The organism is Geotalea daltonii FRC-32 (genome assembly GCF_000022265.1).
Taxonomy (GTDB): domain Bacteria; phylum Desulfobacterota; class Desulfuromonadia; order Geobacterales; family Geobacteraceae; genus Geotalea; species Geotalea daltonii.
Window position 1 is genome coordinate 3,669,805 of record NC_011979.1, and the last position, 57,671, is coordinate 3,727,475.

At 51.7% G+C, this 57,671-nt stretch carries 48 protein-coding genes and 3 tRNA genes (2 of these 51 only partly in view); 8 read left to right on the forward strand and 43 right to left on the reverse strand.

Features of this window, described 5'->3' with window-relative positions:
- The 4 genes from GEOB_RS20570 to GEOB_RS16535 all read left to right on the forward strand — a co-directional run.
- Positions 1–5,434 carry the 3' end of a putative Ig domain-containing protein gene (locus GEOB_RS20570; RefSeq protein WP_195892555.1) on the forward strand. Its footprint begins 6,107 nt before the window's first position, so only the last 5,434 of its 11,541 coding nucleotides appear in the window; its start codon lies off the left edge, out of view; it ends in the stop codon at positions 5,432–5,434.
- Between the two features lie 103 nt (positions 5,435–5,537).
- Positions 5,538–6,326 carry a radical SAM protein gene (locus tag GEOB_RS16525; protein ID WP_012648398.1) on the forward strand — a complete coding sequence of 263 codons (789 nt, stop codon included), beginning with the start codon at positions 5,538–5,540 and terminating at the stop codon, positions 6,324–6,326.
- Entirely contained in the window at positions 6,323–7,552 is a 1,230-nt protein-coding gene (locus GEOB_RS16530; protein ID WP_012648399.1) for a glycosyltransferase, read from the forward strand. The genes GEOB_RS16525 and GEOB_RS16530 overlap by 4 nt, the downstream gene beginning before the upstream one ends.
- Positions 7,549–8,967 carry an HlyD family type I secretion periplasmic adaptor subunit gene (locus GEOB_RS16535; RefSeq protein WP_012648400.1) on the forward strand — a complete coding sequence of 473 codons (1,419 nt, stop codon included), beginning with the start codon at positions 7,549–7,551 and terminating at the stop codon, positions 8,965–8,967. Before GEOB_RS16530 ends, GEOB_RS16535 begins: the two co-directional genes overlap by 4 nt.
- Before the next feature lie 308 nt (positions 8,968–9,275).
- On the opposite strand, the gene GEOB_RS16540 is transcribed toward GEOB_RS16535, so the two are convergent.
- From GEOB_RS16540 to GEOB_RS16595, 12 genes are all read right to left on the reverse strand, one after another.
- Positions 9,276–9,352, reverse strand: a tRNA-Arg gene (locus GEOB_RS16540).
- Positions 9,353–9,543: 191 nt separating this feature from the next.
- Complete coding sequence (locus tag GEOB_RS16545; RefSeq protein ID WP_012648401.1) at positions 9,544–10,428, reverse strand: DMT family transporter; 885 nt, start codon at positions 10,426–10,428, stop codon at positions 9,544–9,546.
- Positions 10,429–10,453: 25 nt separating this feature from the next.
- Positions 10,454–11,494, reverse strand: coding sequence for a TRAP transporter substrate-binding protein (locus GEOB_RS16550; protein ID WP_012648402.1), 1,041 nt, complete (start codon positions 11,492–11,494; stop codon positions 10,454–10,456).
- Positions 11,495–11,901: 407 nt separating this feature from the next.
- Positions 11,902–12,417 (reverse strand): adenine phosphoribosyltransferase, encoded by a 516-nt coding sequence (locus tag GEOB_RS16555; RefSeq protein WP_012648403.1) that lies wholly within the window; start codon positions 12,415–12,417, stop codon positions 11,902–11,904.
- 37 nt (positions 12,418–12,454) lie between these two features.
- Positions 12,455–13,465 (reverse strand): sigma-70 family RNA polymerase sigma factor, encoded by a 1,011-nt coding sequence (locus tag GEOB_RS16560; RefSeq protein ID WP_041267645.1) that lies wholly within the window; start codon positions 13,463–13,465, stop codon positions 12,455–12,457.
- 69 nt (positions 13,466–13,534) lie between these two features.
- Positions 13,535–14,185 carry a protein-L-isoaspartate(D-aspartate) O-methyltransferase gene (locus tag GEOB_RS16565; protein ID WP_012648405.1) on the reverse strand — a complete coding sequence of 217 codons (651 nt, stop codon included), beginning with the start codon at positions 14,183–14,185 and terminating at the stop codon, positions 13,535–13,537.
- Positions 14,186–14,262: 77 nt separating this feature from the next.
- Positions 14,263–15,009 (reverse strand): 5'/3'-nucleotidase SurE, encoded by a 747-nt coding sequence (gene surE, locus GEOB_RS16570; RefSeq protein ID WP_012648406.1) that lies wholly within the window; start codon positions 15,007–15,009, stop codon positions 14,263–14,265.
- Positions 15,010–15,099: 90 nt separating this feature from the next.
- Positions 15,100–15,885, reverse strand: a complete 786-nt coding sequence (locus GEOB_RS16575) for a carboxypeptidase-like regulatory domain-containing protein (RefSeq protein ID WP_012648407.1) — start codon at positions 15,883–15,885, stop codon at positions 15,100–15,102.
- Positions 15,882–16,673, reverse strand: coding sequence for an energy-coupling factor ABC transporter ATP-binding protein (locus GEOB_RS16580; protein WP_012648408.1), 792 nt, complete (start codon positions 16,671–16,673; stop codon positions 15,882–15,884). The genes GEOB_RS16575 and GEOB_RS16580 overlap by 4 nt, the downstream gene beginning before the upstream one ends.
- Positions 16,670–17,482 (reverse strand): cobalt ECF transporter T component CbiQ, encoded by an 813-nt coding sequence (gene cbiQ, locus GEOB_RS16585; RefSeq protein ID WP_012648409.1) that lies wholly within the window; start codon positions 17,480–17,482, stop codon positions 16,670–16,672. Before cbiQ ends, GEOB_RS16580 begins: the two co-directional genes overlap by 4 nt.
- Positions 17,483–17,691: 209 nt before the next feature.
- Positions 17,692–19,200, reverse strand: a complete 1,509-nt coding sequence (locus tag GEOB_RS16590) for a B12-binding domain-containing radical SAM protein (RefSeq protein ID WP_012648410.1) — start codon at positions 19,198–19,200, stop codon at positions 17,692–17,694.
- Positions 19,201–19,402: 202 nt separating this feature from the next.
- The gene (locus GEOB_RS16595) at positions 19,403–19,756 is read right to left on the reverse strand and encodes a hypothetical protein (RefSeq protein ID WP_012648411.1); all 354 of its coding nucleotides are present in this window, start codon (positions 19,754–19,756) and stop codon (positions 19,403–19,405) included.
- 582 nt (positions 19,757–20,338) lie between these two features.
- On the opposite strand from GEOB_RS16595, the gene GEOB_RS16605 reads away from it, so the two are divergent.
- Positions 20,339–21,808 (forward strand): LuxE/PaaK family acyltransferase, encoded by a 1,470-nt coding sequence (locus GEOB_RS16605; protein WP_012648412.1) that lies wholly within the window; start codon positions 20,339–20,341, stop codon positions 21,806–21,808.
- Positions 21,809–21,873: 65 nt separating this feature from the next.
- Here the strand turns inward: GEOB_RS16605 and GEOB_RS16610 are convergent, their stop codons facing one another.
- The 6 genes from GEOB_RS16610 to GEOB_RS19490 form a co-directional block, all read right to left on the reverse strand.
- Positions 21,874–23,211 carry a B12-binding domain-containing radical SAM protein gene (locus tag GEOB_RS16610; RefSeq protein ID WP_012648413.1) on the reverse strand — a complete coding sequence of 446 codons (1,338 nt, stop codon included), beginning with the start codon at positions 23,209–23,211 and terminating at the stop codon, positions 21,874–21,876.
- A gap of 43 nt (positions 23,212–23,254) precedes the next feature.
- Positions 23,255–23,788 carry a hypothetical protein gene (locus GEOB_RS16615; RefSeq protein WP_154650515.1) on the reverse strand — a complete coding sequence of 178 codons (534 nt, stop codon included), beginning with the start codon at positions 23,786–23,788 and terminating at the stop codon, positions 23,255–23,257.
- A gap of 19 nt (positions 23,789–23,807) precedes the next feature.
- Entirely contained in the window at positions 23,808–24,635 is an 828-nt protein-coding gene (gene ccsA / locus GEOB_RS16620) for a cytochrome c biogenesis protein CcsA (RefSeq protein WP_012648415.1), read from the reverse strand.
- Positions 24,636–24,678: 43 nt separating this feature from the next.
- Positions 24,679–25,833, reverse strand: coding sequence for a hypothetical protein (locus tag GEOB_RS16625; protein ID WP_012648416.1), 1,155 nt, complete (start codon positions 25,831–25,833; stop codon positions 24,679–24,681).
- 142 nt (positions 25,834–25,975) lie between these two features.
- Positions 25,976–27,268, reverse strand: a complete 1,293-nt coding sequence (locus tag GEOB_RS16630) for a TolB family protein (RefSeq protein WP_012648417.1) — start codon at positions 27,266–27,268, stop codon at positions 25,976–25,978.
- Between the two features lie 116 nt (positions 27,269–27,384).
- Positions 27,385–31,968, reverse strand: a complete 4,584-nt coding sequence (locus GEOB_RS19490) for a cadherin-like beta sandwich domain-containing protein (protein WP_012648418.1) — start codon at positions 31,966–31,968, stop codon at positions 27,385–27,387.
- A 622-nt stretch (positions 31,969–32,590) separates the two neighbouring features.
- On the opposite strand from GEOB_RS19490, the gene GEOB_RS16640 reads away from it, so the two are divergent.
- The 3 genes from GEOB_RS16640 to yedE are packed head-to-tail and all read left to right on the forward strand — an operon-like array spanning position 32,591 to position 35,059.
- A complete protein-coding gene (locus GEOB_RS16640) occupies positions 32,591–33,442 on the forward strand; it encodes a phosphate/phosphite/phosphonate ABC transporter substrate-binding protein (protein WP_268741657.1) in 852 nt (283 codons plus the stop codon).
- Between the two features lie 7 nt (positions 33,443–33,449).
- Positions 33,450–33,992 (forward strand): tetratricopeptide repeat protein, encoded by a 543-nt coding sequence (locus GEOB_RS16645; RefSeq protein ID WP_012648420.1) that lies wholly within the window; start codon positions 33,450–33,452, stop codon positions 33,990–33,992.
- A gap of 2 nt (positions 33,993–33,994) precedes the next feature.
- Positions 33,995–35,059, forward strand: coding sequence for a YedE family putative selenium transporter (gene yedE / locus GEOB_RS16650; protein WP_012648421.1), 1,065 nt, complete (start codon positions 33,995–33,997; stop codon positions 35,057–35,059).
- Positions 35,060–35,070: 11 nt separating this feature from the next.
- On the opposite strand, the gene GEOB_RS16655 is transcribed toward yedE, so the two are convergent.
- The 25 genes from GEOB_RS16655 to GEOB_RS16775 all read right to left on the reverse strand — a co-directional run.
- Positions 35,071–35,958: a GeoRSP system SPASM domain protein gene (locus GEOB_RS16655; protein ID WP_012648422.1), complete on the reverse strand. Its 888-nt coding sequence runs from the start codon at positions 35,956–35,958 to the stop codon at positions 35,071–35,073.
- Positions 35,955–36,953 carry a GeoRSP system radical SAM/SPASM protein gene (locus tag GEOB_RS16660; RefSeq protein ID WP_012648423.1) on the reverse strand — a complete coding sequence of 333 codons (999 nt, stop codon included), beginning with the start codon at positions 36,951–36,953 and terminating at the stop codon, positions 35,955–35,957. The genes GEOB_RS16655 and GEOB_RS16660 overlap by 4 nt, the downstream gene beginning before the upstream one ends.
- Positions 36,946–37,257 carry a GeoRSP system PqqD family peptide chaperone gene (locus GEOB_RS16665; RefSeq protein ID WP_012648424.1) on the reverse strand — a complete coding sequence of 104 codons (312 nt, stop codon included), beginning with the start codon at positions 37,255–37,257 and terminating at the stop codon, positions 36,946–36,948. Before GEOB_RS16665 ends, GEOB_RS16660 begins: the two co-directional genes overlap by 8 nt.
- A 70-nt stretch (positions 37,258–37,327) precedes the next feature.
- Positions 37,328–38,257: a cytochrome c biogenesis protein ResB gene (locus GEOB_RS16670; protein WP_012648425.1), complete on the reverse strand. Its 930-nt coding sequence runs from the start codon at positions 38,255–38,257 to the stop codon at positions 37,328–37,330.
- Between the two features lie 19 nt (positions 38,258–38,276).
- Positions 38,277–38,855, reverse strand: coding sequence for a type 2 periplasmic-binding domain-containing protein (locus tag GEOB_RS16675; protein ID WP_012648426.1), 579 nt, complete (start codon positions 38,853–38,855; stop codon positions 38,277–38,279).
- A 21-nt stretch (positions 38,856–38,876) separates the two neighbouring features.
- The gene (locus tag GEOB_RS16680; protein WP_230198974.1) at positions 38,877–39,509 is read right to left on the reverse strand and encodes a carboxypeptidase-like regulatory domain-containing protein; all 633 of its coding nucleotides are present in this window, start codon (positions 39,507–39,509) and stop codon (positions 38,877–38,879) included.
- Between the two features lie 62 nt (positions 39,510–39,571).
- Positions 39,572–42,040, reverse strand: coding sequence for a right-handed parallel beta-helix repeat-containing protein (locus tag GEOB_RS16685; protein ID WP_230198975.1), 2,469 nt, complete (start codon positions 42,038–42,040; stop codon positions 39,572–39,574).
- A gap of 185 nt (positions 42,041–42,225) precedes the next feature.
- Positions 42,226–42,302, reverse strand: a tRNA-Pro gene (locus tag GEOB_RS16690).
- 5 nt (positions 42,303–42,307) lie between these two features.
- Positions 42,308–42,586 carry a MerR family transcriptional regulator gene (locus GEOB_RS16695; RefSeq protein WP_012648429.1) on the reverse strand — a complete coding sequence of 93 codons (279 nt, stop codon included), beginning with the start codon at positions 42,584–42,586 and terminating at the stop codon, positions 42,308–42,310.
- Between the two features lie 83 nt (positions 42,587–42,669).
- Positions 42,670–42,948, reverse strand: coding sequence for an integration host factor subunit alpha (locus GEOB_RS16700; RefSeq protein WP_012648430.1), 279 nt, complete (start codon positions 42,946–42,948; stop codon positions 42,670–42,672).
- A gap of 92 nt (positions 42,949–43,040) precedes the next feature.
- Positions 43,041–45,446, reverse strand: coding sequence for a phenylalanine--tRNA ligase subunit beta (pheT, locus tag GEOB_RS16705; protein ID WP_012648431.1), 2,406 nt, complete (start codon positions 45,444–45,446; stop codon positions 43,041–43,043).
- A gap of 29 nt (positions 45,447–45,475) precedes the next feature.
- Positions 45,476–46,492, reverse strand: coding sequence for a phenylalanine--tRNA ligase subunit alpha (gene pheS / locus GEOB_RS16710; RefSeq protein ID WP_012648432.1), 1,017 nt, complete (start codon positions 46,490–46,492; stop codon positions 45,476–45,478).
- A gap of 74 nt (positions 46,493–46,566) precedes the next feature.
- Positions 46,567–46,920: a 50S ribosomal protein L20 gene (rplT, locus tag GEOB_RS16715; RefSeq protein ID WP_012648433.1), complete on the reverse strand. Its 354-nt coding sequence runs from the start codon at positions 46,918–46,920 to the stop codon at positions 46,567–46,569.
- A gap of 149 nt (positions 46,921–47,069) precedes the next feature.
- Positions 47,070–47,267, reverse strand: a complete 198-nt coding sequence (rpmI, locus tag GEOB_RS16720; protein WP_012648434.1) for a 50S ribosomal protein L35 — start codon at positions 47,265–47,267, stop codon at positions 47,070–47,072.
- Positions 47,268–47,288: 21 nt separating this feature from the next.
- Positions 47,289–47,810: a translation initiation factor IF-3 gene (gene infC, locus GEOB_RS16725; protein ID WP_041267183.1), complete on the reverse strand. Its 522-nt coding sequence runs from the start codon at positions 47,808–47,810 to the stop codon at positions 47,289–47,291.
- A gap of 12 nt (positions 47,811–47,822) precedes the next feature.
- Positions 47,823–49,733 (reverse strand): threonine--tRNA ligase, encoded by a 1,911-nt coding sequence (gene thrS / locus GEOB_RS16730; RefSeq protein WP_195892556.1) that lies wholly within the window; start codon positions 49,731–49,733, stop codon positions 47,823–47,825.
- 73 nt (positions 49,734–49,806) lie between these two features.
- A tRNA-Val gene (locus tag GEOB_RS16735) sits at positions 49,807–49,881 on the reverse strand.
- A 52-nt stretch (positions 49,882–49,933) separates the two neighbouring features.
- Complete coding sequence (locus GEOB_RS16740) at positions 49,934–50,770, reverse strand: hypothetical protein (protein ID WP_012648437.1); 837 nt, start codon at positions 50,768–50,770, stop codon at positions 49,934–49,936.
- On the reverse strand, positions 50,767–51,576 hold the full coding sequence (locus GEOB_RS16745; protein ID WP_012648438.1) for a hypothetical protein: 810 nt from the start codon (positions 51,574–51,576) through the stop codon (positions 50,767–50,769). Before GEOB_RS16745 ends, GEOB_RS16740 begins: the two co-directional genes overlap by 4 nt.
- Complete coding sequence (locus GEOB_RS16750) at positions 51,573–52,319, reverse strand: ABC transporter ATP-binding protein (protein WP_012648439.1); 747 nt, start codon at positions 52,317–52,319, stop codon at positions 51,573–51,575. Before GEOB_RS16750 ends, GEOB_RS16745 begins: the two co-directional genes overlap by 4 nt.
- A 96-nt stretch (positions 52,320–52,415) precedes the next feature.
- Entirely contained in the window at positions 52,416–53,072 is a 657-nt protein-coding gene (locus GEOB_RS20625) for a prepilin-type N-terminal cleavage/methylation domain-containing protein (RefSeq protein ID WP_012648440.1), read from the reverse strand.
- Positions 53,073–53,327: 255 nt separating this feature from the next.
- Entirely contained in the window at positions 53,328–54,701 is a 1,374-nt protein-coding gene (locus GEOB_RS16760) for a sigma-54-dependent transcriptional regulator (protein ID WP_012648441.1), read from the reverse strand.
- Between the two features lie 18 nt (positions 54,702–54,719).
- Positions 54,720–56,375, reverse strand: a complete 1,656-nt coding sequence (locus GEOB_RS16765) for a two-component system sensor histidine kinase NtrB (protein WP_012648442.1) — start codon at positions 56,373–56,375, stop codon at positions 54,720–54,722.
- A gap of 1 nt (position 56,376) precedes the next feature.
- Positions 56,377–57,594: a type II secretion system F family protein gene (locus tag GEOB_RS16770; protein WP_012648443.1), complete on the reverse strand. Its 1,218-nt coding sequence runs from the start codon at positions 57,592–57,594 to the stop codon at positions 56,377–56,379.
- A gap of 68 nt (positions 57,595–57,662) precedes the next feature.
- Positions 57,663–57,671, reverse strand: the 3' portion of a protein-coding gene (locus GEOB_RS16775; RefSeq protein WP_012648444.1) for a type IV pilus twitching motility protein PilT. The gene runs 1,083 nt beyond the window's last position; 9 of the gene's 1,092 nt are visible here — the last part of the coding sequence; the start codon falls outside the window, past its right edge; the stop codon is at positions 57,663–57,665.

Below are 57,671 nucleotides of genomic sequence, written 5' to 3' on the forward strand. Positions count from 1 at the left end.
CGGCTTTGGCGGCAACGACATCCTTATTGGCGGCAGCGAAGACGACTATATCGTGGGGGGGCAGGGCAACGACACGCTGGACGGCGGTGCGGGATACGATGATCTGTATGACAACGACGGCACCAATAGGCTTTCCGGAGGTGCCGATGAGGATTATCTTGAGGTGGCCGGGGGCGTCAATGAATTGGATGGAGGCGCAGACAGCGATCGTCTGCTCACAACTGCCGGGAGCAATACCATCTTTTTCCGGCGAGGCGATGGCTTCGACTATGTGGAGACCTACCTGACATCGGCTTACACTGTGGGTGACGCTGTTATATTTGGGGAAGGAATTCGCCCGGAGGATCTGAGCATCCAGATCAACGACAGCTCTATCAGTGGTGACGGGTACGGCGGAGAGATTCCCACATTTGTTCCAACTGCAGCCTTTGTCGATGGTGCATATGGTGGCGGATTCGGCAGTTCGGTCCAGTTAGCTATCGGCATCGGCAACGACGAAGGCATGCTCATCACCGGAACCCCTGCCGATACAGGTTATGGCGGTGGCTATGGCGGAACGATCTTGAACCTGCATAACCTTTCCATACAACGGTTCGTCTTTGCCGACGGTCGGGAATTGTCCCTTGCGGACATAATTGGTATGGCTGACGAAGGTGTGATTGGTTATCAGACCTCCCCCTGGTGGGACAAGTTCCTCCTGGGGAGCGTCGCCAATGATGAGATCTACGGTAACTTCAACAATGACAAAATCGATGCCCGCGACTACGATGACTACCTTAATGGACAATACGGCGATGATGCGCTCAGTGCCGGTTCGGGTCAGGACGACGTTTTCGGTGGTGATGGCGATGATGTGCTCGCCGGGGGACGCGGTGATGACTACTTGAGCGGTGGCTTCGGCAACGATGTCTACGCCTTCAACCGCGGCGATGGTCATGACTACATCGACAATTATCCCGGCACCGCCTACGGCGAAACCGACACCATTTCATTCGGCGTCGACATCCTCCCGGCCGATATCCGTGCAACGATTGACACCAGCACCGGCAATCTGGTGCTGAGCATAGCAGGAACAGACGATAACATTACCATCCCCTGGACCGACCCCAACAACGGCTTTGCCACCTTATCGGCAAGCGCAATAGCCAGGGTACAGTTCATCGATGCCGGCGGCAGCAACCGCATTTTCGATCTGGCAGGTCTCATCGAGGCCCACAAAGATGAACTGGTGGCGGCCGCCACGACCCCGGTCAGCCTCTTTGGAGCCGACGCAGACACCTTTGAGTTGACCGGCACCGTCGATGCTGCCGGCTGGCAGTATGCGGTGGCCTATGCCCAGACTGGCGATCTTTTTGCCGAGCCCAACTACCTTTATGGTTCCTGGGGTAACGACACCATCACCGGGCGTGCCGGTGACGACACCTTGGAAGGGGGTTACGGCGACGACCGCCTTGCCGGCGGTTCAGGCGACGACACCTACGCCTATTACCAGTGGGACGGTAACGATACCATCGACGACGTCTCCACCCCGGGGGATCCTAACTCCCTTTTATTCGGCTACGGCATCACCCCTGATGACATCACCTTGAGTCACGACAAGGGACAGGGTCAATTAATACTGAACATCTTGACTACCGGTGAGACCATACGTATCAATCACTTTGTCGCTGACGACCCCTATGGCCCCCATGCGGTGGAGTACTTCAAGTTCGATGACGGGACTGTGCTGACCTGGAGCCAGATGATCGACAAGGGCTTTGACATCATCGGCAGCTCCTGGGACGACGACCTGCCGGGCACTGCCACTACCGACAGAATTTCCGGCAACGAAGGAAACGATTTTATTGCCGCTGGAAGGGGCGATGACATTCTTGCCGGCGGTAATGGTGACGACTTCTATCACTACAACCCCGGCGACGGAATCGACCGTATCAATGATCTTTCTCTTCCCGGTGAAGAGAACACCCTTGCCTTCGGTGAAGGAATCGCTCTGCCCGATATAACCCAGCGGCTGACCTATCGTGATAATACATTGATCATCCGTGTCGGCGATGGTGGCGACGAAATTCATCTCAGCAACTTCGACCCCAATCAAGCCGACAGCGGCCCAAGAGCCATTCAGACTTTTACCTTTGCCGATGGGACCAGCATTACCTATGAGGATCTGGTCAAAAACACCTTCATTCTTCAGGGAGATACCACCAATGATGCAATCCGCGGCACCAATCTGAGTGATCGCCTCTACGGGTACGAGGGAAGCGATTGGTTGGATGCAGGCGAAGGCAACGACACTCTTACCAGTGGGACAGGCGATGATGAACTTGAGGGGGGCACAGGAAACGATGCCTATGTTTTCAATTTGGGCGACGGTGTTGATACCATTTCGGATTCTGCAACTCTTGAGGAAGGCAACATTATTCACTTCGGCGCCGGCATTACCGCTGCCGATCTACGGACCAGGATTGACGGAAACACCCTGGTCATCGAGTACGGAAACGGTGGCGACGCCATAATCCTCGATAATTACGATTACAGTGGATTAAACGGTTCACATGTGGTTGAACACATCGAATTCGCCGATGGCTCCATCATAAGGCTGGCCAGCCTCGTCGATCCCGGTACTGAAGGCAATGACCTAATCTTTGGCACTCCTTTCGATGACGTCATCAATGCCAAAGGTGGCGATGATGAGGTTTACGGCCTTGCCGGCAATGATCATCTCTCAGGTGGAACAGGCAGCGACCGCCTGGACGGAGGCGACGATGAAGACATTATCGATGGTGGAGGGGGAAATGACACGCTTACCGGGGGCAAAGATTTCGATACCTATCTCTTCAACATCGGCGATGGTTCCGATGTGATCGTCGATGCCGCAGACAAAGGAATCGGCAACATCGCGGCCTTCGGAACAGGAATTACCCGGAACGACGTCTCATTGACCGTGGATGGTAATGATCTGCTCATCACCTACGGCGGGTCCGGCGACCAGATCAGAGTGATAAACTACAATCCTACGGGCCGGCGCAGTGATTTGCCGGTAAGTGCCCTGCAGTTTGCCGATGGTTCTACCATGTACCTGCAGGAGCTTATAAATCAGGCTCCTGCAATAGGCACCTCACTGATCGATCAAAGTGCGACGGAAGACACGGCCTTCACCTTACGACTCCCCGATGATGCCTTCATAGATCCAGAAGGACTGCCTATGAGTTACCGGTTGAGTGGTCCGGGCAATGCCCCCCTTCCCTCTTGGATCATTTTCAATCCGGTTACCCGTACTCTGAATGGGACACCCGGCAATGGAGACGTCGGAATCCATGAGGTCGTAGTAACCGCGTATGACGACCTTGGCACCACGAGCCGGCGCTCTTTCTTCGTAACTGTTCAGAACACCAACGATGCCCCGGTAGTTGTAGAAGCTATCCCAGCACAGAACGTACTGGAAGACAGTCCTTTCAGTTACCGGATACCTGCAGCAGCCTTCGACGACATAGACGCCGGTGATTCTCTGACACTGTCCGCAGCCCTGTCCGACGGAGCTCCGCTGCCGGCATGGCTGCAGTTCGACGCTGCCACCGGCACATTCAGCGGCACTCCGGGGAACGATGATGTGGGGAGCCTGAGCATAAACGTCACCGCCACAGACCTGGCCGGAGCTGCTGTCGACAATGCCTTCGACCTGACTGTGGAGAACGCCAACGATGCCCCGGTTGCAGTGACGCCGCTGACGCCTCAAAATGCCGTCGAAGACCTGCCGTTCTCCTACAGCATTCCCGCCGATACCTTCAACGACATGGACAAAGGTGATTCTCTGACACTTTCCGCCACCCTGGCAGATGGTTCGGCACTGCCCGCCTGGCTGCAGTTCGATGCTGCCACCGGGACCTTCACCGGCACCCCCGACAACAGCAATGTGGGAGCATATCAACTTTCGGTAACGGCCACCGACCTGGCTGGAGCCGCCGCCTCCACCGACCTTGGCCTCACCGTGGCAAATGTCAATGACGCGCCCGTTGTCAACGGCGTCGTCACCGACCAGGTTGCCCAGAGTGGTCACCTGGTCAGCTTCGCCATCCCCACCGGGCTTTTTGCGGATGTGGACAAGGGTGACATCCTCACCATCTCCGGGACAAACGGCGACGGCTCCCCCCTCCCCGCCTGGCTGACCTATGACCAGGCAAGCGGCACCATGTCCGGCACCCCTGACAATTCCGCCATAGGCAGTCACACAATATGTTTGACCGCCACAGACCAAGCCGGAGCACAGGTCGATACCTCCTTCACCATGGAGGTACTGAGAAACAGGCTGCCAATAGCTGTTCCGGACACCGCCGAACTGGATGAAGACGGTCCCTCTCCCTCCGTGACCGGCAACGTCCTCGCCAACGACAGCGATCCGGATCTGGGAGACGTTCTCACCGTTGCAGACCCCGGGGTCAGGGAGGGGGAATACGGCTATCTGGGTCTCTCCGGCGACGGCAGGTACGGATACATACTGGACAACCTGTCCGAAGACGTTCAGTCACTGGGGCGCTCAGCCCAGGTAACAGAACATTTCGACTACACCGTCACCGACGGTGAAGACGCGGTTCCCTCTTCCCTGGAAATAACCATCAGGGGAAAGAACGATGCCCCTATTCTAGAGGAGCATCTGGACGACCGGCGGATCAAAAAAGGGAAAGAATTCAGCTTCTCCATCGATTCCGACAGCTTCGAGGACGCTGACGAGGGCGATGCCCTCACCTACACCGCCACCTTGGCCGACGGCACTGCCCTGCCCGATTGGCTGAAATTCGACGGCACGACCGGCATCTTCTCCGGTACAGCGCCGAAAACTGCCGGTTACCTGGACATCAAGGTAACCGCCACCGACATGGTGGAAGCCACCGGCAGTACGGAAGGAAGCCTCTCCGTTTCCGATACCTTCGAATTGAGCTTCGGCAAGAGCAGGAAGGAGTCTGACGACCGTCGCAAAGACGATCACCGTGAAGACAAGCTGGACTGGATGAAAAAGGCCGGACCCGGCCATCGCGAGGATGAGCAAGGTAGCTTCAGGCCCGGCCATGACGATGACCATGACCATGGCCATGACCGCAGGCGCAGTGAGGATCATTCTGTCTCGAATGGCAACGATTACCTTGACAGGCAGCGGCTTGATGATTTCCTGCAGGACTTTGATCAGCCCTCTCCCGGCACTGACCGCGAGATTGCCACACGCTGGCAGGCAGTAAGCGATGCGCTGAAAGAGGAGCTCGCGGACTTCGACAACGACTTCGGTAACCATCGCAAACAATCCGGCGACTTCTCCTTCATGAACTATGACCACGGATCCGGCTTTGGCAGGGGCATTGTCGATAGCAGTCTGTTGACCGCCGGCAGCGGGACCGAGCTTAAGGACTTCAAGGGTCTTAAGGAAGGGCTGCGGAGATTGGGATAATAAAACCTGTCAAGCGAGGAGGGATGTTGGTGCAAAGCCATATCCCTTCTCGTTCGCCATGGTTTCTGCTCTTGAGAAGCCACAAAAAGATCGGATCATGTAATTGAAAACTGCCACAAGTAGTCATACCAGCTTCATTCAGATAGAGATCACCACGATCTGCAACTTCGACTGTTTCTACTGCGCAGGGAGAAATATGCCCCAGCGACACATGGGCCTGGATCTCTTCAACACAATACTGGCATCACTACCACTAGAACCTTGCACAATCTCGCTTCAGGGAGAGGGAGAACCGACTCTTCATCCCCATTTCATTTCAATGGCAAAGCAGGTGATCGAAGCGGGCCATATTCCCTATACCATTACCAACTGCAGCTGTCTTGATGCCAGTGTCATCGCCGAAGTTTTCCCCCAGATCGGCGTATCGCTGGACACGCTGGACCCGGGTGAAGCGCAGCGCCTTGGACGGCATGACCTGCGGCAGGTGGTGGAAAACCTGGACCGGCTTCTCCAAAGGATGGGGCCTGACCGAGTCATCCTGCATACGGTAAATTACGGACAGCAAATGGAACGATTTACCAAGCTCGTTGAGAGCAGAGGGTTTTCCCGTCATATCGTTCAACCCCTGCAAATGAAGGACGATTATCGGAAGCGGTACTGCAACGTACCTGTGGGGCCGCAGGGATGGAAATCTGCCCATTACTTAGGCTGCCGCTATCTGCAGCAGCCGCTCATGCGTTACTTCGATGTGAACGGCCGGGAGATGCCCTGCTGTTATATCAAGGATGCATCCAAATTTGTGTCGACGGATCATGCGCGCAGCGTAATGGGCCAGGGCAGAGTGCCCGACTGCTGCGCAGGCTGCCGTGAAATTACCATGGGGCGATCATGAGCCGCTTCATGCTGGCATGGGAGCTTGGCGGCAACTATGGCCATCTGGGCAAACTGGTCCCTCTGACGCATGCAATCAAAGACAAGGGACATGACGTGGCCCTTGCTGTAAGAGATCTTGCCGCACTGGGGAAATGCCTGGACCGCACGGCTGCGACCCTCCTGCAGGCACCCATTGACTCACACCCGAGAAGAAAGTGCCAGCCGGTCAGTTTCGCCGATATCCTGGACGATGTGGGTTTCGGCAGTCCCGAGCGCCTTGATGGGCTGGTGCGTGGCTGGCACGGCCTCTTTGATCTCTACCGGCCCGAGGTAGTGGTGGCGGAATACGCGCCGTCAGCCGTATTTGCCGCCAGGCTGGCAGGCATACCCTGTCTGAGGATGGACACGGGCTTCGCCATTCCGCCGGACGTGAGCCCTTATCCCTGTTTCCGCCCCTGGCTCAAGCTGCGGCGGGAACAGCTGTTGGAAAAAGAGACGGGCATGCTGCAGGCCATAAACCAAGTTCGCGAAGACTATGGTTATTCTGCCCATGAGCATCTCTTTCAGGCAGTGCAGGCCGACCTGACCCTGCTGACAACGGTGCCGGAGCTTGATCACTACCCGGCGCGCAAGGGAGGGCGCCATATCGGCCCTCTGTTGAACTTGGATACAGGGCAGGATATCCCCTGGCCTGGCGGAAACGGACCGCGAATATTTGCCTATCTGCATCCCTTTCCAGGACTTGGACTGGTACTGGATGGACTCAGGAACTGCGGCGGTCAAACCATTGCCGTGGTTCCCGGTATCAGCCAGGAAATTTGCGACCGGTATAGGGGCAGCAAATTTTCGATCTCCGACCAACCGGCGACATTGCGGCATATTTTGCCCAAAGCGGAATTGGTCGTTTCCCATACCGGCCATGGCCTGACCTCGGCTGCACTGCTGGCAGGGGTGCCAACCTTGGCGATACCGACCCAGATCGAACAGATGATGCTGATGAGAACTATCGAACGACTTGGTACCGGTACTGGTGTTACCCCCAATGCACTACGGACACATTTTCAGGAAATCCTGCAGAAGACCCTTGCCGATCAGGAGATTACCCACCGAACCCAAGAGCTTGCAGCCAAGTACAGTCGGTATGATGAACGGAGAACCTTGGCTCGTCTGATAACAACCATTGAGCGACTGCCTGAAACCATCATAAACAGGCAGCCCGATAAACAGGAGAAAACATACAGATGAATGAGCAGCATTCAGCAAAACCTTCCGGCTTGGTGAGACTGTCCTCTAGGCTGTTCAATGCCGCTGAAACAGATTCGCTGGACTTTGCCCCCTCCATGGTTCAATTGCAGGAGAAGCCACCGGCACCGCTGGGACGGACCGTGTTGAAGGTTGTGGCGATACTGTTCTGTTGCGTCCTGCTGTGGGCTATTCTGGGGCGGCTGGATATCGTGGCGGTGGCGGAAGGCAAGCTGGTGCCGAAGACTTACCTGAAGATCGTGCAGCCTTCTGAACAGGGAATCGTGGAGGATATCCTTGTCAAGGAGGGGCAGTCGGTTACCAAGGGGCAACTCCTGATGCGGATGGATGCGGTACTCTCCACTGCGGAAGGTAACTCCCTTACTTCTGAATTCCACCGCTTGCGGCTTGGCCTGCGCCGCATAGATGCAGAGCTGGCAGGCAGGCAGCTTACCCGCGAGAGTGGCGACCCGCCTGATCTGTTCGCCCAGGTATCGGCGCAATACCACACCAACCGTCAGGCCCAGCAGAGTGCCATCGATGAGCAACAGAGCGTGCTGGAGCGTGCCCGCCAGGATATGGCTTCGGCCCGGGAAATCAAGGCAAAGCTTGAGCAGACACTGCCCCATTACCGTGAACAGGAAAGGGCCTACGAGGATCTTTTTAAAACAGGGACGGTTGCAAAGCTTCAGTTTTCTGAAAAGCAACGGGACCGGATCGAGAAGGAACATGACCTGAGAACCCAGGAGTTCACCATGAAAAGTAATCAGGCGCTGATGGCCCAGGCCCAGAAGAAGATGGCTCAGATCACGGCAGAAAACCGGCGCCAGTTGCAAATCGAACGGGTTGAAAGCATGGGACAGTTTGAGAAAATCAGGCAGGAGTTGGCCAAGCAGCAGCACCGTCACCAGTTACTGGAGCTGAGGGCACCGGACGACGGCGTTGTCAAGGATCTGGCCACACATACAACAGGTACGGTTGTGACGCCAGGGACCATTCTGATGACTTTGGTGCCCAAGGAAGAACCGCTGCAGGCCGAGGTATGGGTAAGCAACGAGGATATTGGTTTCGTGCGTCCCAATCAGCCGGTGAAGGTCAAGCTGTCCGCTTTCACCTTCCAGAAATACGGAATGCTTAACGGGAAAGTGGAACAGGTCAGCGCCGATTCCAGCGAAAACCAAGGCCAGACCGGAACGATCGATTCGACTACTTCAGCTCCGCCCAAGGACCTGAGCCGCCTGCGCTACAAAACCCTGGTGACGCTCTCCACCCAGCAACTCATGGCAGATGGACAAAAGCACAAATTAACCCCCGGCATGCAGGTGTCGGCCGAGATAAAATTGGGCACGAGATCGGTGGTGGAATACCTTTTCTCACCGGTAACAAAGGCGTTCCATGAGGCGGGGCGAGAACGGTAGGTTGAGTGGACCCTATAGTCAAGACAATAAACCGTCGAGTTTAAGGTGGTGCTGTTGAGGCAGCATGCCAGAGGTCGAACAGGTCTCGACCTTTCTTCCGCTGATAAAGCGCACGAAGCTCAAACAAACAAGAAAAGCAACGAAATTTGTTGCTTTTCAAAATTGAGTAATTGGCGCTTCAACGCCTTCTCTCCTCTAGGTCTAACCTCTGACCTTTGGGTTATGAGCTACTGAAAAAACATAACTACACAGAAATTACACAGACGGAAAAAAGGGCCACAGCACATGCTGTAGCCCTTTGAGTTTTATGGCGTCCCCGAGACGATTCGAACGTCCGACCCCTTCCTTAGGAGGGAAGTGCTCTATCCTGCTGAGCTACGGGGACAGTGAGAAAAGGCCTTGAAGTTTAGAATCAAAAACCGGCAGGACCAAGGAAGTGTTTCTAACAAATCTTAACCCTGTAGTCAAGACAATTCAAGTACTGTAACCACCAAGCCCTCCCGTTCACCCAGCAAGGCACCGTTGTCACCCTTCGAAAAATGTCCCTATCGACCAAGTTTCAGCCTTCAAAGTGGTCTATCTCTTAATTGCCAACGCGACCCCGGTTACGGTCACGAACATCCCCATCAGGGCGGTAACGCCCAGCTGTTCGTCGAAGAACAGGAAGGCCATCAACGAGGTAACCGGCGGGACGAGATAAAACAGGCTAGCCACCCGTGAGGCTTCGCCGCGCCGGATAAGGATATTGAGCAGGGTGATGGCCCCCAGCGACAGCACTACCACCAGCCAGGCCATGGCAAATATGAATGTGCCAGTCCAACGTACCTGCATTGTTTCAAAGGTTGGCGCCAGGAGCGCCATTGTCAGCGCTGAGGCAGCGAATTGGATTACGCCGCCGCTCCGCAAATCCATAAGAGCGCAGTAGCGTTTCTGATAAAGTGTGCCTGCGGTGATGCCAAACAGGGCCATTATGGCCATGGATAGGCCCAGTGGGCTGCCCCCGACAAAAGAAATCTTGTCCATCAGCACCTGTACTACGCCCACCAGACCGAGGCCAAAACCAACCCATTGCCTGGGGTACACCTTCTCCCCCAGTATTCGCGCAGCGACAACGGCGGTGAACAGCGGCTGCAACCCGGCGATGAGAGATACGATACCGGCAGGCACCCCCTGATAGATCGCGCAGAACACACCACCAATATAGAGGGCGTTGACCAGAACGCCGGATACGGCAATGTGTAGTGCCTGAACTGGGCTGGCAGGCCAGGGTGCCCGCATCAGCAGGGCCATGGCCAGAAGCAGCAGCGTGACGAACCCGAACCGCCAGAGAAGAAAGGTGAAAGGCTCGGCGAACGGAAGGCCGAACTTTGCACCAATGAAACCGGTGCTCCAGAGGAGGACAAATAAAAAGGGCGCCGCGATCTCCCCATAACCAGTTCTGTCTATGGTGGTATCCGTCATGACTGCTTACTCTCCAGCCTGGTTGTTAATCACGGTACTTTTTCAGCAGATCCTTGGCGTCTTTCAGAAGCGCCTTGCCGTTGGCCCCCTTTGCGCTAACCTCCTTGATCCATTCATCATCGACAGACTCGGTGGCCTTGGTCCATCTCTTGTATTCGGCATCGGTCAGGATGTTTATCTTATTCTTACGGTTCATGGCTACCTTGCGGGATACACTCGCCCCCTCGTCCCATATTTTGCCTACCCACCTGGAGACCTCACGACCGCTGTTGTTGTCGATGACCTTTTTCAGGTCGGCGGGCAAGCTGTTGTATTTGGACTGGTTCATGGCAAAGACAAAGATTGAGTTGGCATGTTTGGCCTGGCTCGGTGCGGTCTCAGTGTGGGTTTTGCAAACTTCCTGCAACTTCAGAGAAGTGGTTACCTCCCATGGGATGCTGACGCCATCCACCACCCCCTTGGCAATGGATTCAGGCACTGCCGGCGCCGGCATTTGCACCGGCATCGCACCCAGGGCAGCCAGAGTCTTGGTACCGATGCGGCTGGCTGCACGTACCTTCAATCCCTTCAGGTCCTCCAATGTCTTGACGGTCTTGCTGCCAAAATGGAGCTGTGAACCGTCATGCACATGGGTGAAGATCAGCTTCACCCCCTTGAACTCATCCATCGCATTTTTCTGAACATAGTCCCACATGGCCTGGCTCGCTCGCTCGGAACTTTTGGCCATGAACGGCAGCTCGAAGACCTCAGATTTGGTGAACCGACCGGCCTGGTAGGTCGGCAAGCTCCAGACGATGTCGGCTATGCCGTCACGGGCCTGGTCGAAAAGTTGGGCAGGTGAACCTCCCAACTGCATGGAGGGGTAGAGTTGACACTTGAGCCTGCCGCCGGACTCCTTGCCGATCTTGTCACACCAGGGAATTAGGTTTTTCTGGTGGAATGTGGAACCTGGCGGCAGAAAATGGGCCACTTTGAGGGTGACTGCTTCCGGGGCGGCAAAGCTGGTCCCGGCGCAAAGAGCTATGACGGTTGCGGTTAAGACCAGGCATCTTTTCGACTGCTTCATGTTCGCCTCCTGTCCATCTTTTATTATTTATAAAAAACTGTTTTGCAAAAATGACTCCATTCTACAAGCAAACAAGCAACATCATCGCCCATAATTTAACCATCTGAAATATCTGTTAAATTTTTACGAACACGTGTTAAATTAAAATAAAATTGTTTTATTTCTGCAATGGAATTGTAAAATTGTGAGTGAGGGTGTAACAAATTGATGGAGTAAGCTGCCTGTTCCTTCTCAGCAGCAAGAGGCATTTATCGGTAGAGATTGAATTGCAGAGGCTCCGGCTAACACATCTGCATTGCGATGTGAATAAAAAAAGGGAGTAGCAAGACCGCTACCCCCAAAGTACTTTATCCCCACACAAGCCAACCTGCAGTGCCACAGAGAGACATGGCTTGGCAGGCGACTGTCTAAAACTTCAACAGCGAAAAGACTCTTTCGACAGGCAGTTTGGTCCTGCCGTTAAGGAATTCGAGCTCTGCCATGAAGCAGCATTCAACAAGCTCTCCCCCCATGGAATCGACCATATCGACCACAGCCGACATGGTTCCCCCCGTGGCCAGCAGGTCATCGGCGATCAGGACCCTTTCCCCTTTCTTGATGGCATCAGTGTGCATTTCCAGGGTATCGGTGCCATACTCCAGGTCATAGGTTTTTTTGAATGTTTCCGAGGGAAGCTTACCAGGCTTACGCACCAGCACGATGCCGGCGCCCAGCTTATATGCCAGGGCTGCGCCGATTATGAAACCTCTGGCCTCAACCCCAACCACCTTGTCGATTCTTTTGCCGATGTAGCGGTGGGACAAGAGGTCAATCATCCGCTGGTAGGACGCCGCATCAGACAACAGGGTGGTAATGTCCTTGAAAATGATACCTTTTTTGGGGAAATCCGGGATGTCTCTGATGATACTCTTCAACTCTTCCATGCCTTCTCCTTGACATTCTTCTTCAAAACCAAAGAATTTATTTGCTGGGGACACTGCAACGTGCCGCCAATTCCGTTGCCTCCATTATCTTTCTCAACTTTTCCAGTGACTTTGCCTCGATCTGGCGGATTCTTTCGCGGGTTACGCCGAAACTGCGGCCGATGGTGTCCAGGGTCTGCGGGTCTTTGTCATCCAGGCCGAAACGCAGGGTGAGGATCTTCTTTTCATTGTCGGAAAGGGTGTCAAACCATTTGGAGACCATTTCATACCTGTTCACATCCTCCAAAAGTTCGGCAGGCGAGACGGTGGAGGTATCCTCTATGGTATCGATGAGAAAGTAATCGTTGTTTTCCCCCATGGGGCGCTCGATGGAATAGGTCTTTTTCAGCAGCACCATCAGCCTGCGGATATATGCCGAGTTAACCTCCATGGCGGTGGCCACTTCCTTGATGGAAGGTTCTCGATTGATCTTCTGCAAAAGTTCCCGGGTTATTCTCAGCATCTTGTTGATGTCGTCGGAAACATGGACCGGCAGCCTGATGGTCCGGGACTGGTTTACCAAAGCACGCTCGATGGACTGCCTGATCCACCATGTGGCGTAGGTGGAGAAGCGGCATTCCTTGGAGAGCTTGAACCGCTCCACTGCCTTGATCAGCCCCATGTTCCCCTCTTCGATCAGGTCCAGGAAAGGGAGACCGCGGTTGATGTAACGTTTGGCGATTTTTACCACCAGCCGCAGATTGGATTCGATCATCTTGTCGCGGGCAGCCTTATCCCCCCTGTCGATCCGTGCTGCCAGCTCTTTTTCTTCGTCTGCAGTCAAAAGCTTGGTCTTTTGAATCTCCCGGAGATAGAGCTTGATGGCATCGTCGAAATGCTCGACTACGGCTACCTTGATCTCTTCTTCCTCAACCTCCTCATGTTCCTCGACCTCTTCCACCTGCTCCAGCTCTACAGCATCAGGCTCAACTTCCGGTTCCATGAAAAGGTCCAGCTCCTTATGCGGTTCCTCTCCGGGAAAAACTCCTATGGTTTCATCGTTGTCCATGGCAACCTCGCTTGTGGATTCAAGTTCACTTCCGTCTGCCTTCTTGACCATAGCACCACTTTCCATAAATTACTCTTCGCCGCTCCATCCGTACTTGCCGATGAGTTTGACGAAACGGCATGGGACAGACTCCTGACAGGTGATGGTCCCGTCCTTTTCCTTTGTCACCCGTACCAGGGTCTGATCCAGCTGATTTCCCACGGGTATTACAAGCCTGCCCCCCAAAGCCAGTTGATCGACGAGGTGAGCCGGAACATCCGGCGCCCCGGCAGTGACAATAATCGCATCGAACGGGGCCTCGGCGGCCCAACCATCGGTGCCGTCACCTATTTTCAGGTTCACATTCAGGTAGTGCAGCCTGTCCAGGGCCTTTCTTGCCCGCAAGGCAAGAGAACGTATCCGCTCCACAGTGTAGACCCGGTTAGACAACTCGGCAAGAATGGCGGTCTGATAACCGGAGCCGGTTCCCAGTTCGAGGACTTTTTCCCGGCCGGTCAACTGCAGCATCTCGGACATGAGAGCCACCATGTATGGCTGAGAAATGGTCTGTTTTTCACCGATTGGAAGAGATGAGTCACTGTAGGCTTGTGCAGCCATAGCCTCTTCGACGAAAATATTACGTGGAACTTTCAACATGGCATCAATAACGCGCCGGTCCGTGATACCGCGGCCGATAATCTGCGTCTCCACCATTCTTCGTCTTGTGATGTCGAAATTCATAATAAAACCTTAATGCCTATAGCCGGAAAAATATAACAGACAGACACCCATCTGTCCAGCCTACAACTGCTCCGGCATCAGAAGATTTCCCATTTTTTCAGAACGGCGATGGAATTGTAATTGGTCAGATCAAGATGTAATGGGGTTACGGAGACATGTCCACGGGAAACAGCGTGGTAATCGCTGCCGTCGATGTCCTTGAAATTAAGATCGACGGTGCCTATCCAGTAGTAGTTGCGACCGCGGGGATCGACCTTGTCGACGATGGTCCCCTCGTAAGATCTCTTTCCCTGGGTTGTCACCAGGGGGGGGCGAATTCTCTCCCGGGGCAGGTCCGGGACATTGACATTGAGAAAGGTATCGGCCGGCAGCCCTTTTTCACGGACAGTGGCGGCAAGTTTCACAGCGAATTGAGCTGCCGCGGCATAATTGGTTCCCTCGGCAGACGTTACCAGGGAGACGGCAATGGCCGGAATGCCCATCAGGGTGGCCTCCATTGCCGCTGAGACAGTGCCTGAATAGGTCACATCATCACCGAGATTAGCTCCGCGATTGATGCCGGAAACAACTATGTCCGGCTTGAAAGAAAGGAGGCTGTGGATGCCCAGATTGACGCAATCGGTCGGGGTACCGTCAACGGCAAATATATTCTCGCCGATCTTGTTGGCCCTAAGCGGGTGATGAAGGGTTAGTGCGTGACCGACAGCGCTCTGTTCCCTGTCCGGAGCAATCACGAATACCTGGCCAAGCACTGTCATTGCCTCAGCCAAGGCGTTGAGGCCGGGGGCGCGCACCCCGTCATCGTTGGTCAGGAGAATTTTCAAGGTAGCCTCTTCGTCATACTTCCTCTTTATAAGGTACTAACCGGTTCTGCGCTTGTAAAGGCCGCAGCAAATTAATTTCATAGCAATGGATCAAGGAGATGCATTGCCTCTTCCAGCGAATCTGTTGCCAACGATATCGATTCCTTTAGTAGCAGCCCCCGTGGTGACCAGGACTGGAGCTGCCTCCCCACTGCCATAGAAACCAAGGATCTGCCCCTCCTGCGGCCGTCCACCACCGTAAAAATCCCTTATTTTCAGGTAATAGGTACCGCCCTGATGAAGGCCAAGGCGATAATTCCCCTTACGATCGGTCTTTGTGGAGACAAAAAGAGGCCTGCCTTTCATTTCCCGATTGGCATAGGCCAGGATCAGCACTCCCTCTACAGGTTTCCCATCACGATCGGCCACCGTGCCTTCTATGGCTGTTACCCCCTTCTGGAGGACGCCTTTAAAGGCCACACCGTCTGTAAAAGTGCCAATGTCCGCTTTTTCACCGGCTTTGACAACATGTATGAATGGTTTCCCGTTTTCGTCTTTTTTCAGAAAGAAAACGTCCCCCGGAGACAGCGGCCCGACCCCTTTTCCTTTGAGGCGCTTCATTCCTCCCAGGAAATAACTGCCGGCAGGGGCCTGGACGGTAAATCTTCCATCACCTTCAATCGGAAATGTACCGTCAGGAACTCGCCAGTAGCTTTCCGGTAAAGGAGGAGGACCGTTGGTCACATTGAAGAGATGGACGTACCCGTCGCCGGCCAGATCTTTCTGCAGCCACATCCATCTGCCGGACAGGGTACCGGTTGCTGGTTCCTGGGCAATTGTGACTGCAGCTATGACTACTACCACAGATAAAGTGATAACTTGAACCAGTTTTTTCATGGGAGCACCTCCTTTTTCAGCGTTGAACTCAGCTGGGGGAAACATCCACAAACGGGACATCCCTGCATGGAAAGAGGCTTTTCCAGTCTGCATCGTGTAAGCAGTGCGTCATTTTGAAAAATTTCCAGGGTAGGACCGTCCGCCTGGACCTTTCCCTCGTTAAGAATGATGGTTCGCTCGCAGAGGCAGATGACCATGTCCAGATCATGACTGGTGAAAATTTTCGTATGATGGAAGTCCCGGAGAAGCTCCATGAGCTGGCGTCTGGAAAATGGATCCAACCCACTGGTAGGCTCGTCCATAACAAGGATATCCGGAGACATGGACAAGACCGTGGCAATGGCTACCCTCTTTTTCTCCCCCCCCGAAAGGTGGTGCGGCGCCTTCTCCTGCAGGTGCAGTGCGCCCACGTGCTCCAGAGCACATTTGACCCTGGCATCGACTTCCGCAGCCGGAAGGCCGATATTCATTGGCCCAAAAGCAACATCATCGTAAACGGTTGGCATAAAGAGCTGGTCGTCGGGATCCTGGAAGATCATGCCGACGGTCCGGCGGATATTCGGCAGGGTCGCCTTGCTCATGGGGAAATCACCAATGCGGATCTCTCCGGCAGTGGGCGTCAGATAACCGTTCAGGTGCAGCAGGAGCGTTGATTTGCCGGCGCCATTGGCGCCGATGATGGCCACCGATTCTCCATGGGTGATGCGAAAGGAAACATCATCAAGGGCTGCCGTACCATCGGGATAGACGTGGCGAAGATTTTTAACTTCAACGATATGATGACTCATGTGAATAGTTCCGTCACCAACGATCCCACAAGCAGTGACAGATTTTCGCACCGCAGGATGAAGAAAGAGGTAGACCAGCAGAGGAGGAAGGCGGTTTCCCTCCTGCCAAAGGTGAATTGGTGACGGGTATTGAAGTTCCCTTCAAAGCCCCTGGCCAGCATTGCCATGTGAACCCTCTCTGCCCTCAGCCAGGTCCTCAGAAGAAGATGACCCAGAAGAGGAATAAAGCTTTTCATGCCCAACCCATTTTTACCATTGGCCCGCAGCTCCCGCGCCCGGGACACCCGGCTCCCCTCTTCTGCCAGGACAAAAATATACCTGTAGAGGAAAAGCAGCTGTACAGCAAAGGCCCGCGGCATGCCAAGCTTCTCCATTGCCCGGCAGATGGACGGAAAACCGGTGACGCACAGAAGGATTAGCGCCGCACTTATGGTAAGCGCAGATCGTATTAAGACCGAAGCGAAGGAAATCCAGCCACCGCTTATGGTCAGAGGCCCGAACTCCATCATCGTGCCCCGGTCAAACAGCGGATTGAAGAGGGCGACAATGACGGCAAAAGGGCAGATTATGGCTACTTTTCTGGCAATGTAGCCCACGGGAAGGTCGGCAAGTGCAATAATTACAGCCGGAAAAATGAAAAAAGGGAATACTGCGGAAAGTTCGTACTTGCCGAAAGAAACCACAGTCACGACAAAGGCAAGGGTAACCAACACCTTGGCGCGCGGGTCGAGGCGGTGGATTGCCGTATCCCCCTTTGCCAGCAAGTCCAGTCGTTTGAAGTCAAGTAATGCACTATCGATGGAGAGCATGTCGTTAGAAATAATAGATGGTAGTGAAGTCCCTTAAATAGAAAATGAGGCTGGATAATCAGCCTCATCTCTTTTCAACTTCATTGAAAATGAATTAACAGGGATGAACAATTGCACTGCCGACGACTTTGGGTGCTACATATGTCTTTTTCATCAGAGCGCCTCCTCTCTTACCGTTATGAAATCATTTGCTGTTCTGCAGTAAATACTTATGGAATCGGTGCAATGGCTTGGTGCATGGCAGGAGACTTATGGCCCTTAACCGTCTTGATCAGTGCCTTCACCTCGGGTGGCATCTCTTTTCCCTCCTTCATGGCTGCTTTGATCTGCCCTGCCAGATAGGAGTGGTTGATGAAGATGTCCAGCACCGCCAGCATGAAATCCTTCTTCCACCCTCTGATCTTATCCAGATTCTGGAACTTGTGCATGTAGAATTTCTGCGCCGCCTTGCCCAGTTCCTTTTCCAGTTCATCCACGGACATGTTTATCGGTTTGAGAACCGGTTCCACCAGATTGTACTTGCGATAGTCTTTGGTTACCACATATTTTTCCAGTTGTGGATAGAGTTCGGCATAGGGCCAGGGAGCGATGGCCAGGAAAAAAGCCATGTCCGGATTGTAATGCTTGGCCAGCTCTATGGTGGCGGCAATGGATTCAGGGGTGTCTTCAGGCATGCCCAGGACGAATGAGGTCTCTGAAACTATATCGGCATTATTGATGATGTCGATTGCCAGTTTTGACTGTTCTACCTTCGTATCCTTCTTGAAGAGATCCAACGTTTCCTGGGAGCCGGCCTCAACCCCCACATAGATATGCTCGACCCCTGCCTTTCGATACTTGTCCATGATATCTGCATCGCGGAGAATATCATCGACGCGGGTTTCCATCAGAAGCTTGACTCCCACCTTGCGCTCGATCATCAGATCGAGGATCCGCACCCAGCGATCCCTGTCAAAGGTGGGAATCTCGTCGGAAAGCATTGCGACTTCAACGCCGTATTTGTTGTTCAGCATCTCCAGTTCGGCAATGAAATTCTCCGGACTTCTGGCTCGCCAGGTCTGGGCCCAGAAAAGCTGCTGGGAGCAGAAAGAACATTTCTGCTGACAACCTCGCGACGAGGAAACGATAGCCAGTCTGGCATTATTCTTGGCACGATAGGTATAAATAGGCCATTCCACCAGGTCCCAAGCCGCCTGAAGGGAGTCCAGATCCTGTATATAGGGAGCCTTCGGGGTAGCAATGACGCTGCCACCGGAATAAAATGCCAAGCCGGGAACGGCAGCAGGATCCTCACCGGCATTGAGGCAATTCAGAAGGGACGGCAGTGTCACCTCCCCTTCGCCACGTACCACATAATCAATTACGTTATGATCTGCGGACAATAATTCTTCATAGCAGAAGGTAGCGTGGACATTGCCAATGACCGTAACAACCTGCGGATTCACTGATTTGGCAAGTCGAACAAGTTCGACGGCATGAACTATGGAAGCGGTGTAGGCAGTTGTTGCAACCACATCAGGGTTGAATGCCTCGATCCGTTCCTGGATCTCAGGCCATTTGTGCCACAACGACATGGCGTCATAGTAGTCGACTTCGTAGCCCTGCGCCCGCAGGGCACCGGCAATATAGACAAGGCCCACGTTCAGCCAGGTGCCTGCAGACTCAACAACCCCTGAATGATAAGGGGGGGTGATGAGTGCCACCCGTTTTATAGTCATCGAGAACTCCTTTGAATTTAAACCACCAAATCATGGACATCAGCAATTATCATGCCGTCAAAAAGCCATCAACACCAAGCCCAAACAACAGTGCTTTCAAATACTTACAATAAAACTTCCATTGAGGCGTTACGGGTGATTGGTGAAATAACCGGTATAGCCAAAGCAAAGTAGCGTAAACGAACATAAAGAGAACGTTTAGTTAATGAAAGGTCATATCGAAAACAAACCAGTAACCTATGCCAAAGGCAATGAACAGGATGATATGCTTTACCAAGAGCATTCGACGGCGTGTTCTTTCCGAGTCGACCCCATAGTAATTGTCAACATAGGTAAAAGTGCGTCCTGAGCCTGTCGCCATGATAATAACACCAGCGGCAACGCTCTGCCAGAAGAAGAGGTGCTCCAACTGGTTTAGTATTCCGGTCACCATCGGCTGTCGACCGTGCATATCATGGAGTACGGCAATGGCAATTATGGCCGCCAGCCAATAACCAGCTGCAAAATCATGGATAAATCCATTGAGAACAACAAGAGATTTCTTAACCTGCACCATGACCAAGCTCTCGGTAGCAATGCCGGCGTCAGAAAATTCAGAGGCCGGTAAACGCTCTTTATTAGTTAGTTTCCATCCGGAAACTCCGGATGATAAACTGGTGGTTTCCGATTCGGAAAGAGGGGATTTTTTGTTCTGGCAAGGAAATCAAGGGCTTGAGCGGAGACGTACATCGGTACGTCGCACAAGTAAGCCCGCAGATTGACGCCGCCAGGGCAGAAAAGAACCCTTTCCGGATGGAAACTAGTTATGATAAGTCCTTGGCATTATGGCATAAATGATTTACCGGTACAATTCTATTTTTAATCTGTTGTTAATGCACCATTCCGCCGTTGATGGCAAACTGGTTATTCCTTGACTAGACAAAGGTCCGTAAGCTACTATTTCCCTACCTGCATGATGAGCCCGCTGATGTTTGAGCTGTTTTTTTGTTCACTGCTGCCATAAAAAGCAGCAGCCCTACCTGATCACCTGGCAGCTATGCTGTATTTCTGGCCTATCCGATACGACCTTGATTGGCTCAAACCTTGCTAGAACAGTTCCCGGGTGTTAAGCAACAACCACTAAACAGGAGTCCATTTTATGGCCACAACTGATAGTACAAGTCATCGTCTCACTGAAGAAGTTCTCGGATTTATTCAAGCAGGAGTTGACGCCGAGCTTTCGGATGCCCAATTCAATGACTATTCAATGCAACTGTTCGCATTGCAGTACCAGAACAACGCCATCTTCAGGGAATTCTGCGACGCCAAGAAAGTCAAACCGGGTGATATCAGTCGCTGGCAGGATGTCCCTTTGGTCTACAATGATGTCTTCAAGACACATCTGGTTGCATCTTTTCCTTTGGAACAGTCGGTGATGGCATGTCTGACCGGCGGCACAACCAGCCTCACCCAGCGCGGTCGCATTTTCAGGGATGAGGACGGGAAACGCCTCGTCTTTGGTGCAAACAGGATGATGACCGAATCATACCTGTTCCCCGATTTTGAGGAGGGAAAACGTTGCCGCATCCTCATCCTTGCTCCTAGCCCTGAACTGGCACCATCCATGGGAATGGCCATCGGCATGGATCAGACAAGACAGGCGTTCGGCACTCCGGACAGCATGTTCCTGCTTGGAAAAACCGGCATTGACGTGAAAAACCTGCTTACAGCACTACACGAAGCTGAGTCAAGCGGGATACCTGTGGCACTGATCGGCGCAACCGCTGCATATGTCTATTTCTTCCAGGCCTGCCGCCGGAAAAAAATGAAATTCAAGCTTCCCCCAGGAAGCCGAGTCTGCGACGGCGGCGGTTATCGTGGGCGCTTCGGCGTAGTTACCCGCGATGATTACTATGAAATGGTCAGAGAGATACTTGACGTTCCGGATACCCACTGTGTAAACGTTCTCGGTGAAGCCGAAACCGCCACCAATTTGTTTGACGATGCATTACGCCGCCATATGAAAGGTCTTTCGCCCCGCAAACGGGTTCGTCCTGTACCTCCATGGTCACGGGTGCTGGCCATGAATATCGACGATCTCAGCCCTCTGCCCGATGGCGAAGTCGGCTTGCTCGCCCATTGGGACCTGGCCAATGTACCGACTGTACTGGCCGTCATAACCGACAACCTCGGTTACACAACTGATAACGGTACCGGCTGTGAAATGGTGGGGCGTGCCAAAATTGAGAACGGCAAGGTATCACCGCTGCCTGATGAGGACCGGACCATGGGTCCCATGGGCGACAATGCCGTTTTCAGGATGTTGGAAGCGTACACCAACTTTTCCATTGACCTGAAGATGCGCTTTGCCAAAAGCCCCAAGGTCAAACCGAGCATCAGGGAAGAGGTCGAAGCACGTCCCGGTTCTCTGCCGTCATGTCCCCAGGTCGTCGATGAGATCCTGGTTTCTCAGGCGAGCAAAGAAGCCGCAGAACTGCGCGACGCAGCCCTTGGGGCATTCAAGGATCAAACCGAGCGGCCGCTTGACTGGTACAAGGCCGAAGAGAAAAAACAGGAACTGAAGGATCACCCTGCGGGACTGCAATCGGAAAAACTGCCAAAAAAATAATTACCAATAAAAATGGCGGTCAGGAAAACTTCCCGACCGCCAGATTATCTTTTAGCTGATTACGCTTATCCCATAATCTGTTTATCCCGGACAGCCCGCTGCTCTTCCTTCCATTTTTCATAGGCGATCTTCATCCCTTTGCGCACCGGCAGCTGATTCATCAGCGACAGGATATGGGCAAACGGAAAGCCAGACAGCGGCACATGACGCATATGGCTAAAGATCCTCCAGTTACTGAGAATTTCCAGAGATGTTTCGTAAAATGCCTCTTCTCGTGCTGCCGGTGTCATTCGCGGATCGGGGTGATCAAAAAGTGCATATGCCCCGGTGTAATACTCCCAGCCAAGATCCTTATAGATGTATGGTTCATACTGACGACGCAACTCGGTACCCGGGTATGGCACAAGCAGCGAAGGATGCATGCTGACTCCCAGACGGTCCGCCAACTCCACGGAACGCTTGAAATCATCCAAGGAATCATTTCTCCCCCCCAGCATGTAAAACAATGAGACATCAATGCCATGGTCACGGAGGGTTCTGACGGCTCGTTCGCGGTCGACGCCAATTTTACCGTTTGCTTTGTAGGCGGTCAGAGAATCATCAGAAATGGCATCCCATCCCACCCAAACAGTCAGCATTCCGCTTTCCCGGGCGGCGTTCAGCATGCGTGAACCGCTGGGTGTCAATACCGGGCGCAGGCTGCCGAAGCCCATCCACTTCTTGCCGCTCCCTCTAAGGGCAGTGAACATATCGATTGCACGCTGCTCGAATCCTTCCCACCAGATATTTTCATCTCCATTGATGTACATCTTCTCCGGAACGGCACAGACGTCACGCACCACATCCTCGATGGGGCGAAAGCGGATGCTTGCTCCATAAAAGGGTTTGACTGAGCAGAAGGTGCAGTTATACGGGCAACCGCGGGAAGTATTGATGACACGGAACTGGTGCCCTCCGGAAAGTTTCCCGAAAAAGGGGGTTGGGAGATCGTTGAGGGGGAGTTGCTCCCCCCGGTAGAACGGTTGCAGCCGGCCGGCCTTGAAGTCGCGCAGGACCTGCGGCCACGTTGATTCCGCCTCGCCGATGACGACCGCATCCCCGTGGGATTTGGCCTCTTCCGGCATGGAGGAGGCATGGATACCGCCGAATACGACTTTTATGCCCTTAGCCCGAAGGGCATCGGCGATCATATATCCCGGCACGGCTGTCGGGGTCAGGATGCTGATGGTTGCCAGGTCGCATTGGATTTTGTCGATGGCCTCGGGGGTGGCACTGGCGCTTATCAGCTCGATCTCGATATTGGGATCTTCCCTGTGCGTTAATGCCGCAAGATACTCAAGGATCGGCGGTGCGACCGGCGTCCAGCCGAAGGGAAGCGGAGGGAAGATAATGCAGACTTTCATTTATAAAGCACCTTTCAAACTGCAACAACAGCGGAAACAAACATCAGAGATCGAGTTTTTGGTTAGCATATATGGCATCGAGTACCACCTTTGCATCAGCCCTGGGTGTTCGGTAAATCCTTCCGCCGCTTCGTATTTCGACGTTTGTCATCATCGCCAAACCATAGGCACCATCCGGATAGATGACGAACTTTACTTCTATCCCTCTGGCGGTGATACCGGCGCTCCTCTTCTTGAAATCGAAAAGACCGGTGGGAATGTAGCCGACAAAGTCCACGAAGATATTACCGTTCGCGGCCCTGGTCTCGCGCCATTCCCTCTTTTTGAAATACCCGTATTTGCCGAAAGCTTCGCCTATGGGCATTTTCGGGTATCCGGGAAGAATGGCCTTCTGAATGACACCGGCCATATCCGTGGGACCTGCACTCGAACCGCTGGCGGTAGAGTGCGGAGATTGGTTCATGGCAGGAGTCACGCTTGGGACGACGACACCTCGTTTTTCAAGTCCGGGCATGGCGTCAGCAGTGCCTAACAGTCCTACGATGCTGATTGCCGTAATCAATGTCATTGCGCGCACAGGTCAACCCCTTTTCTTACTAATTATGCTCGATGCGGAACCCGGAATGGAAGGTCTCCACACCGAAAGGGATACCCCAGTAACTTACGATCATGAAGATCAAAGCTATCAACGCATACCAGGCAAGCCTGGTGCCTCGCCACCCAAAAGTAATGCGCAAGTGGAGATAAATCCCATAGACCAGCCATGAAACGAGCGACCAGACCTCCACCGGATCCCATCCCCAATAATTACCTTTTACCTGGTTCGACCAGAAGCAGCCTGAAATCATCATCAATCCATACATGATAAAGCCGCCAGAAACAAAGCGGTAAGACAACAGATCCAGTGCACCAAGGTCAGGCAACTTGTCATAAATCCCGCCCGATTTTCTTTCTTTCAGAAGGTACATCAGCCCTATGCCGGCAGCCACAAGTACGGAAGCAAATCCTGATGAGGCCCCTACTATGTGGACCCAAATCCACCCACTTTGCAATGCCGGGGAGAGTGACGTGGCTACTTCTTTCATCATTGTTCCAGCCCAGCCGAGCAGTACAAAGGCCACCGGGATGACCAGCACCCCCAACGGCCGCAACCTCTTTGTGAACGCCTGAAAAGCGACAAAAATGAGGACCGCCATAAAGGTCCCAAGGGTAAGCGACTCGGAAATGTCGATAAACGGCGTGATGCCCGTTGCCGACCAGCGAAGGGCAATGGCTATGACATGGGGAATAAAACCAGCCACTGCGCTGTAGAGGCCAATGGTGAACAACTTCTCCTGTTTGGCAATCATGCCGAAGATATAACTAAAGGTACTCACGCCATACAGTGAAACAGCTGCCCAGAAAAACATCAGTGCCGGCTTCATTGTTCATCCCCCTTGTATACTAGAAATTCATTGGTAGTCGGCATCACATCCGACTTCGCATCATCCGCCCAATGGTTGTAATAAGCATCCCAGCCAGCCCTATCCAGAGGCTTGTCAACACTATCGGCTTGCCCGGTTCGTAACGAACGTTCATAGCCACCCAATAGCGGACCTCTTTCGGAGTAAGTCGGTAGCCAAAGGCAGAGAATGATTGCCCCACCGCAACCCTACCCTCTTTGATAATAAAGTCTCTGACTTCTTTATGGTCCTTTCCCAAAGGCATTACCACATAAGACACATCCCCGCCACCATAATTTGTGGAGGAAGGAGAGAAAGCAAGCTGCAATTCCATAAGCGGTCGCATGGGGTCCTGAGGAAACATAAACGGAGCAGGACCTTCTTTAGTGCCGGTGGTATATAGAAATGACTCGTCCTTTTGCCTTAGGCTCTGCAGAGGAAAATGGGCTCCATATATTTCCTTGCCGGTGGAGTCGTTAAGTACCACCAGCAGTGAATATCCCTCCCGGTCCGTATAGTAAGTGAGTCCATGATGGGTCAGATTATGGGTAATGTAGATAATGCCGTGACTCTTACGTCCGCTTTCGCCGACCTCGATCTCGTATGCAGCGCGTTTATCTTCTTTACCAACCCGGTACCCACGGTGCATTTTTATCAAGGATGCCTCACCTTTAAGGCGATCAATGGAAAAAAAACGCCCGTGCTCATACTTATCATAGCTGTTGAAATCGCCGCTGGGTAGAATTTCCCCTTCGGTAAGTCTGATGTTTCCTCGAAAATAGAAGAGGCTGTTAAATACAATTCCGCAGAGAATAGCCACAAAGCTGATATGGAAAAGGATCATGCCGAAGGAGATGATGGTGAGTTTTCTGTGCCAGATCCTGCCGAAAAAGCAGCAGGCCACATTTACGACAAGCAGCACCAGGATGCTGTTGAACCAGAGAGTGCTGAAGATCAATTCCCAGGCCCGTATTCCGCGGATTATCGTGACCCCGACAATACTGCATATCAAGATTGTCACAAGGAGCAGCATGGCTAATCTAGCCGATGCCAGGAAATCGTAGATCAGCCGAATTGTCTTGTGCACCGGGTGAAAGCGCGGCTGAAGAGGATAACTCTCCGGCTGTTCATCGGGACATGTCTCTGAATGAAGTTCGGTTTTATCTTGTAATTGCGACATTTCCACCTGCCGGCATGGATAATTTGTTCAAGGGAGAAATGATTTTAAAAGTCTGCAACCGCTGGTTCCCCAGCTCATCGCCACGATAAACCTAGCATAAATAATACAGCCGGTGCAACCAGATCCTGCCTAGAGATGGTTATCAGAATAGGTTATCAACCTTCCACCAGAGAGTGCGACCGACTTTGGCACCATACCCGACAGTTTTACCGTCAGGAAATACCTGAATGTCCCATACCCCATCGTAATGAGGCAGTTCTCTGACAGTATGACCTTGCAGGTCAGCGACAACGGCAAATCGCTCCCCATCCTTACGGGTACGATATACCACATGATTTCCATTCGGAATAAATTGCGGCGTAACAACCTTGTCAAAGGCCGGACCATTTGCACCGTTCACCACAATAAAATTCTTAGGGCCGATTGCTGCGCCATAAACGAAATTCGATCCGTTTCGGCTAAAAGAAGGGAAATTTATGGAGTCATATGTATTGCCGGTATTTTTGCCGTTTAGAAAGGAAACAACTTTCCCGCCAAGAAAGCCAGTGTGGATGGTGTTGCCTGTTGAAGAAACCACCAGCTCAAAGACAGACTGGAGATTGTCGGTCTTATGCTTTACTCCGTCGACAACCAGGAAGGTTTCCCCCCTCTGACTCGCCAGAAAGGCAAGATGTTTGCCATTTTCAGAAAGATCCAAGGCAAAGATTTGATCGTACCACTCAGTTTCAACGGGCTTGGGGGCCGAACCATCGAGATCCAGCATTATAACGGCACTCTGGCCATTCAAGGTAGCAGAATAAGCCAGATGTGTCTGTAATTCATCAAGGTTAACAAAACTTATGGAGTCATAATTCCTGTCTGTGACACAACTTTTAAGCTTTTCACTGCAAATATGCAGAGCACTACCCTTTTGCTCTGCGACAAAGGCTACTTTTTTGGGGGAGGAAAGGAGAAAGGTATCGGAAATTGTGCCCTTGAAGGGTTCAATCTCCTTCCCATCCGATACCATCAGGGATTGGTCGCCTTGGGTTGCCGAATATATAACACGGCCGCTCCTGCTATAGGCAAGGTGGTTAATAGTGTCGTAGCTTTTTCCTTCCTTACCGTCCACGACCACAAGTTCTTTGCCCCCCTTTCTTGCGATATAGGCACACTCTGACCCCGATGGTGAAAATGCCGGACCTCGAACATGCTCGTAAAAGATACCCATCTTGTCGTTGATAACCATCGCTTCCTTACCGTTGGACTTCACGGCATACGCAACCTTATTACCATCATCACTGAATAAGGCGTCGTCAAACTCAGCACCTTCAGGAATGTTTGCCAGGAGCGTAGATTTGGTGTTCAAGTCAGGTGATGTGGAATGAGAACCTTTCTTGCAAGCGGAAAAAGCGAATATAACGACAATCATAGACAGAAGTATGCGCATTCTCATGTTAACCTCCGGTTGCAGAAATCATTCTGGATTTGGTCATGTCGAGCAGTATCAGTTCAAAAAAAAAAGCCCCACCCTTATGGGCGGGGCTGAAGAACAATTAACTGACCCGGTGGCTAATAGGTACCGCCAACCGTATAGGTCTTGCCGGACTGGTTGGAACATGCGCCTCCGGTATAGGAAACCATGGAACATTGCGGACTGTAGGTACTTGAGCCGATCATCCGCGGTTGGTGGTTGCTCAGATTCATCCTGTTACGGATAAAGGCATACGGTCTGGTGTTCACCTGAGCAGGGGTGCCTGCCGATCCAAGCCACCGGACAGTTGCGGTAGCGCCTGTGGTCGGCAAGGCGTTGGTTCCGTGGAAGTTATCCGACCTTGCCGGGCGGGTGCCTGTGTTGGCATCTGCATGACAGTAATGACAGTTAAGGAAGGTAGTGCCGTTCATATCACCCGAAGTTGTAGTAAAGGCCGAACCGGTTGCGCCGGTATTGTGGCCCGGATAAGTATAGGTGAGGTGACATGATGAGCAATGTGTCGGGCTGGACACATAAATAGTACCATTGGTCGTGGCGTTGCCGCCGCGAATCAGAACGTTGGCGTCGCCATGGGCTGAAATGGTGCGGAGTGTCTTCATTCCGGTAGTCTGGCCGGTGTTGTGACAATCGAAGCAACTCATAATTACACCAGAAGACTTTGTCCCAGAGGTACCGCGGGTGCCGGTCGGTTTGTAGGGATCGGCAAGTCGGGCAGCGGTTGGGTAGTCAGCCGAGCGGGCGGCACGTACCGGGTGCTTGGATGAGTTGGTCGGGTCGAACTGGCTGAAGGCATTAAGCACAGTATATCCTCCGCCAAAAGGAGCAGTGGGAGTTGGAGATGTTCCAGCTCTTGCCGTGGTGTTCGCAGCACCTCCAGAATCATGGCAGGTGAGGCAGAATTTCTGGGTAATTACACTGGCAACTGTATTGTTGATGGCCGAAGACCGGGTTCCTGAAGCAAATGATGTTGAGAAACGCTGGAAGGTGAATGCCGCATTGTTATTATCGGTAATGGCAACCTCACCACTGCCATCGGGGTTCCGGAGATCGATATTTCCATCAGCGTGATATTTGGAGGTTTTCTGGGTGGTGAAGTTGCCCTCCAGGTGGCAGACGATACAGTCAGCATCTGCGACTGCGGTACGAGTTGATTTCTTGTGCCCGTAAGTCTTGCCGAACTCGGCCGTTACAGCAGCAAGTTGCTTCCCTGGCCGGCCTTTCGTACGGGTGATGGCCGCTGCATGGCAATCGGTACACTTAAGGGTATTGAGCCCCCAGGTGGTGGTAATGTGACAAGCAAGGGTACAGGTGGAGTAGCCGGAATTTGCCGGATGCTTGGCAACGTTGGCCGGGTAGCCCTGGTTCGTAACATCGATGTCTGTGTCGCCATGGGCTGCGTTGGCATAGCTCTGGGTTACTGTATTGGAGACGGCGCCGGTATGGCACTCATCACAGATATAACGGCCATAGTTCATGTGAGCCGAATGACTGCCGGTGTTGGGACCCTTCTGGTTGGAAGGTGAGGAGTAGGTAATGAAAGCGCCGGCTACGTTGTGGCATGCGCCACAACCTGCGCCCGTGCTGCCCCAGGCTGGTGTCGAGCCAGCGCCTGAGCCGTAGGGGCTTCCATGACAGGTTGTGCTGCAAGTGCGGTTACTGTAACCATCGTTGGCTGGGTGCTTGGTAACGTTAGTCTGGTAGCCGACGTTTACTATGTCGATATCACCATCGGTGTGACCATTGGCAACTGACGGTGCGGCGGTTGCCGAAGTCCCTGTCGCGTGGCAGTTGGTACATGCATAGGCGCTGTGAGTACCATGGCCGCCGGTTGCCGGGCCACTTGCGCCGATAGGATAGGCGGAGTGGCAGGCGGAGCAACCATTGTTGGTGGTGCCCCATTGTGGCGTGAGTGATGATCCCGTGGTGCTGTAGACATTGCCATGGCAGCTTGCGCTAGAACATTTTGAGGTTGCGCTGCTCCAGCCAAGTGCCGAGTCAAGATTTACGACAGCAGGGTTGGTGGTGGTGTTACCACTATTTCCGGGCCCGTGATCGGCATTGCCGCCGGAGCCGCCGATATTGTGGCAAGTGGTACAACCGTTGGTAGCGGCCGGGACGTGGACGGAGTGATTGCCTGCTACATCCGGGTGAACGGTGCCGTTAGGTTCGCCGGTACCGCCTGCAGCACCATGGCAGCTGCCGCAGCCGATGTTGGCGGTCAGAGGATCCCCCTTGGTGTGACAGGACTGACAGTTAGGTGGCGTGCCGCCAGTCGCTGGGTAGGTACCAGCAGGTGTACTGTTGGTATGGCAGCCTATGCCGCTGGAACAATCGGTGTGGCCGGCACTGGTAGCATAAAGTGGAACAGTGTGGCCATTGCCCTTGAAGCCTTTGTTGTGGGGGTGGCACTTGATGCATTCCGCCCGGTTGTAATGGGTATTGGAAGTCACGGATTTACCGACTGACTTGACGGAAGAGCTATATTGATGGAAATTTGTCTGGTGGTGGCAGACTTCGCAGATATTGGTCGAACGGTTCAGGGTCGACCGCTGATCGTTACCGAAGAGATCCATGGCATTCGTCACGGTGGAGGTCATCCGTGAGAAGGTAACGCTTCTTGTGCCTGTTGGGGTGGCAATCTGCTGAGCAACCTGCTTGACGTTATTGGTACCGGCGGTGTGGCACCAGGTGCAGTCTTTGCCGGCGCCCCAATTGCCGTAGCCTTTGGCGTTGCTTGGATCAAGATTCGCTGCACTGTGCATCAGGGGATTTACGTAGGCAGTAGTGGAAGTAGACCCGGTCACTATGCCGTTTGCCGGGGTGCGGCCATCAGCGTCAGTGAATGTCGCCTGGAAATAGTAGATAGTTGATTCAGCAAGGTTATTGATGGTAGCAACATAGGAGCTGCCGGATTTTGCGGAGGTTGCTGTGTTAGGATAGGTCCCATTGACAGTACCCCACTTGATGACACAGCTGTTATTGTTGTTATCGTCACCTGTAAAAGGTGCAGTCACCGTGATCGAGTTGCTGGTAACGCCCGAATAGCTAAGCGCTCCTGCAGTGGTGCCGTTAACAGCAGCGGCACGAGTGACGGTAACCGTGTAGGTCTTGGTTGTAGTGCCGTCTTGGGCAGTGACGACCGTGGTAATGGTGTTTGACCCGACCACAAGGGCTATGGGAGCGGATGCCGTACCGCTGGCAACGGTGGTGCCGTTCACTTTAACTGTTGCAGTCGCGTCCTCAACCGTGGGAGTCACTGTAATTGAGGCAACGGGGTTAGCGACCGAGGCCGTGTAGGATATGGTTCCGCTGGCAAAAGCAGGGCTCAAGGTACCGGAAGACAGCACCAGGTTGCTCAGATTTGCATTTGTTGAAGCAGCGGCCGCACGTGTAACGACAACGGTGTATGTCTTGGTGGTTGTGCCATCTTGTGCAGTAACGACAGTTGTTATGGTGTTTGCGCCCACACTCAGTGCAATCGGGCCGGAAGCCGTACCACTGTTGACTGCAGTGCCGTTTACGGTGGTGGTGGCGGTGGTATCAGCCTCGGTGGGTGTTACTGTAATGGAGGAAACGGAGTTTGCTACCGAGGCGGTGTATGAGGTAGTTGCACTGGAGAAAGCAGGTGACAGCGTACCGCTGGACAGAACAAGATTACTCAGATCTGCATTTGAGGAGCCTGCTCGGGTAACAACCACTGTGTAGGTTTTGGTCGTAACGCCATCTTGGGCTGTTACGACAGTTGTGATCGTATTGGAGCCGACTGCAAGGGAAATGGGGCCGGAAGCAGTACCACTGTTGACAGCAACTCCATTAACAGTTGTCGTAGCCGTCGTGTCCGCCTCTGTCGGCGTAACGGTAATAGACGAGACGGAATTGGCGACAGAAGCGGTATAGGAGGTGGTCGTGCTACTGAAGGTAGGCGTCAATGTCCCAGACGAGAGCACTAAATTGCTAAGGTTGGCATTATTGGAAGCCGCGACAACCTCATTAACAATCAAAACACCAGAAGTTCCTGTTCCGGCCGTATCAGCTGTAGATCCCCAGTATACCCGCTTAGCAGTTGATGTACCCGCTGTCGCTCGAACACGGATGCCGAGCTTGGCACCGACAGGAACAGTCGCAGATTGTCCTGTCAATGACAGAGTGACTGTTGAATCTCCTACCGATGCCACCGCCGATGTCACTTCAGTGCCGGTGAAATCTGTTTTTGTCCCGCTCGAAGTCACATAAAATAACCTGACACCGGCAGTCCATCCACCAGACCCACTGTCGCGAAGCCTTACTTTAAAGGAGGTGCCTGTTACCGTGGTGGCAACAGCATATGCAGAATTAAAATACGCCTCCACAATAGTGCCTGCACCGGAAACAGTATGGACAGCACGCTGACTGGCGCAAGCAAAAGCGGATGTATCCATTAGGGTTGTAACAGCCCCGGTATTATTTGTTCCGCATGCACTCGAGTCGGTCAAAACTCCGGTTGCGACCGTGGTCCCTGAATTGACCTGAAGATTATAGGTCACTGAAGCGGCCATGATTTCATGTGGCTTATACCACCCCTCATACATGAACACCGACAGGGTCAAAGTAAACAGCACCGTCAATGCCACCTTTGCCCACAGATTCAATCCTCGGATCTTCTTAGCGATAACCTTACCCATAATCTCTACCCCTTAGTCAAGTAGTAATCAAAATATATTAAAAGAAGCCTTTTCATCCGCGCTTGTCTTTAAATAATAAAATTCTAGGAGCTAATGAATGCAAAAACAGTACCCATAATCTAGACAGTAACCCTCCCATTAAAGTACAGCACCAAGCAAGGTCTGAAAACGGCTGGTTTAAAACAATAATTTTCTGGCTATCACGAGGTTTGCGTGGATATTTTTTTATACGAATATGTGCCCCCGAGTAAATTCAACAGGTTATCCCAATGCCGTATCCACTCCCCCCCTTTCAATTTTGCCGGCAGCGCAAGATCCATTACGTTGTAAAACGGACGCCGATAGTCATTTGACCATTGATGCAATAGCGAGGAACCAAAGTCGAAATTGCCCGGAACCTTATATACATTATTAGCAATTGTCAAGATACATGTCTTACTGATCTTTTACGCCGCAGTTCAAAAGCATGACCCCGAGCCCAAAATTGTTGTTTAGCGTTGTTTAGTCTGTTAGATTACCTCCATATCCATTTTGATTGGAGACCCACTATATGGTCCACGGAATCTTCAGCAGGCATTATTTATTTCTGCTATTCATCCTGCTAATACTTGCGATGTCTTCGATGGCAGGCTGCCGGGAGCGGAGCAAGAGGCCGATGATGCGCATCGGCTATATGAATTGCAATAACGAGCAGGAGACAATGGCACGTTTTCAGCCCCTTACCCGTTATCTCTCGGAAAAGCTCAATGTTGATTTCGTGGCCGTCCCGGTTGATACCCATGATTTCGAAAAGCGATTCCGCGATGGCGAATTTGCCTTCACCCATACGAACTCCCTACTCTATATAATTCTCCGTGAGAACTACCAACTGCAAATTATTGCCTCCGACAAGCGCGGCAATTTCGGCTCCCGTACCGGCGGCGCCATTATCGCCCGCAAAGGGAGCGGCATAAACAAGCTGTCCGACATCCGCGGCAAAAGGATGGTCTTTGGGCCGATGCTGGCCCCAACCGGCTACCTTGCCGAGTACGACCTGATGCTGCGGTCAGGCATCGACCCGGAGAAAGATCTCGCCTTTTACGCCATCCCTTCAGGTTCATACAAACACGAAAAACTGGTTTACGGGGTGCTTTTCGGGCAGTATGACGTTGGTGCTGCCCCTCTGCTGGATCTTGAGGTTATGGCACGGGAAGGGAAAATATCCCCCGATGATTTTGTCATTATTGGCCAGACACCCCTCATCCCATACTGCACTTTCGGAGCAGCAACCAAGACCGATCCTGAGCTTGTCGCAAGGTTCCGCCAAGCGCTACTCGAACTGAAACCGACCGATACCGTGGAAATCAACGGCGAGCAGGTCAAGGTGCTGAAGGCTGCCTGGGCCGATGGATATGAGCAGCTGCTTGACAAGGACTATGACACGATTCGCGACATGGCCCGCCGTGTGAATATGCCCCCCTATCAAAAATACTGAGGCTCGTGTGTTTAAAGACCGATTCGATAAGTTGCTCTGGCTGTTACTGTTCATGGTATTTGCGGCCCTGGCCATGCTGATTGGCAGGCATACCTCATCCGGTAAAACAAACGCCCCAGCCGTCGCCACCTCAAAAGCAATGGAAAGGGAGATGGCTTTCCAGGCACGAGTCACCCTGCTGCAAAAACTATATGCTCCCGTGGAGGACCTGCGCCTGCGTGGTGACATGCAGGGAGCCCTCCTGCGACTGGATGAGCTCAACCGTTCCTACCCGGGTGAAGCCCACGGTTATATAATGAAAGGTCAGATCCTCCATCAGGCAGGGGCAATAGAAGAAGCCGTTTCCAGTTATGTCCAGGGCATAAAATTAAGCGGCAACTACATTGACCGTAAAAATCCCCTGTCAAGACGAGATGACGTAAAACGTCTTGTCGAGGAAGGACAGCAGATAATCAGGAGAGCCAGGGCTAACCCGGACAACATTTCCCTGGCCGCTGCAGTTAAAAATATCAATTACCTTAGAAGCCGCCTTGCAGGGGGATGTGAGTAAGAATGAATCTGAAAGACCGGCATTTCTGGATCATTGTTGTTACCGGTGCTTTGATGGGGACTTTCGGAGTGCTGCTCTCCGTCTGGGGTAATCCCGAAAACTCCGGCATCTGTGTTTCATGCTTTATCGAGAACAGTGTGGGGGCATTGGGTTTCCACGACAACTCACGCATGCAGTACCTGCGTCCTGAACTGGTCGGTTTTGTCTTGGGCGCCATGTTGAGCGCCGCCGCTTTCAGGGAGTTTCGTGCCCATGGGGGCAACAATCCGCTGCCACGGTTGATTGCCGGGATATTCCTGATAATCGGTTGCGCCGTCTTTATAGGCTGCCCTATCAAGCTGTTTCTCCGTTTGACAGCCGGGGACCTCACTGCTTTGGCTGGAGTTGCCGGCCTGGTTGCAGGTGTCTGGATCGGTCTCAAGGGATTGGCCAATGGTGTAGAATTGGGGAGTTCCGGAAAGCAAACCGGCAGCAGCGGTCTGCTTATCCCTGCTTTTTTTTGCATCTTGCTGCTGTTTATGATATTCCCGCCGGCATTCATCCTCTCTTCAGGCACAGGAAGCGCAGCACAATATGCACCAATGGCCGTTTCCCTTGGCGTCGGTCTGTTGCTCGGAGCCTTTGCCCAGCGAAGCAGATTCTGCATCACCGGTAGTGTCCGCGACGCTATTCTAATGGGTTTCAGGTCCCATATGCCATGGGGATTCTTGGCCTTCGTTGCTGCAGGAACTGTCACCAGCATCAGCTCCGGCAGATTTCATCCCGGTATGTTCGGACAACCGGGAGCCCATCTGGACCATCTATGGAGTTTTCTCGGAATGCTCTTGGCAGGCTGGATATCGGTGCTGATCGGCGGCTGCCCGTTCCGACAGCTGATAAAATCAGGTGAAGGAGACGCAGATGCGGGTCTGGTGGTCGTTGGAATGCTTATCGGCGGTGCCGTCGTACAATCATGGACACTGGCAGGAACCGCCGCCGGTGTTCCTTTTTACGGTAAAGTGGCAGTTCTCGCCGGCTTCATATTTATTCTGCTGACATGCTTGCTGAGCCGCGAGCGTCAAGACTGAGCAAAAAACGGTTAACGGCAACAGGGATCAGGTTCATCCCAGGAACCGCCGGCAAAATATCCCCTGCCACGGCACCCGCCAAAGCAACCCGACAGCTCTAAGCACCCGTCGCACCCTTTGGGCGTCTTCATCAAGTTCTCCCGCAAGCTTCTTTTTGCCATCGAATGCACAATTGATGACAGTGTCATCTCCTTGAGATTCCCCAAGGCCACGGGAAGAGACGGACAGGGGTAAACATCACCGCTGGCCGTGATGCTAAGCATGGTATTGGCTGCCTGGCAACTCCCTTCCGGAAAATGAAGGGTCGGGAAGAACACCCGCCACAAAAAAGGGTCGTGGATAACAACCTGCATTTTGTCAGGCTTGACCACCTCTTTTATTCCATCGGAGAGTTTCTGCCGCTGTTGCCTGTCCAAGGCAAAATAGCCTCCACCACAGGAGAGCCGTTGCATGGGCAATACCAGTGATAAACCATGATTGGCGCAGAACGAGTATATCTCCGGCAGCTGATGGTAATTATCAGCTGCAACGGCAAAAGAGATCCCTGGTACCGGTACGCCGGCAGTTCGGAAATCATGGCGATTCACTCGGGCAAGGTCTGCTGATTCTTCAATAGCCACATAGAGATTTCTAAGGCGGTAATGGCAGATCTGATCCAGAAGTGCAGGAGTAATGGTCGCCAGGGGAATGGTCAAAGAAAGGGCAATCTGAACCGGGGAAAATAATTCCAGTAATGGCAGGTAAATGGCGCCGGGAGTGGCCTTCGTAGCGGTGAGATCGAGACTGAGTATCTTCAGCACTATGATCTGCTCACCGACACTGAGACAATCATTATCAGCAGCGTCGGCAGGCAAATCCCAGTAAATCCTGATGGGAGTTTTCAGCTCACTGAAATTCATGGCTGCCAGCAGTGGGGATCGGGACTGTTGAAATCGCCGGTCAACGCAAGGGCACGGGCACTGCAGCCTCCAAGGCATTCATTGTAGTCGCTGCAGCCGACACATTTACCTGTCGCCACTTTGTTGCGCAGCTTTTCCAGAATCGATGAGCTCTTCCATAGCTCCCGAAGGTCGTCGGCAAGGATATTGCCGATGACGATGGGTATGAAACCGCAGGGGGTAATGTCGCCATTGGACTTTATGTTCAGGGACAGCTTGCCGCAGACACTCCCCTTGACCATGTTGTTGGTGTCATGCATTCCCAATGAGGCGATTATCGGATCATCCAGGGAGATGTCCAGCTTACGCCCCCGCTGTTTTTCCATTATCGCCTCTGCGTAAAATGACTGCCATTCCTCAGGTGTCAGGTCCAGATCATCCCTGTTGGAATAACCGAGGCCCGAACATTTGAAATTGTGGAAGTTGAGCTGCTCCACATGGAGTTTTTCCGCCAAATCTATGAGCGGAGCAACGTCACGGTGGTTCAACTTGCAGATAACTGTGGAGATGGAAGTCTTTATTCCTGCCTCCTGCAAGTATGCCAAAGCATTTACGGCACGCCCGTGGCTGCCGGACACACCACGGAAATGGTCATGGATGGCAGGAACGTGGCTGTCGATACTGATGCCCACCTTGCTGAACCCGGCCTCTTTCAATTCCAGGGCTTTCTTGCGGTCGATGAGGTAACCATTGCTGTTCATGGATACTCGCATGCCGCTTTGGGCAGCACAAGAAGCGATCGTCGCCAAGTCCTGACGCAGCAGCGGCTCGCCACCGCCGAAATTGACCGACATGACACCAGCCGTGGCAACTTTCTCAAGACACTGGCATAACATACTGCAGTCTATTTCTTTCATGGCATCATTGCGGCTATAGCAGTGGCGGCAGGCGAAGTTGCAGTTATTGTTGACAGCCCAGTTTATCGTAAGCGGTGCCTTAAGCTGAATTTCACCCATAGAAGATAAACCCTTTCTGTTCCAGATCCTGCAAAAACGAATGCACATCCTGAGACAGTACTGCTCGTTCTACCTCAAAGTCAGCCAGTAAGGAATCGATGATCTCCTCGACGGTCCTGCCGTCGCAGATCTTCCATATTTCGGTGCCCATCAGGTTCAGAGTAATCATGATGCCGTCCGAGAAGAGCAGCGAGGTGCCCACTTCGGTCACGTCATTCCCCTTCTCCAGCCCTGCGCTCGCTTCCAAAAGAGAGTCCTCTTCCTCGCGCCACATCACATCAGGGTTTCTAAATACCTTTTTCAACAACACGCCCTCCTTTATGGAATGTTGTATCAGCGACCAATGCATGAAAGGCAAAGGGCCGACAGGGAATTTATCTTTGTGCAAACCTTCGCCAAAAAGCAAGAACTGCCCCAAGACACATGATTGCGAAGCCGCAGAAAACAACAGGCCGGCCCGGATCTTTCACTATCTGAATGCCTGCGAAGGAGCGGCCATTTCCGTCGGTTCCAGTCTGTGTATGATAGAAACAGAGTCCCTGCCAGGAAAACGGTGCGTTGATTTCCGATGTCCCCGAGACAGGGGGCTTGTCATCACTGGATAGCTGAAGATCGACCCACATCCTCTTGAGCTGGGGATTTTTATAGGAGACAAGCTTGAAAGCATAAGGGAAATCGAGAGGCAGCGTGCTGTTACCGGAGGTGTCGGCTGTGCCGACGATCCCGTCCCCTTTGTGAACCACAAGTACCAGCCTGAGATTTTTGGGCTCAAAGTCCGTGACCGAGACACGATAACCGGGCAGTTCAAAACTTTCACCGGTGGCAAGGGTGAACAGGCCGTATTTTTCGTTACCCTGCAGGACACCGACGCGGACCGGCACCGGGTAATACTGGCGATTTATCTGCTTTACCCATAGCCGCATGTGGAATGGGGCATCCCTCTTCAGGTCCCAGCGAAAAGCCTCGTCTACAAAGGTGCCTTCATAAACGTTCACCGTGGCCACATAACCAAAGGAGGTGATCACACAGCCCAAAAGAGTAACCAGAACTCCTCCATGAAGAACGAGGGTCGATCCGGCTAACGAGCGCCACCTTTTCATGCTGCAGCATATAAGGTTCAATGCCATCAGGGCCAGCAGACTGACAAACAGTGGGCTTGAGTAAATCGCCCGTGATTCGGTGAAGGTTCCTGGTATTGCAACGATGGTCAATATACCGAAAAGGGCAATTGCCAGTTCCGTTGAGGAGAGACCATTGATAATTCGTGATTTCAGACCCGGTGGCAGCAAGACAGAACCTTTCATCCGCAAAGCAGACTGTGCATCAGATTAACTTCTTTGCCTTGAGATATTCCCGGGCCAGCTTGTTCGGCTTGTCCTCGGCCTTTACCATTTTGACCATTCTGGAATAGTTGTTGTCATTGACAATCCCGGTGAGCTTGTTGATCAATTTCGGTAGAGCCGGCAGATTGCCTAAAATCTCGAGAGAAATAACCGGTGCAACCAGCTGGCTGGAGCCATTGCCGGTCAAGGTGCCCAGTGGCTCGAGCCAGACAAGGTTGAATGTCTTGCGATGCTCTCTTTTTACAATCTCGAATGCAGTTTTGGCGTTGGCTTCCCTAGGTCGCTTGACCAGCTCCAGCCCGTGATCTGTGTTTTCAATGATCAATCCCACCTGGCCGTGCCTGACCGCATTGTATATTTCGGCCCCGGTCTTGAAGGTAAGGATTTTGACGGAGGTGCCGGTCCTCTCGGTGACAAGGACGGAGATCATTTCAGCAAGCAATTGATCATTGGGGGAGTTGGTGACACCGATATAGAGCACCTTGCCGACGCAAGCCCTGGCTTGGGTTGCCATAACGGCCAGAAGGGTAAAGATCACCAGCACAACCAACCTCTTCATAAAACATCCTCCTCGCATCAGCTATTTTGCCGTTAATACCACGTCGATTGCAATATCCGATTGGGATGATACTGCAGACAGCCGTTTTTCCAGCTTCATTCCAGGACCAGTGGGAAAGGTTACGGCGGCGCCGATAAAATATTCGCCGGGAGGCAGATAAAGGGTGTACAGGCCGGTTTCCTCGGTCCAGCCGGAGACATAATCGGGCAGCTGGCTCACCTCCCTCATGGCGTTGACCAGCACATACGCCGAGCTGACAGGCGCCCCCTCACCGTCTACCACCCTTCCACGGACCTTGACCATATCCTCTCTGGCTTTTTGTTTGCCCTTCGCCACCTGGCGTATATCGGCAACGATGAATTGCCGTTCAACGAGCCCTTCATCGGCATCAATGGCCACAGGTTCACCTGAATGCTGGGCCGCAGGTGACAGTGGACCATACTTGCCATCCTGGCGCACCCTTGCCACAGCCCAATATCTTTTGCCTGCAGGCAACTGGATGGTGTAGCTGCCCTCCTTATCGGATGGTCCGGTAATGAAATCAGCGGGGCGCCTGGTATTGGTACTGTCGTAGATGAAAACCTCGGCACCGCAGACTCCCTTGCCGGCCATATCGACAATTTTCCCGCGGAAGATGAATGTTTGCGCAGCCATATCTTCACCATAACTGAAAGTGACCATGAACAACAAAAGTAAAATTGCGAGTGCTGATTTTCTCATTGCACTATATTCCCTGTCTTGACCCGCTTTGAGAGAAATGGCTCAAAAATTACCACGCCTATGCCAGGCTCATTACGCCCGTCAAAAATGGTGTTAGCCGGGATACCCTCCCCCCACCAATTTCCGGCGGCATCCACATTTTCGTCGTTAAAGTCGCCGATCCTGACGTTGTAGCCGGTGTTGTCAAACAGGTTGCTGCCGTTGATTTTCAGACCACTGCCTTTTTCTCTGACAAATACACCCGTTTCATTCCTGGTTATGTCGCTCGCCTCAATGCTCCCATTGCCACGATAGGAACGGATACCTATGGAATTATCCCTGAAAAGGCACCGTTTAATGGATACCGGGCCGCTTCTGAAACGCATGCCGCCATTATTGTTGCGGAAAATGCTGTCGGCAAGGGACAGTTTGGTAAAATGGCTGTGCAGGCCCCATTGGGCATACTCGAAAACCGCATGGGAGATGACACTGCCGTTTGCATGCTCCAGAAGCACCTCGTCCCACGTACCCGGCAATTTTTTACCTGCGGAGGTGAAAATGACTTCGCGGCCTTTTTCACCTCTGGCAACGATTTTACCGTTGACTGTCATTCCTGAACCTTCGGCAAACAAGACTTTAGTTCCAGCCAAAAGAGTAAGAGTACTCGCCGTGGGAATCTGGAGCCTGCGATTTGCGATAATCTCGCCTTGCCATACGGTCGGAGTAGCCACGCTGGCCAGCGGCCAGACGAAGGGCACCGGTTGTGTCAATGGATTATCGGAAATGATGCGGCCTCGGGAAGGATGGTTTCTGCGATCAAAGATCACCCTGGCAGGCTCATCAGTCCCCCACCAGTTGTCCGGTGCTTCCACATCATTTGTACCTTCCTGATCAATTGCCCAGAGTCCGTTGCCCATGAAGCTGTTGCCGGTAAGGGTTCCGGTAAAGGAGAGCAACCCTAGTCCCCGTTCACCATTGGCGGCAATCTGGTTCCCCTTGATCTCGGCTCTGGTTTCCTGCAGATTCATCCCGTTGAGGCCGTTGTTCGCCACAAAATTTCCGAAAAGTTCTATATTGTCGGAATTTTTCAGGGATAAGCCTGTTTCAGCATTATTGGAGACAACGTTACGGTTAAACCTGCCGGAAAAAGTGTCAGCTACCATGAGGCCAAACCTGTTACCGTCAATCAGATTCTCTTCCATGACGGTAACCCCTTCCCTTAGTCTCAGCCCATCCCTCCTGTTGCCAATGAACTCGTTTTGCCTGACCTGCAGGTTACATCTGAAGAAGTTTCCCCCTATGTAATTGCTGCTGATCAGATTGCCTGACATATCGATAGTAGAGTTCCTGCCCTGGATGCCACTCTTGTTTTCATACAACCGGTTGCCATGGAGCACAACCAGGGATTCCTGAAATTGAATAGCGCGATAGTTTCCCTTCAGCACTGAATGCGTCACCGCCACATTGGAAAAATGAAAATGGAGCCCTCGATAGGCGCCCTCTATCTGGCAATACTCGATCAGGTTCTGGACTCCATCGCTGCCCATGATGTTTATAGCGTCCCAGTCAGTATCTGACCTGCCTTTTTCGGCCGAACGAAAGATAATCGGTTCCTTGGCACTCCCCTTGGCCAAAATACTGCCTTGTATCATCAGTCCATTTTCGCCAATCCCATCACCATTTGAATCTCTTCTGCTGAATTCGATGACAGTACCCGGAAGTATCGCCAGCCTGGCTCCTTCAGGCACTCGGATGATCCCTTTGACGATGATGTGCCCTTGCCAGATTGTGCTGCCCAAAAGCACCTCATCCTGGTAGATTCTACTGACAGGCAGGTCTTTTGTAGTGCTGAGGGGAATCTGAGCTGCCGGCTGCTGGAGATCTGCTGCATGGAAATCCTTTTTCCTGTTGTTGCCAATGGTGCTATTATGCTGCACGATCCTGGCACCGCTGAAAGCGTAGACCCCGAAATCATTGTCTGCAACAGTAGTGGATTTGAGGACCACAGAACTTTTTGGCCCGATTGCCGATACTCCATACCGGTTCCCATTGATTTTGCAGCCGTCCACTGTTGCCGTTCCCTCAATGACATGCAAGGCAGTTTCCGCATTGTCTATACTGCATCCACTGAGGAAAGCCCTGCCTCCATCCACGATCAAACCAGCCCATGAAGCATTTTTGGCTTCGCCAGGCGAAGAAAATTTGACCGGGAAAGTCCTTGTGCCCTCCACTTTCAATGTTCCACGAACGGTGATCTCGGTTAAGGGAGATATGTATTCAGGATCAGTCTTGGTAGTATCGGCGGGAATTATCCTTACAACAGTGCCTGGTTTGAGGGTCAGGGAGATACCTGACGGAACAATCACATCTTCGTTGACGGTGACTTCTCCCTGCCATGTGGTATCGGCAGTTAATAGAGTTGCAAACGCAAAAGCAGGAAATAGCAGGCACAGGGCAAAGGCAACCAGGAAGGTAGTTTTTTTCATGGGCAGAGTCATGGCTCTATGAAACTCGAAAAGGATGGGGTTGACCTACTGCAGCAAAATTAGATGGGCCTCAATATACTCCAATCAGAGCACAAAGGCAAAAGATGATTGTGATGGGGCACCAACAACTTCTGCGGACAAAGAAAAAGGGTCTCCGGAAAAATTTTCGGAAACCCTTCTCAATATGGTCGGTGCGACTGGATTCGAACCAGCGACCACTAGACCCCCAGTCTAGTGCGCTACCAGGCTGCGCTACGCACCGATATGCTACATTGTGTTTCTCAGATCCTGCAACTGGGCAACCGCATGCTGTATAATCTGCTTAAGCCTCTCGACTTGCCTGCTGTTTTCGTCGCCCATTGCTTCTAAGTTGTTAATTCTTTCTCCAAGCCTTTTACGGGCTCCATCTATGGTCAGCTTTTCATTATAAAGCAACTGCTTGATTTGCTTAACTACTTCAAGATCTTCCTTGGAGTAGAGTCTCTGTCCGCTTTTGCTTTTCTTAGGATTTAAATCGGTGAACGCGGTCTCCCAAAAACGCAGCACAGAGGGCCTCAAGGCTGTTAGTTCCGAAATCTCTCCGATTTTGTAGAATAGCTTGTCCCGAATTGAAGCATCCCTGAAGAGAACTACTGATTATTGATGGCGGCTTTAAGAACCTGACTCGGCTTGAAAGTGAGAATCTTCCTTGCAGAGATGGTAATTTCTTCCCCGGTCTGGGGATTTCTACCCCGGCGGTCTGCCTTTTCCTTGACGACGAAATTACCGAATCCAGCGATTTTGATTTTATCGCCCTCTTCAAGGGTGCTTTTTATAAGATCAAAGACAGTCTCGACGAGTTCTGCCGATTCTTTTTTTGAAAAACCAACCTTTTCGTAAATCCTTTCAACAATATCAGCTTTCGTCATAAACCCCTCAACTAAATCAGTAATTCGGTGGGCAGCCAAGTTCGACAGCGCGTTGGTTTATATCACAGGGGGAATCCATAATCAACCCATTTTTAGCGAATGGAGGCATTTAATTTTTGCTGCAGCATCTGAATAACCTGCTGGTGAACGGGATTGACTTCCTCATCCGTGAGCGTTTTTTCCTTGGAGCTGTAGCGGACCCTTATGGCGATGCTCTTCTGTCCTGCCGGGATATTACTCCCCTTGTACAGGTCAAAGATCTCTATCTGGGCAATCTCTGCAGCCTTAACTTTCCTGGCGCAATTGACGACAGCTTCAGCCGAGACATCATCGTCGACAAGCAATGCAATATCCCGGTAAGTATCAGGGAAACGCGAGGGCGCGGAGACGCTATGGTCCTCCCTGCGGCACTCAACCAATTTTTCGAAGTTTAACTCAAAATAGAAGAGCGGTTTTTCAAGACCGTATGCTTCCTGAACGGTAGGATGCAACTCCCCCAAGGAGCCGATCACATCACCGTTGCAGATTATAAAGGCGGATTTTCCAGGGTGATAGAACGGCTCAGGTTCCCTTACTTCAAAGGAATAGCCGGATACGTCCAAGGCGGCAAAAATATTTTCCAGGATGCCTTTGACATCGTAAAAATCGACCTCTGTCTTTGCCTGGTTCCAGCCTTCAGCACTGCGCAATCCTGTCAACAGACCGGCAACGAACGGAGGTTCCTCGGGCATCTCGTCTGCATGCCTTGGCAGGTATATGCGCCGCATCTCAAAGATGCGCTGGTTCAGGATGCGGAAGCTGGCATTTCTTGCCGCCGTTTCAAGCAGCCCAGGGAGCAGCGTTGTACGCATTATGGACTGCTCGTCAGACAGTGGGTTGAGAAGCTGAATTGTGTTGCGCCGGTAGTCATCTCCCGCAAGGAGTATCTTGTCATAGGCATCGGGGGCAAAAAAGCTGTAGTTGATGACCTCGCTCAAACCCTGACAAACAAGCAGATCTTTAACCGTTTTTGCACTGGTCAAATAGGATGACTTTGTTTCGGAAAAAATCCTTGCCTGTGGCATTGTCACCGGAATATTCTCGAAACCATGCAGCCTGGCAACTTCTTCAACCAGGTCGATCTCCCGCTCGATATCCACACGGTAAGAAGGTACAGTCACCTCCATAATCCCCTGATCACACTTCGTCACCGTGAATTCAAGCCTTTCGAATAGTTCCTTGATATCAGCTGCCGAAAGTTTAATACCGAGCACCTGGTTGACCCGATCGACACGGACCGGTACCTGCCTTTCCGGAACAGGCTGAGGGTACGCATCGACAACCCCCTTGGCAAGAGTTCCGCCGGCTAGTTCGACAATCAGGGAAGCTGCACGATCAAGGGCAATAGGCAGAATGTTCACATCGGTGCCGCGCTCGAATCGATGTGAGGATTCGGTATGAAGCCCCAGACGCTTTGATGTGCGGCGAATGGCCGAAGGATTGAAGTAGGCGCTCTCTATCAGAATATCGGTGGTGTCATCAGCTATTTCCGAATTCTTTCCTCCCATGATCCCGGCCAACGCAACGGCCCTGTCTCCATCGCAGATGGTCAGATCCGAGGACTGAAGGGTTCGTACCTGGCCATCAAGTGTGTCAAACTTCTCCCCCTCTGCTGCCTGCCTGACAACGATTTTTCCTTTTGACAGGAACTTGAAGTCGAAAGCATGCAGCGGATGCCCATATTCCATCAACACGTAGTTGGTGATGTCCACCACGTTGTTGATGGATCGCTGCCCGACGGCTTTCAGTCTGTTTACCATCCACTGGGGGGAAGGTCCGATTTTACTGCCTGAAACATAGCGCGCTGTGTAGCGTGGGCAGAGCTCAGGCGCCTCAATCGTTACCGAGGTGATGTCGGTCACGGCAGTTGCACCTTCCACAGGCCGAAGTTCCGGGTATTTCACCTTTTTCCCAAGTTTGGCGGCAACTTCCCTGGCAATGCCGATGATGCTGAGACAATCGGCCCGATTCGGGGTAAGGCCGATTTCAAAGATGGTATCCTTCAGACCGAGGGCTGAAAACACAGGCATGCCGAGCTGCAGATCCGCTGACAGAATCATGATGCCCGCCGACTCTTCGGCGAGACCAAGCTCTTTTTCGGAACAGAGCATGCCGCAGGATTCTTCGCCTCTTATCTTCGAGCGCTTGATCTTGAATTCACCGGGGAGAACAGCGCCGATCTGGGCCAGGGCAACCTTGTCACCCGCCTTGAAGTTCTGGGCGCCGCAGACAATGGTCAATATTTCGGCCCCGTTATTGACCTTGCACAATGACAGCTTGTCCGCGTTGGGATGCTGGTTTTTCTCCAGAACCTGGGCGACGACAACATCGTCCATCCCTGCGCCCACCGTTTCGACGCGCTCAACCTCCAGGCCGAGCATGGTAAGAAGGTCGGAAAGTTCTGCCACGGGCAAATCGCAATCGACAAATTCTCTGAGCCAATTATAGGTAACTATCATATTCTCACACTTTAAGATTTATTGAGAAACTAGAACTGCTTGAGGAACCGCAGGTCATTTTCGAACAACAGCCGCATGTCGCTGATACCGTACTTGAGCATGGCAATACGCTCGATCCCCATACCGAAGGCAAAACCGGTATATGCTTCAGCATCGTAATTGACATGCCGATAGACCTCGGGATCAACCATACCAGCACCGAGGATTTCCAGCCAGCCGGTGTTCTTGCATACCCTGCACCCCTTGCCCTTGCAGATGACACAGGCTATGTCAACCTCGGCACTGGGCTCCGTAAACGGGAAAAAACTGGGCCGCAGTCTTACCCCGGTATCCTTGCCGAACAGCTGGTTGATGAAGTTGGTCAGGATGCCTTTCAGATCGCCGAAGGTTATCCCCTTGTCGACCATCAGTCCTTCTATCTGGTGGAACATGGGTGAATGGGTGGCATCAGAGTCGCAACGGTAAACGGTGCCAGGGGCGATGATCCGCACCGGAGGCGGTTGCTTGAGCATGGTGCGTACCTGAACTGGGGACGTATGGGTTCGAAGCAGCAAGGTATCGCTGATGAAAAAGGTATCCTGCATATCACGGGCAGGGTGATCTTTGGGAAAGTTCAGGGCTTCGAAGTTGTAGAAATCATGCTCTATTTCTGGTCCTTCTGCGACCAGAAAGCCGAGTCCCGCAAAAATATCGGAGATTTCTTCAGTGATGAGGGTAATGGGATGCCTGGTGCCGACGGGGAGTCTTCTGCCGGGAAGTGTTACGTCCACGCGCTCCGAGCGAAGCTTTTCAGCCTTGCCGGCCTCTCGTATCTGCAATGCCGCAGCATCGATTCTTGTTTCGAGCTCAGTCTTGACCTTGTTAACAATCTGTCCGATAAGCGGACGTTCCTCGGAAGAAAGACTGCCAAGTCCCTTCATGACCGCTGTCAGCTCACCCTTCTTGCCGAGATATTTTACCCGCAGGTCCTGTAAAGAATCTTCGGTTGCAACATGCGCAAGCTCTGCTGTGGCTGCCGACAAAAGTGCCTCTAGTTTTTCCCTCATAGCATTACCTTGTATAAAAAAAGAAATGAGATGACTTCATCCCATTTCTTTTTTGAAAGTGTTTATTTTATGTGCTAAGCGTTGGCCTTGGCCAGCGAAACAATCTCGGCAAAGCCACGTGGGTCGGATACAGCCAGATCGGCCATTACTTTCCGATCGACCTCCACCTTGGCCTGTTTAAGACCATGGATAAGTTTGCTGTAGGAAATTCCGTTTATCCGAGCCGCTGCATTGATCCTGGTGATCCAGAGTGCGCGGAAGTCCCTTTTCTTGACGCGCCGGTCGCGAAAGGCATAATTCAATGCCCGGTCCACCGCTTCGGTCGCACTCCTGAAAAGTTTACTCCTGGCGCCCCGGTAGCCTTTGGCCAGCTTTAACACTTTGTTCCTTCTCTGTCTCGCTTTAAAACCTCTTTTAACGCGTGGCATACATACTCCTTTTGTTGTTTATTTGCCGGATCCGCAAGGGGAGACGTTTCCTCACGGTTCACGGACTTAAATCGGTCGGCAGGCGATGGACGGTGGTCGCCGGTGTTTTTAAACTATCAACCGCCGACAGCCGACCAGCGACCGCCTTATTACATGTAAGGGATCAGCTTGGCGATATTCTTGTGATCGACAGCCTCGACGATAGCGCCTTTGCGCAGGTTACGCTTGTTTTTCCTGGTTTTGGAGGTAAGAATATGGCTGGTGAATGCATGACTTCTCTTGATCTTACCTGTTCCGGTCTTGCTGAAGCGTTTGGCAGCGCCTCTGTGGGTCTTGATTTTAGGCATGGTCCTTCTCCTTATTTTCCTTTATTTCGTTTTCGTCTTAGGGGCGACAATGATGAACATGCTGCGCCCTTCCATTTTCTGTTTTACCTCTACGATTCCTATATCCTGCAATTCGGAAGCAAAGTTGTCCAGGGCACTCATGCCCAGTTCCTGGTGGGTAATCTCCCTTCCTCGGAACACGACGGTAATCTTGGCTTTATTGCCCTCTTCGAGAAATCTCCGAACATGTTTTATCTTGAACTGCAGGTCATGTTCATCGGTCTTTGGTCTTAATTTGACCTCTTTCAATTGAACCTGAACCTGCTTTTTCTTGGCTTCCTGCAGTTTTTTGCTCTGCTGATACTTGAATTTGCCGTAATCCATGATCCGGCAAACAGGTGGCACGGCAGTAGGTGAGACTTCAACCAGATCCAGCTGCTGGCTCTCGGCCAGAGCCAATGCTTCACGGAGTGGCAGGATACCAAGCTGCTCGCTCTCAGCCCCCACAACGCGAACTTCTTTTGCCCTTATTGCCTGATTGATGTTGACTGTCGGTTTAGCTATGACGCCACCTCCTCAATGAAAGCCTTTGACTTCCTTTTCTATAAATTCAATGAAATCACTACACTTCATGCTGTCAAGATTCTTGCCGTCCCGGAATCTTGGAGTAACCATGCCCGCTTCGACTTCTTTATCACCAATAACCAACATATAGGGTATTTTCTGCAGTTGAGCTTCACGAATCTTGAAGCCAAGTTTCTCGTTGCGAAAATCCTGCTGAACCCTGAGGCCAGCTGCACGTAACTCTGCATACACCTGCTGGGCAAAGGACAGTTGATTGTCGGTAACTGTAAGCACAACCACCTGGACGGGGGAAAGCCAGACAGGAAAACTGCCGGCAAAGTGCTCGATCAACACGCCGATAAAGCGCTCGATGGAGCCGAGAATTACCCGATGCACCATGACAGGGCGCTTCTTTTCACCATCTGCGTCGATGTAAGTCAGATCAAAGCGCTCTGGGAGCGTAAAATCGCACTGGATTGTAGCACACTGCCACCTTCTGTCAAGGGAGTCGCGCAACTTGATGTCGATTTTAGGGCCATAGAACGCACCGTCGCCCTCGTTGATCTCGAAAGGACGCCCGGAATCCTTCAGCGCGCCGAGCAGAGCATTGGTGGCACGATCCCAGTCCTCATCAGACCCAATGGATTTCTCCGGACGGGTGGAAAGCTCCATCTCGAACTCGAAACCGAAAACTCCCATCACATCCTGCACAAAGGAGATGACCCCCTTGATCTCGCTATCCAGCTGTTCCGGGGTGCAGAGTATATGGGCGTCGTCCTGGGTGAAGCAACGGACCCGCAGAAGGCCGTGCAGAACGCCGGCTCTTTCATGGCGATGGACTGTTCCCAGCTCGAAAAGCCTCAGGGGAAGGTCACGGTAGCTGCGGAGGCGGGACTTGTAGATCATCATGTGGGAGAGACAGTTCATCGGCTTGATGCCGAAGGATTGCTCATCCACCTCGGTGAAATACATGTTCTCGCGATAGTTGTCGTAATGGCCGGAACGCTGCCACAGGTCGGTCTTCAGAATCTGCGGCCCGACAACGATATCGTAGTCCCGCTTCAGGTGTTCCCTGCGCTCGAAGTCCTCGATGATCGTCCTGAGCATGGCCCCCTTGGGATGCCAAATGACCAGACCGGCCCCGACCTCGTCGGAAAACGAGAAAAGATCCAGCTCCTTGCCCAGCTTCCGGTGATCGCGCCGTTTCGCCTCTTCTATGCGTGCCAGATAAGCATCAAGCTCTTTTTTGTCGGTAAAAGCTGTTCCGTAAACCCTCTGCAACATCTTGCGCTTTTCATCGCCTCGCCAATAAGCACCGGCGATTGAAGTAAGTTTGAAGGCTTTGATATGAGAGGTGGAAGGAAGATGCGGTCCCCGACAGAGGTCGACAAAATCACCCTGCCGGTAAAGGGAAACAGTTGCAGCACCCAAATCCTCAATAAGTTCGACCTTGTAGCTCTCGCCCAGATCACCGAACAACCGAATGGCATCAGCGCCCGAAAGGACCTGACGTTCAATCTTCAGGTTGGCCTTGGCCAGCTCCTGCATCTTGTTTTCTATTTTTTCCAGGTCTTCGGGAGTAAAGGGGTGATCCACGTCGAAATCGTAATAAAAGCCGGTCTCGATGGCAGGCCCGATGGTTACTTTTGCCTCTGGAAAAAGAGCCTTAACCGCCTGAGCCATAAGGTGAGACGTGGAATGCCTGATAATCTCCAACGCCTCGGGACTCTTCTCGGTAATTATTTCAACTTTGGAACCATCCGGCAACACCGTTGCGAGGTCGACCAGATCACCATCTATCCTGCCGGCAATGGCAGCCTTGGCAAGACCGGTGCCGATAGAAGCAGCGAGATCATAGACCGACGCTCCTCTAGGAAGTGTTCTTTCAGAACCATCCGGCAGCTTTACTGTAATCTCGCCCATAACAGACCCCTTAACAGAAAGAGGCATCGAATCTCGATGCCTCCGTAGACCTCAGACCGGCAGGTTGTTTCAATGGTAGGCGCGGGCGGTTTCGAACCGCCGACCCCTAGCGTGTCGAGCTAGTGCTCTACCCCTGAGCTACGCGCCTGCTTGAAAACAGACCGTATTTTTAACAGGACATTCAGATGATGTCAAGGAATTTATTTGATATCTTTCTTTACCCGCCCTTGAGATTGCGGCCTCTCCAGACGCAGCAAAGGTGGATCCCAAATCAAAATGAACCCTTCGGCCATTTGAGGCAATGAGTGGATATAGTGGGGAACAATATCCGAAAGACTACGAGGATCATGCCCTCGCTCCTTTCGATACAAGTCCAAAGCTGACTGAACCTTCAGCGCATTATTGAAATTTTCAATTCCGCGGCGATAGCGCTTTTTCAGATATTCATCCTTTTCTATAGCTAGCATTACCTGAAGCATATTTCGCCCTGCGACCAAATTACCACCACGTCCCATAAGCATTCCGGCCATATGACCAAACCAGGGGAGGGCGTCGGGACGTTTCGACAAAGCATAGAACTCCTCAGCAGCCTTGGCATAGTCTGACATGTAATAGTAATAGTTAACAGCCTTGAAGAAACCTAGATACATGACATCCGGCTTAGTGGCAATACCGCGATCAAGTATTTTATTGGCACGCTCAGCATAATCGGCGGAAATCGGAGCAAGAAAAGACTCGCAGTAATGATAAGGATCAATAAAATCAGGATATAACTCTGTCATCACATCGAAATTCTGAGCCATGCTGTCGGCATAGCTCATTTTATCAACGCCTTTAAGAGGCCCCCCGGTAAAAACGGCAATTTTAACAAAAAGACCGAATGCTGCCAGTTGCTGGGCATAACCGGTGGCAACCTTCAGTACTGGAGCTGGTGGAGCAGGCGAAAGATAACTGTCGATCCATTCGCCTTTGCCCTTTTGCAGGCTCCACACCACCAGATAAAGCATCAGCAAAATGGTTGCAACAACGCGTTTCATTTCAGATCCCGCCGATTATAGATACCAGCAGCAAACGTCAGCACTAGAGCACAATACAAAATAACGTAGGCAAGATTTAGTGACAAGGTTGAAGCGGGGGGCCATTTACCTGCGGCGACTATAAGCCCTTTGTAGTCGAATCGGGAAAAATTTGGGAAGATCATGGTTAATCCGATCAAAAGCTTGCGGATCAACTGCGAGTCACCCTTAAAAAATTCAATGGCTACTGGAAGACCGTTACAGATGAGATAATAAGAAAGCGTGACCAGCAAAACAGTAAAACTGCCGCGTATCAACCCCGAAATAAGAACGATCGCACTAAGGGCCATTGCTTCGATACTGAGAACACCGCACCAGGACAGCACGTATTCAGCCCCGCCAAGGCGAGCGAAATATGCTTTACCAACCCAGGATTTTATCAGTACCAGCACGCCATAACCAGTCAGGCTGAGAAGAACGTTTAGCAGCAACAGGAGAAATAGAAGACCAATAAAAACACCGATAACGTATTCCGTACGGGAAATTGGATGGGCGAGCAAGGTATGAATGACTCGTCTGTCCTCTCCCCACCCCATCACCTGCACCGCGTGAAAGAAAAGGAAAAGCATTCCGGCACACCATCCAGTGATCACAACAAAGTCCGTTGTAACTCGGCCGATATCCCGTGGTACAAAGGCAAAGAAAAAAAGGCCGCTCACCTCTATGCCCAAGGCAAGCAGGACTAAGCCCAAGAGTGCGTTGCGTCGCAGTCCATCAACCAATATGAGTCGAGAAAGTGCAAAAATCCTTTTGAATATCGTTCTCATGATTGTGTCACCTCTATGGCGTGAAGAAAACCGTCTACTATAGAGGTTGTCCCAAAGGCCATTGACAGTTCCGAAGGCGTGCCTTCAAAACGTTTCTCACCTTTGTGAAGTATTAGCAGTCGATCTGCCAGTCGATCCACGTCCTCAAGTATATGGGTACAAAAGAGTATCGTCTTGCCTTGACCTTTGAGGTCCTGGATTAATCTGCCGATGCTCGCCCGACCTATCGGGTCAAGGCCGCTCATGGGTTCATCAAGGATAAGCAGGGAGGGATCATGAACCAACGCCAGCACAAAGCTGGCACGCTGCTGCATTCCCTTAGAATAGGTACGGATGGGACGTTTGCGCGCATCCCATAGTTCCAGCGCCCTGAGCCATCTTTCGGATTGCTCTGCGAGAACGGTTTTCGGCAGGTCATGAGCAGCACCGACAAAACGAAGCATATCGAGGATTGTCAAACTGGCAGGGAAGCTAGCGATCTCAGGAAGATAACCAATATCGTGACGCAGCGAACTCTTATCAGGCGAGCGGCCATTCAGTGTGATTACGCCCTGGGATGGGCGTATAAAATCCATGATCAAGCGGATGCAGGTACTCTTGCCTGCGCCGTTGGCACCGATGAGCCCTAGGGTTTCTCCCTGTCGGACGGAAAAAGTAACGCCCCGCAGTGCAGGCTGGGAAACTGAACCCAGTTCTCGTTCATAGGTCTTCCAGACCTCGACGAAGGAAATACTATCAACCATGAAATTCCCCACATCTTATCTCTTGATTTTTTACTAAAAAACAGGACGTCGGCCAATCGCCGACGCCCTGTTTTTTTTCAAGTTACATAGTGATTATTATTTGGCAGCCCAGTTGCCGGCGGGGAGACCAGGTCCAGCAACACCAGAGAAGTCGTCACCTGTTGTTGATGCGGGAAGGACACCAGCTCCAAGTGCAGGAATTGGTGTTCCTTCGGAGCCGGCAGCTGCCTTCATGTAGATGGCAGTGGTGTCACCGTCAACGCCGAAGTAGGTGTTGCCTGTAACATGCTTGGAAACCGCGGTAAAGGTAGTATTGGCGAGAATAGCAGCAGCGGCGAGATTGGTACCAGCCACTATATCGACATTGTTACCCAAGGGAATTTGGATACCTCTGGTCGCACCATTCGCATCTGTAGCGCTGATAGACGGGATAAAAGCACCACCAGCGGGATTTCCTGTTGGTCCAAGCAACATAATACCAGGACCACCGGCCCAAGCTAGGAACACTGGTGGAGCAGGTGCAACAGGCGCTGCTATGAACTGGGTTGCGCCAAAGACTTGTGCATCTCCGAAGAGAGCGGCCTCTGAGGTGGCCAAACCACGTACATCACTCTGAGCCGAGGCGTTGAAACCACGGGCACGGTAGGCAGAAAACTGCGGAATGGCAATGGCTGCCAAGATGCCGATGATCGCTACGACGATCAAGAGCTCAATCAGGGTAAAGCCTTCTTTGTTTCTTAACTTGTTTAACATTTTCTTCTCCTTTCCCTTTGGGATTGTTGCTGGACATGAACCTGCCAGGAATTATCCCGGCACATCAGGCAGCTATAAATTTTACTACTGCTGCTGCTAAAGATGTACCAATTGTTCACAGAAACATATATGTTGTAATTTCAAGGTGTTAATTTATAACTGCTTACCCTCTCAATGCCAAACATGGCAAAATGAAACATTTTACAGCTCCCAGAGTGACATTTTTCGTCAACTGCGTCAAGGCAATATTTGTCATTATTCCTCATCCATTCCGAATTTAGCCAAGCGATAACGGAAGGATCTAAAGGTCAATCCAAGGAGGGACGCCGCCTTGGTTTTAACCCCGTTGCTCTTTGTGAGGGCTTGCGTTAGAAACCGTTTCTCAATACTATCTAGATGGGCCTCAAGGTTAATACCTTCAGCAGAAAATTCAATATCGCCAGCAGCGGGCTCTGTCCTCTTATCGTTCAGCACCTGGCACGGCAAGGATACTTCAGTGATTGTCGTGTTTCCCAATACAAGACACCGCTCTACCAAGTTTTCCAATTCCCGAACATTTCCGGGGAAAGAGTAGTTCATGAGGGCCTTCAGAGCTTCTGGCGAGATGGCCCCAGCAGTGTCCGCGGATTGAGTAAGTTTGAAGTAAAAATGTTCCACGAGCGGCAGGATATCCTCTGTTCGTTCGCGCAATGGCGGCATGTTCACAGGCACTACATTTAATCGGTAGAACAGATCCTCGCGAAAAGAACCTTCTCTCACCTGCTGCTCCATATCACGGTTAGAAGCCGCTATTATTCTGACATCAGCCTTTAAGGCCGTTGCCCCTCCGACACGTCGATACTCCCGCTCTTGCAGGACACGCAGTAGCTTGGCCTGCAACTGCAGAGGTAGTTCCCCTATTTCGTCGAGAAAAAGCGTGCCGCCTTCCGCCTGCTCGAACAGGCCTGCTCTATCAGCTATGGCCCCAGTAAAGGAGCCTTTTTTATGTCCGAAGAGTTCAGCCTCAATGAGTGTTTCTGGAATGGCCCCGCAATTGACGGCAACAAAAGGCTTGCCGCTACGGGAGCTGTTGTAATGGATTGCCTTTGCCACAAGCTCTTTGCCTGTGCCGCTTTCACCTAAAATCAAAACATTAACTGTACTGGATGAAACCTTCTCGATCAGGTCATACAGTTCCCGCATTTTTTTGCTCTTGCCGATCAGACCACTGAAACCGTAGAGTTCCTGCACTTCGTGTTTCAATCGGCGGTTTTCCTTCTGCAGGCTGCTCTTCTCCAGAGCATTTTTTACCAGCACCTTCACTTCTTCAACTTTGAAAGGCTTGGCAATATAGTCATAGGCCCCTAGTTTCATTGCCTCCACTGCCTGCTCTGCCGTAGTATAGGCAGTAATCATTAAAACTGCCGTCTCAGGAGTAGTGCTCTTGATTCGCTCCAGGAGCTCCATCCCGTTAAGTCCAGGCATATTTACATCGGAAATAACCAGATCAAAGCCGCTGCTCTGAAGGAGACTTAAAGCGCAGGCAGCACTCTCACATTGTTGGACAGCGTACCCTTCTCTCTCAAGCAAGATCACGAGAAACTCTCGCATGCTCTGTTCATCATCAACAACCATGATAGTTGCAGCCATATTAATCCCCGCTATTCTTTATTTCTGCCGTTCCCCTACAGATTGGGGTAAGAAAACAGTAAATCTGGTACCTTGGTCTTGCTTACTGTCCACTAGGATAATCCCGCCATGGCTTTCAATGATTCTATATACCGTAGCCAAACCAAGGCCGGTACCATTAGCCTTGGTGGTAAAAAAAGGTTCGAAAACATTTTTTACATCCTGGGGGTTCATGCCCATACCGTTGTCTATAACCTCGATCTTTATCAGGTCACCGACAGAAATCCCGCTTGCCATATCACTGATAACTTCTGCTCTAACAGATATTTCGCCGCCACCAGGCATGGCTTCAGCTGCATTGACCAATAAATTCCAGAATACTTGTTTGCATTGCTGGAGATCAAAATCTATTTTTGTCCGTTTCGGAATGTGCATGTCTACGGAAATGCCTGTAAATCTATGATCAGCCTTCAGCAAAGATGTAAGGTCCTGGATTAATAATGCAAGATCTAAATGGATTTTTGCAGGAGGAGTGGGACGCGCATATTCAAGAAAATCTCGAATCAGCTCATTTAACCGATCTGTCTCACGCAGAACGATGCCAAGCAGTTGTTTGTCTTTGGCACAGGTGGCATCGCTCTGAGCAATTAATTGTACAGCACCGCTTATGGAAGCCAGTGGATTTCTTATTTCGTGGGCCATACGGGCAGAGAGCTCCCCGACGGCTGCAAGCCGATCAGCCCTTTTTAGTTTGGCTTCCATCTGCTTATACTGGGTCAGATCTTGAAAATCCAGTATGACACCCATCACAGAATCGTCTTTATCGGTCAGCGGCACAGATTTAAAGCCCAGTACCTTCTTTTTTCCAAATTTGTCGAAAAAATCAAGTTCGCCTTGTGTTGGCTCATGAAACTTTCCCATAAAAATAGCAAAATCGGGAATAATATCTACCAGTAAACGGTCATAAGCTTCATTTTGCTTGATGCCGGTCAATATCTCCGCATAAGGGTTGAAAACCCGGATTTTGCCGGCTTCGTTTATTGTCAGAAGGCCGCTGTTGAGCGTTGAGACTATTGAGCTGTTAAGCCTTTCCAGCTCTTCATAATCCACTACTTTGTCGTGAAGAGCAGTTTCACTTACCCTTGCACGTTCGGAGAGATGGCCGGCCAGGAATGCAGTCAAATAATACGCGGCTATGTTGAGGAAAACAGTATAGAAAATATAACGAATACCATACTGTTGAGCAGGGTACTGGCTCAAACCAAAAGGAATCAAGCTTCCGAAAAATTGCAGATCAATGATGCCGCCATAGAGAATGCCACACAACGATGCTGTATAATAGGCTTCCCTTCGAGCAAGGAAAACACTGGCATTGATGATGGAAAGAAAGTAAAGGAAAGAATAAGGGGAGTTAATACCGCCGGTGAAGATGAGAAGGAAAGTTACAAGGGCCAGATCCCAGATGATCTGACCATAGGTCAGTGCCTTGCTGAGTTTGTCGGAGACCTTTAAAATTAATAAGGAGACAATGGAAAAGGCATAAGTGGCAATAATTACCTTAATTAGACCATAGAAGGCTATGCCATTTATGGAATCAGGTCCATTCAGATTGAGGATGATGGTGGAAACCAGAAAAAAGGAAACCACCACCACCCTCAAAAAAATGAACCAGAATAGCCTTTTTTTATCCGACATTCTAACCGCCGACGGCACCGGCAAGCTTAAAGATCGGCAAGTACATTGCAACAACAAGGCCGCCTACAGTTGTGCCCAAGAAAACCATAAGCATAGGTTCCATCATTGACGTTAGAGCACCGACAGCATCATCAACTTCATCATCGTAAAAATCGGCGATTTTATTCAGCATGGCATCCATGGCGCCAGTCGCTTCACCAACGGATATCATCTGCACGACCATTGGCGGGAATACCCCGCAGGCAGCCAGAGGCTCAGCCATGGTCTTCCCTTCGGAAATAGCCTGCCGTACATCATATATGGCTTTTTCTACTACTACGTTGCCTGCAGTTTTGGCTACGATTTCAAGACCATCCATGATTGGCACGCCACTGCTGATCATCGTTCCCAATGTTCGGGTAAATTTAGCGGTGGAAACCTTTCTGATCAGTGGGCCAATGACAGGCATTTTTAATGCCAGCTGGTCTATGACCTTACGGCCATTTACAGTTGAATAGTACTTGCTGAAGGCGACCTTTAGAGCAAAAAAAGCACCGATTATTACAATTATATATTTTTTCAGGAAACTACTAAGGGCAATGACCACCTTGGTTGGTCCAGGCAGTTCTCCGCCAAAATCAGCGAACATCTTGGCAAAGGTTGGAATAACAAAAACCAATATGACACCGACTACGATGACGGCAATGGACATAATGGTAATAGGATAGACCATTGCGCCCTTAACCTGCTTTTTCAGCTTCATGGCCTTTTCTATGTAAGCCGCAAGCCGGTTAAGAATGGTATCGAGAATACCACCCGCCTCCCCTGCAGCTACTAGATTCACGTAAAGCTGGTCAAAGGCCTTGGGATGTTTTGAAAGGGCATCGGCAAAGGTAGAACCGCTCTCAACACTTTCCTTTACCTTGATAAGGATTTCCTTAAAAGATTTGTTTTCCTGCTGGCCAGAAAGGATTTCCAGACATTGGACCAGCGGCAGCCCGGAATCAATCATCGTGGCAAACTGACGGGTGAAGACAACAAGATCCTTAGTCTCTATCTTTTTCCCGCCACCGGGAAATTTTATTTCGAAATTGAGACCTTTGCCGGCTTCTTTTATGGTTATGCCTGTAAAACCGAACTTCTTCAGCTGTGCTTCCACCATGGCGACATTTGGAGCCTCCATGACACCCTTTTGCGCTGATCCGGATTTGCTTCTTGCTTCCCAATCAAATTTAGGCATCTTCCCTCCCGTCTCCATGACTTCTGCTCGGATCAGTCAGCACGTTTGAAGCCATTGATTTATACAATTCACGATCT

Excerpts from the sequence above, each read along its gene's own strand:
- GEOB_RS16530 (WP_012648399.1), top strand. The coding sequence starts at position 6,323 with ATGAGCCGCTTCATGCTGGCATGGGAGCTTGGCGGCAACTATGGCCAT.
- GEOB_RS16535 (WP_012648400.1), top strand. The coding sequence starts at position 7,549 with ATGAATGAGCAGCATTCAGCAAAACCTTCCGGCTTGGTGAGACTGTCC.
- GEOB_RS16545 (WP_012648401.1), bottom strand. The coding sequence starts at position 10,428 with ATGACGGATACCACCATAGACAGAACTGGTTATGGGGAGATCGCGGCG.
- GEOB_RS16550 (WP_012648402.1), bottom strand. The coding sequence starts at position 11,494 with ATGAAGCAGTCGAAAAGATGCCTGGTCTTAACCGCAACCGTCATAGCT.
- GEOB_RS16555 (WP_012648403.1), bottom strand. The coding sequence starts at position 12,417 with ATGGAAGAGTTGAAGAGTATCATCAGAGACATCCCGGATTTCCCCAAA.
- GEOB_RS16560 (WP_041267645.1), bottom strand. The coding sequence starts at position 13,465 with ATGGACAACGATGAAACCATAGGAGTTTTTCCCGGAGAGGAACCGCAT.
- GEOB_RS16565 (WP_012648405.1), bottom strand. The coding sequence starts at position 14,185 with ATGAATTTCGACATCACAAGACGAAGAATGGTGGAGACGCAGATTATC.
- GEOB_RS16575 (WP_012648407.1), bottom strand. The coding sequence starts at position 15,885 with ATGAAAAAACTGGTTCAAGTTATCACTTTATCTGTGGTAGTAGTCATA.
- GEOB_RS16580 (WP_012648408.1), bottom strand. The coding sequence starts at position 16,673 with ATGAGTCATCATATCGTTGAAGTTAAAAATCTTCGCCACGTCTATCCC.
- cbiQ (WP_012648409.1), bottom strand. The coding sequence starts at position 17,482 with ATGCTCTCCATCGATAGTGCATTACTTGACTTCAAACGACTGGACTTG.
- GEOB_RS16590 (WP_012648410.1), bottom strand. The coding sequence starts at position 19,200 with ATGACTATAAAACGGGTGGCACTCATCACCCCCCCTTATCATTCAGGG.
- GEOB_RS16595 (WP_012648411.1), bottom strand. The coding sequence starts at position 19,756 with ATGGTGCAGGTTAAGAAATCTCTTGTTGTTCTCAATGGATTTATCCAT.
- GEOB_RS16605 (WP_012648412.1), top strand. The coding sequence starts at position 20,339 with ATGGCCACAACTGATAGTACAAGTCATCGTCTCACTGAAGAAGTTCTC.
- GEOB_RS16610 (WP_012648413.1), bottom strand. The coding sequence starts at position 23,211 with ATGAAAGTCTGCATTATCTTCCCTCCGCTTCCCTTCGGCTGGACGCCG.
- ccsA (WP_012648415.1), bottom strand. The coding sequence starts at position 24,635 with ATGAAGCCGGCACTGATGTTTTTCTGGGCAGCTGTTTCACTGTATGGC.
- GEOB_RS16625 (WP_012648416.1), bottom strand. The coding sequence starts at position 25,833 with ATGTCGCAATTACAAGATAAAACCGAACTTCATTCAGAGACATGTCCC.
- GEOB_RS16630 (WP_012648417.1), bottom strand. The coding sequence starts at position 27,268 with ATGAGAATGCGCATACTTCTGTCTATGATTGTCGTTATATTCGCTTTT.
- GEOB_RS19490 (WP_012648418.1), bottom strand. The coding sequence starts at position 31,968 with ATGGGTAAGGTTATCGCTAAGAAGATCCGAGGATTGAATCTGTGGGCA.
- GEOB_RS16640 (WP_268741657.1), top strand. The coding sequence starts at position 32,591 with ATGGCAGGCTGCCGGGAGCGGAGCAAGAGGCCGATGATGCGCATCGGC.
- yedE (WP_012648421.1), top strand. The coding sequence starts at position 33,995 with ATGAATCTGAAAGACCGGCATTTCTGGATCATTGTTGTTACCGGTGCT.
- GEOB_RS16655 (WP_012648422.1), bottom strand. The coding sequence starts at position 35,958 with ATGAATTTCAGTGAGCTGAAAACTCCCATCAGGATTTACTGGGATTTG.
- GEOB_RS16660 (WP_012648423.1), bottom strand. The coding sequence starts at position 36,953 with ATGGGTGAAATTCAGCTTAAGGCACCGCTTACGATAAACTGGGCTGTC.
- GEOB_RS16670 (WP_012648425.1), bottom strand. The coding sequence starts at position 38,257 with ATGAAAGGTTCTGTCTTGCTGCCACCGGGTCTGAAATCACGAATTATC.
- GEOB_RS16675 (WP_012648426.1), bottom strand. The coding sequence starts at position 38,855 with ATGAAGAGGTTGGTTGTGCTGGTGATCTTTACCCTTCTGGCCGTTATG.
- GEOB_RS16680 (WP_230198974.1), bottom strand. The coding sequence starts at position 39,509 with ATGGCTGCGCAAACATTCATCTTCCGCGGGAAAATTGTCGATATGGCC.
- GEOB_RS16685 (WP_230198975.1), bottom strand. The coding sequence starts at position 42,040 with ATGAAAAAAACTACCTTCCTGGTTGCCTTTGCCCTGTGCCTGCTATTT.
- GEOB_RS16700 (WP_012648430.1), bottom strand. The coding sequence starts at position 42,948 with ATGACGAAAGCTGATATTGTTGAAAGGATTTACGAAAAGGTTGGTTTT.
- pheT (WP_012648431.1), bottom strand. The coding sequence starts at position 45,446 with ATGATAGTTACCTATAATTGGCTCAGAGAATTTGTCGATTGCGATTTG.
- pheS (WP_012648432.1), bottom strand. The coding sequence starts at position 46,492 with ATGAGGGAAAAACTAGAGGCACTTTTGTCGGCAGCCACAGCAGAGCTT.
- rplT (WP_012648433.1), bottom strand. The coding sequence starts at position 46,920 with ATGCCACGCGTTAAAAGAGGTTTTAAAGCGAGACAGAGAAGGAACAAA.
- rpmI (WP_012648434.1), bottom strand. The coding sequence starts at position 47,267 with ATGCCTAAAATCAAGACCCACAGAGGCGCTGCCAAACGCTTCAGCAAG.
- thrS (WP_195892556.1), bottom strand. The coding sequence starts at position 49,733 with ATGGGCGAGATTACAGTAAAGCTGCCGGATGGTTCTGAAAGAACACTT.
- GEOB_RS16740 (WP_012648437.1), bottom strand. The coding sequence starts at position 50,770 with ATGAAACGCGTTGTTGCAACCATTTTGCTGATGCTTTATCTGGTGGTG.
- GEOB_RS16745 (WP_012648438.1), bottom strand. The coding sequence starts at position 51,576 with ATGAGAACGATATTCAAAAGGATTTTTGCACTTTCTCGACTCATATTG.
- GEOB_RS16750 (WP_012648439.1), bottom strand. The coding sequence starts at position 52,319 with ATGGTTGATAGTATTTCCTTCGTCGAGGTCTGGAAGACCTATGAACGA.
- GEOB_RS20625 (WP_012648440.1), bottom strand. The coding sequence starts at position 53,072 with ATGTTAAACAAGTTAAGAAACAAAGAAGGCTTTACCCTGATTGAGCTC.
- GEOB_RS16760 (WP_012648441.1), bottom strand. The coding sequence starts at position 54,701 with ATGGCTGCAACTATCATGGTTGTTGATGATGAACAGAGCATGCGAGAG.
- GEOB_RS16765 (WP_012648442.1), bottom strand. The coding sequence starts at position 56,375 with ATGTCGGATAAAAAAAGGCTATTCTGGTTCATTTTTTTGAGGGTGGTG.
- GEOB_RS16770 (WP_012648443.1), bottom strand. The coding sequence starts at position 57,594 with ATGCCTAAATTTGATTGGGAAGCAAGAAGCAAATCCGGATCAGCGCAA.